Origin of the sequence: Pseudomonas fluorescens (assembly GCF_001623525.1) — a bacterium.
Lineage (GTDB): Bacteria > Pseudomonadota > Gammaproteobacteria > Pseudomonadales > Pseudomonadaceae > Aquipseudomonas > Aquipseudomonas fluorescens_Q.
On sequence record NZ_CP015225.1, the window covers coordinates 2,982,380 to 3,038,808 of the forward strand.

Annotated in this window: 55 protein-coding genes (1 of these 55 cut by a window edge); 14 read left to right on the plus strand and 41 right to left on the minus strand. The window is 61.6% G+C overall.

Annotation, left to right across the window (positions count from 1 at the left end):
• The first annotated feature begins 38 nt into the window (after positions 1-38).
• The 4 genes from ubiG (at position 39) to TK06_RS12730 (ending at position 3,601) form a co-directional block, all read left to right on the plus strand.
• Positions 39-737, plus strand: a complete 699-nt coding sequence (gene ubiG, locus TK06_RS12715; protein WP_063322361.1) for a bifunctional 2-polyprenyl-6-hydroxyphenol methylase/3-demethylubiquinol 3-O-methyltransferase UbiG — start codon at positions 39-41, stop codon at positions 735-737.
• A 4-nt stretch (positions 738-741) separates the two neighbouring features.
• Complete coding sequence (gene mupP / locus TK06_RS12720) at positions 742-1,413, plus strand: N-acetylmuramic acid 6-phosphate phosphatase MupP (protein ID WP_063322362.1); 672 nt, start codon at positions 742-744, stop codon at positions 1,411-1,413.
• A gap of 167 nt (positions 1,414-1,580) precedes the next feature.
• Entirely contained in the window at positions 1,581-2,321 is a 741-nt protein-coding gene (locus tag TK06_RS12725; RefSeq protein ID WP_018602937.1) for a YciK family oxidoreductase, read from the plus strand.
• 353 nt (positions 2,322-2,674) lie between these two features.
• Positions 2,675-3,601, plus strand: a complete 927-nt coding sequence (locus TK06_RS12730; RefSeq protein ID WP_063322363.1) for a GGDEF domain-containing protein — start codon at positions 2,675-2,677, stop codon at positions 3,599-3,601.
• Between the two features lie 139 nt (positions 3,602-3,740).
• Here the strand turns inward: TK06_RS12730 and TK06_RS12735 are convergent, their stop codons facing one another.
• From TK06_RS12735 to TK06_RS12765, 7 genes are all read right to left on the minus strand, one after another.
• Positions 3,741-4,511: a TenA family transcriptional regulator gene (locus tag TK06_RS12735; RefSeq protein ID WP_219737843.1), complete on the minus strand. Its 771-nt coding sequence runs from the start codon at positions 4,509-4,511 to the stop codon at positions 3,741-3,743.
• A gap of 77 nt (positions 4,512-4,588) precedes the next feature.
• Positions 4,589-7,048, minus strand: a complete 2,460-nt coding sequence (locus TK06_RS12740) for an EAL domain-containing protein (protein ID WP_063322365.1) — start codon at positions 7,046-7,048, stop codon at positions 4,589-4,591.
• A 190-nt stretch (positions 7,049-7,238) separates the two neighbouring features.
• Positions 7,239-9,065: an ABC transporter ATP-binding protein gene (locus TK06_RS12745; RefSeq protein ID WP_063322366.1), complete on the minus strand. Its 1,827-nt coding sequence runs from the start codon at positions 9,063-9,065 to the stop codon at positions 7,239-7,241.
• On the minus strand, positions 9,058-9,660 hold the full coding sequence (locus TK06_RS12750) for a DsbA family protein (RefSeq protein ID WP_170845901.1): 603 nt from the start codon (positions 9,658-9,660) through the stop codon (positions 9,058-9,060). Before TK06_RS12750 ends, TK06_RS12745 begins: the two co-directional genes overlap by 8 nt.
• Before the next feature lie 36 nt (positions 9,661-9,696).
• Positions 9,697-10,638, minus strand: coding sequence for a rhodanese-related sulfurtransferase (locus tag TK06_RS12755; RefSeq protein ID WP_063322368.1), 942 nt, complete (start codon positions 10,636-10,638; stop codon positions 9,697-9,699).
• 268 nt (positions 10,639-10,906) lie between these two features.
• Positions 10,907-11,206, minus strand: a complete 300-nt coding sequence (locus tag TK06_RS12760) for a BolA family protein (protein ID WP_014337210.1) — start codon at positions 11,204-11,206, stop codon at positions 10,907-10,909.
• A 12-nt stretch (positions 11,207-11,218) separates the two neighbouring features.
• Positions 11,219-11,737, minus strand: a complete 519-nt coding sequence (locus TK06_RS12765) for a DUF2059 domain-containing protein (protein ID WP_018602923.1) — start codon at positions 11,735-11,737, stop codon at positions 11,219-11,221.
• A gap of 202 nt (positions 11,738-11,939) precedes the next feature.
• On the opposite strand from TK06_RS12765, the gene TK06_RS12770 reads away from it, so the two are divergent.
• Positions 11,940-13,334: a class II fumarate hydratase gene (locus TK06_RS12770; protein WP_063322369.1), complete on the plus strand. Its 1,395-nt coding sequence runs from the start codon at positions 11,940-11,942 to the stop codon at positions 13,332-13,334.
• Positions 13,335-13,467: 133 nt separating this feature from the next.
• Here TK06_RS12770 and TK06_RS12775 read toward each other — a convergent pair whose 3' ends face one another.
• A complete protein-coding gene (locus TK06_RS12775; protein ID WP_063322370.1) occupies positions 13,468-14,430 on the minus strand; it encodes a DMT family transporter in 963 nt (320 codons plus the stop codon).
• Between the two features lie 190 nt (positions 14,431-14,620).
• Between TK06_RS12775 and TK06_RS12780 the strand changes: the two genes are divergently transcribed.
• Positions 14,621-14,818 carry a DUF6316 family protein gene (locus tag TK06_RS12780; RefSeq protein ID WP_063322371.1) on the plus strand — a complete coding sequence of 66 codons (198 nt, stop codon included), beginning with the start codon at positions 14,621-14,623 and terminating at the stop codon, positions 14,816-14,818.
• A gap of 151 nt (positions 14,819-14,969) precedes the next feature.
• Here TK06_RS12780 and TK06_RS12785 read toward each other — a convergent pair whose 3' ends face one another.
• Together TK06_RS12785 and pap are read right to left on the minus strand one after the other, a co-directional pair.
• A complete protein-coding gene (locus TK06_RS12785) occupies positions 14,970-16,154 on the minus strand; it encodes a thiolase family protein (protein ID WP_063322372.1) in 1,185 nt (394 codons plus the stop codon).
• A 103-nt stretch (positions 16,155-16,257) separates the two neighbouring features.
• Complete coding sequence (pap, locus tag TK06_RS12790) at positions 16,258-17,775, minus strand: polyphosphate:AMP phosphotransferase (RefSeq protein ID WP_063322373.1); 1,518 nt, start codon at positions 17,773-17,775, stop codon at positions 16,258-16,260.
• A 151-nt stretch (positions 17,776-17,926) separates the two neighbouring features.
• Here pap and mnmC point away from each other — a divergent pair, with 151 nt between their 5' ends.
• The 5 genes from mnmC (at position 17,927) to TK06_RS12815 (ending at position 25,387) form a co-directional block, all read left to right on the plus strand.
• Positions 17,927-19,909 (plus strand): bifunctional tRNA (5-methylaminomethyl-2-thiouridine)(34)-methyltransferase MnmD/FAD-dependent 5-carboxymethylaminomethyl-2-thiouridine(34) oxidoreductase MnmC, encoded by a 1,983-nt coding sequence (mnmC, locus tag TK06_RS12795; protein WP_063322374.1) that lies wholly within the window; start codon positions 17,927-17,929, stop codon positions 19,907-19,909.
• A 277-nt stretch (positions 19,910-20,186) separates the two neighbouring features.
• Positions 20,187-21,959 carry an N-acetylglutaminylglutamine amidotransferase gene (locus TK06_RS12800; RefSeq protein WP_063322375.1) on the plus strand — a complete coding sequence of 591 codons (1,773 nt, stop codon included), beginning with the start codon at positions 20,187-20,189 and terminating at the stop codon, positions 21,957-21,959.
• Positions 21,960-21,962: 3 nt separating this feature from the next.
• Positions 21,963-23,708 (plus strand): N-acetylglutaminylglutamine synthetase, encoded by a 1,746-nt coding sequence (gene ngg / locus TK06_RS12805; RefSeq protein ID WP_063322376.1) that lies wholly within the window; start codon positions 21,963-21,965, stop codon positions 23,706-23,708.
• 79 nt (positions 23,709-23,787) lie between these two features.
• Positions 23,788-24,978 carry an osmoprotectant NAGGN system M42 family peptidase gene (locus tag TK06_RS12810; protein ID WP_063322377.1) on the plus strand — a complete coding sequence of 397 codons (1,191 nt, stop codon included), beginning with the start codon at positions 23,788-23,790 and terminating at the stop codon, positions 24,976-24,978.
• A 181-nt stretch (positions 24,979-25,159) separates the two neighbouring features.
• Complete coding sequence (locus TK06_RS12815; RefSeq protein WP_003199186.1) at positions 25,160-25,387, plus strand: YheU family protein; 228 nt, start codon at positions 25,160-25,162, stop codon at positions 25,385-25,387.
• Here the strand turns inward: TK06_RS12815 and csrA are convergent.
• The 3 genes from csrA to TK06_RS12830 all read right to left on the minus strand — a co-directional run bounded on the left by csrA (position 25,376) and on the right by TK06_RS12830 (position 26,933).
• A complete protein-coding gene (csrA, locus tag TK06_RS12820) occupies positions 25,376-25,576 on the minus strand; it encodes a carbon storage regulator CsrA (RefSeq protein ID WP_063322378.1) in 201 nt (66 codons plus the stop codon). The genes TK06_RS12815 and csrA overlap by 12 nt on opposite strands.
• A 151-nt stretch (positions 25,577-25,727) precedes the next feature.
• Positions 25,728-26,060 carry a YnfA family protein gene (locus TK06_RS12825; RefSeq protein ID WP_063325143.1) on the minus strand — a complete coding sequence of 111 codons (333 nt, stop codon included), beginning with the start codon at positions 26,058-26,060 and terminating at the stop codon, positions 25,728-25,730.
• A gap of 57 nt (positions 26,061-26,117) precedes the next feature.
• Positions 26,118-26,933: an SDR family oxidoreductase gene (locus TK06_RS12830; RefSeq protein ID WP_063322379.1), complete on the minus strand. Its 816-nt coding sequence runs from the start codon at positions 26,931-26,933 to the stop codon at positions 26,118-26,120.
• 232 nt (positions 26,934-27,165) lie between these two features.
• On the opposite strand from TK06_RS12830, the gene TK06_RS30860 reads away from it, so the two are divergent.
• The gene (locus TK06_RS30860) at positions 27,166-27,318 is read left to right on the plus strand and encodes a DUF3309 family protein (RefSeq protein ID WP_018606531.1); all 153 of its coding nucleotides are present in this window, start codon (positions 27,166-27,168) and stop codon (positions 27,316-27,318) included.
• Between the two features lie 63 nt (positions 27,319-27,381).
• On the opposite strand, the gene TK06_RS12835 is transcribed toward TK06_RS30860, so the two are convergent.
• The 11 genes from TK06_RS12835 to ccmA all read right to left on the minus strand — a co-directional run bounded on the left by TK06_RS12835 (position 27,382) and on the right by ccmA (position 37,252).
• On the minus strand, positions 27,382-29,475 hold the full coding sequence (locus TK06_RS12835) for an LTA synthase family protein (RefSeq protein ID WP_063322380.1): 2,094 nt from the start codon (positions 29,473-29,475) through the stop codon (positions 27,382-27,384).
• A 389-nt stretch (positions 29,476-29,864) separates the two neighbouring features.
• A complete protein-coding gene (locus TK06_RS12840) occupies positions 29,865-30,272 on the minus strand; it encodes a hypothetical protein (protein WP_063322381.1) in 408 nt (135 codons plus the stop codon).
• A 14-nt stretch (positions 30,273-30,286) separates the two neighbouring features.
• Positions 30,287-31,489: a c-type cytochrome biogenesis protein CcmI gene (gene ccmI / locus TK06_RS12845; RefSeq protein WP_063322382.1), complete on the minus strand. Its 1,203-nt coding sequence runs from the start codon at positions 31,487-31,489 to the stop codon at positions 30,287-30,289.
• On the minus strand, positions 31,482-31,955 hold the full coding sequence (locus TK06_RS12850) for a cytochrome c-type biogenesis protein (protein WP_063322383.1): 474 nt from the start codon (positions 31,953-31,955) through the stop codon (positions 31,482-31,484). Before TK06_RS12850 ends, ccmI begins: the two co-directional genes overlap by 8 nt.
• Positions 31,952-32,488 (minus strand): DsbE family thiol:disulfide interchange protein, encoded by a 537-nt coding sequence (locus tag TK06_RS12855; RefSeq protein ID WP_063322384.1) that lies wholly within the window; start codon positions 32,486-32,488, stop codon positions 31,952-31,954. Before TK06_RS12855 ends, TK06_RS12850 begins: the two co-directional genes overlap by 4 nt.
• Positions 32,485-34,473, minus strand: a complete 1,989-nt coding sequence (locus tag TK06_RS12860) for a heme lyase CcmF/NrfE family subunit (RefSeq protein ID WP_063322385.1) — start codon at positions 34,471-34,473, stop codon at positions 32,485-32,487. The genes TK06_RS12855 and TK06_RS12860 overlap by 4 nt, the downstream gene beginning before the upstream one ends.
• Before the next feature lie 3 nt (positions 34,474-34,476).
• Positions 34,477-34,932 carry a cytochrome c maturation protein CcmE gene (gene ccmE, locus TK06_RS12865; protein ID WP_063322386.1) on the minus strand — a complete coding sequence of 152 codons (456 nt, stop codon included), beginning with the start codon at positions 34,930-34,932 and terminating at the stop codon, positions 34,477-34,479.
• Positions 34,929-35,105: a heme exporter protein CcmD gene (gene ccmD, locus TK06_RS12870; RefSeq protein WP_003199159.1), complete on the minus strand. Its 177-nt coding sequence runs from the start codon at positions 35,103-35,105 to the stop codon at positions 34,929-34,931. The genes ccmE and ccmD overlap by 4 nt, the downstream gene beginning before the upstream one ends.
• The gene (locus tag TK06_RS12875; RefSeq protein WP_063322387.1) at positions 35,102-35,857 is read right to left on the minus strand and encodes a heme ABC transporter permease; all 756 of its coding nucleotides are present in this window, start codon (positions 35,855-35,857) and stop codon (positions 35,102-35,104) included. The genes ccmD and TK06_RS12875 overlap by 4 nt, the downstream gene beginning before the upstream one ends.
• A gap of 94 nt (positions 35,858-35,951) precedes the next feature.
• A complete protein-coding gene (gene ccmB / locus TK06_RS12880) occupies positions 35,952-36,620 on the minus strand; it encodes a heme exporter protein CcmB (protein WP_003199151.1) in 669 nt (222 codons plus the stop codon).
• A complete protein-coding gene (gene ccmA / locus TK06_RS12885) occupies positions 36,617-37,252 on the minus strand; it encodes a cytochrome c biogenesis heme-transporting ATPase CcmA (RefSeq protein ID WP_063322388.1) in 636 nt (211 codons plus the stop codon). The genes ccmB and ccmA overlap by 4 nt, the downstream gene beginning before the upstream one ends.
• A gap of 199 nt (positions 37,253-37,451) precedes the next feature.
• Here ccmA and TK06_RS12890 point away from each other — a divergent pair, with 199 nt between their 5' ends.
• Positions 37,452-39,023, plus strand: coding sequence for a flagellar hook-length control protein FliK (locus TK06_RS12890; protein WP_063322389.1), 1,572 nt, complete (start codon positions 37,452-37,454; stop codon positions 39,021-39,023).
• Positions 39,020-39,349 (plus strand): EscU/YscU/HrcU family type III secretion system export apparatus switch protein, encoded by a 330-nt coding sequence (locus TK06_RS12895; RefSeq protein ID WP_063322390.1) that lies wholly within the window; start codon positions 39,020-39,022, stop codon positions 39,347-39,349. The genes TK06_RS12890 and TK06_RS12895 overlap by 4 nt, the downstream gene beginning before the upstream one ends.
• A gap of 252 nt (positions 39,350-39,601) precedes the next feature.
• On the opposite strand, the gene TK06_RS12900 is transcribed toward TK06_RS12895, so the two are convergent.
• The 17 genes from TK06_RS12900 to fliQ all read right to left on the minus strand — a co-directional run.
• Complete coding sequence (locus tag TK06_RS12900) at positions 39,602-39,997, minus strand: DUF2802 domain-containing protein (RefSeq protein ID WP_003183966.1); 396 nt, start codon at positions 39,995-39,997, stop codon at positions 39,602-39,604.
• 1 nt (position 39,998) lies between these two features.
• A complete protein-coding gene (locus TK06_RS12905) occupies positions 39,999-40,484 on the minus strand; it encodes a chemotaxis protein CheW (protein ID WP_003199144.1) in 486 nt (161 codons plus the stop codon).
• Between the two features lie 72 nt (positions 40,485-40,556).
• A complete protein-coding gene (locus TK06_RS12910; RefSeq protein WP_063322391.1) occupies positions 40,557-41,432 on the minus strand; it encodes a CheW domain-containing protein in 876 nt (291 codons plus the stop codon).
• Positions 41,433-41,528: 96 nt separating this feature from the next.
• Positions 41,529-42,320, minus strand: coding sequence for a ParA family protein (locus TK06_RS12915; protein ID WP_053120309.1), 792 nt, complete (start codon positions 42,318-42,320; stop codon positions 41,529-41,531).
• Positions 42,321-42,369: 49 nt separating this feature from the next.
• Positions 42,370-43,254, minus strand: coding sequence for a flagellar motor protein MotD (motD, locus tag TK06_RS12920; RefSeq protein WP_063322392.1), 885 nt, complete (start codon positions 43,252-43,254; stop codon positions 42,370-42,372).
• A gap of 15 nt (positions 43,255-43,269) precedes the next feature.
• Positions 43,270-44,010: a flagellar motor protein gene (locus TK06_RS12925; protein WP_063322393.1), complete on the minus strand. Its 741-nt coding sequence runs from the start codon at positions 44,008-44,010 to the stop codon at positions 43,270-43,272.
• Positions 44,010-45,143, minus strand: a complete 1,134-nt coding sequence (locus tag TK06_RS12930) for a protein-glutamate methylesterase/protein-glutamine glutaminase (RefSeq protein WP_060738633.1) — start codon at positions 45,141-45,143, stop codon at positions 44,010-44,012. Before TK06_RS12930 ends, TK06_RS12925 begins: the two co-directional genes overlap by 1 nt.
• Positions 45,144-45,191: 48 nt before the next feature.
• Positions 45,192-47,450: a chemotaxis protein CheA gene (locus tag TK06_RS12935; protein ID WP_063322394.1), complete on the minus strand. Its 2,259-nt coding sequence runs from the start codon at positions 47,448-47,450 to the stop codon at positions 45,192-45,194.
• Between the two features lie 30 nt (positions 47,451-47,480).
• Entirely contained in the window at positions 47,481-48,266 is a 786-nt protein-coding gene (locus tag TK06_RS12940) for a protein phosphatase CheZ (protein WP_063322395.1), read from the minus strand.
• Positions 48,267-48,284: 18 nt separating this feature from the next.
• Complete coding sequence (locus TK06_RS12945; RefSeq protein ID WP_003199125.1) at positions 48,285-48,656, minus strand: chemotaxis response regulator CheY; 372 nt, start codon at positions 48,654-48,656, stop codon at positions 48,285-48,287.
• Between the two features lie 167 nt (positions 48,657-48,823).
• On the minus strand, positions 48,824-49,567 hold the full coding sequence (gene fliA / locus TK06_RS12950; protein WP_014337177.1) for an RNA polymerase sigma factor FliA: 744 nt from the start codon (positions 49,565-49,567) through the stop codon (positions 48,824-48,826).
• The gene (gene fleN / locus TK06_RS12955; RefSeq protein ID WP_003184001.1) at positions 49,564-50,394 is read right to left on the minus strand and encodes a flagellar synthesis regulator FleN; all 831 of its coding nucleotides are present in this window, start codon (positions 50,392-50,394) and stop codon (positions 49,564-49,566) included. Before fleN ends, fliA begins: the two co-directional genes overlap by 4 nt.
• A 116-nt stretch (positions 50,395-50,510) precedes the next feature.
• A complete protein-coding gene (gene flhF, locus TK06_RS12960) occupies positions 50,511-51,860 on the minus strand; it encodes a flagellar biosynthesis protein FlhF (RefSeq protein ID WP_063322396.1) in 1,350 nt (449 codons plus the stop codon).
• Positions 51,861-51,871: 11 nt separating this feature from the next.
• Positions 51,872-54,001 (minus strand): flagellar biosynthesis protein FlhA, encoded by a 2,130-nt coding sequence (gene flhA, locus TK06_RS12965; protein WP_063325144.1) that lies wholly within the window; start codon positions 53,999-54,001, stop codon positions 51,872-51,874.
• Between the two features lie 340 nt (positions 54,002-54,341).
• Complete coding sequence (gene flhB, locus TK06_RS12970) at positions 54,342-55,478, minus strand: flagellar biosynthesis protein FlhB (protein ID WP_063322397.1); 1,137 nt, start codon at positions 55,476-55,478, stop codon at positions 54,342-54,344.
• Between the two features lie 3 nt (positions 55,479-55,481).
• The gene (gene fliR / locus TK06_RS12975; protein WP_063322398.1) at positions 55,482-56,264 is read right to left on the minus strand and encodes a flagellar biosynthetic protein FliR; all 783 of its coding nucleotides are present in this window, start codon (positions 56,262-56,264) and stop codon (positions 55,482-55,484) included.
• Positions 56,265-56,268: 4 nt separating this feature from the next.
• Positions 56,269-56,429 carry the 3' portion of a flagellar biosynthesis protein FliQ gene (gene fliQ / locus TK06_RS12980; protein WP_014337170.1) on the minus strand. It continues 109 nt past the right edge of the window, so 161 of the gene's 270 nt are visible here — the last part of the coding sequence; the start codon falls outside the window, past its right edge; the stop codon is at positions 56,269-56,271.

The window sequence follows — 56,429 nt, forward strand, 5'->3', positions numbered from 1 at the left end:
GGGGCACCTGATTTTTCAAGCTTTTCGAGGATCTGCACATGAGCAACGTCGACCACGCCGAAATCGCCAAATTCGAAGCCCTGGCCCATCGCTGGTGGGACCGTGAAAGTGAATTCAAACCGCTGCACGACATCAATCCGCTGCGGGTCAACTGGATTGACGAACGGGTCAACCTGGCTGGCAAGAAGGTGCTCGACGTCGGTTGTGGCGGCGGCATCCTCAGCGAAGCCATGGCCCAGCGCGGGGCGACGGTGATGGGCATCGACATGGGCGAAGCGCCACTGGCCGTGGCGCAACTGCATCAGCTGGAGTCGGGTGTCAGCGTGGAATACCGGCAGATCACCGCCGAAGCCCTGGCCGAAGAAATGCCCGGCCAATTCGACGTGGTCACCTGCCTGGAAATGCTCGAGCACGTGCCGGATCCGTCGTCGGTCATCCGCGCCTGCTTCCGTATGGTCAAGCCCGGCGGCCAGGTGTTCTTCTCCACCATCAACCGCAACCCGAAGGCCTACCTGTTCGCCATCATCGGCGCCGAATACATCATGAAGCTGCTGCCGCGCGGCACTCACGACTTCAAGAAATTCATCCGCCCTTCCGAACTGGGCGCCTGGAGCCGCGCGGCCGGGCTGACCGTCAAGGACATCATCGGCCTGACCTACAATCCGCTGACCAAGCACTACAAGCTGGCCGCCGACGTTGACGTCAACTACATGATCCAGACCCTGCGCGAGGAGTAAGTCGATGCGTCTCAAAGCGGTTCTCTTCGACATGGACGGCACGCTGCTCGACACCGCGCCGGACTTCATCGCCATCTGCCAGGCCATGCGCGCTGACCGTGGCTTGCCACCGATGAACACGCAGCACATTCGCGACGAGATTTCCGGCGGTGCCCGGGCGATGGTCGCGGTGACCTTTTCCATGGACCCTGAATCACCGGGGTTCGAGGAACTGCGCCAGGAGTTCCTCGACCGCTACCTCAAGGGATGCGCGGTCCACAGTCATTTGTTCGACGGCATGGCCGAGGTGCTGGCCGATATCGAAGCGGCCAACCTGATCTGGGGCGTGGTCACCAACAAGCCGGTGCGTTTCGCCGAGCCGATCATGCAGCAACTGGGCCTGGCCGAGCGCTCGAAAGTGCTGATCTGCCCTGATCACGTGAAGAACAGCAAGCCAGACCCGGAACCGCTGACCCTGGCCTGCAAGATGCTCGACCTGGATCCGGCCAGCGTGCTGTTCGTGGGCGATGACCTGCGGGACATCGAGTCCGGACGCAGCGCCGGTACCAAGACCTGCGCGGTGACCTACGGCTACATCCACCCGGACGACAACCCGAAGCACTGGGGCGCGGACGTCGTGATCGACCACCCCTCGGCGCTGCGTGAAGTGCTGGATAACGCGTTGTGCAGTTGCTGAACTGAGCCGTTGTGGCGAGGGAGCTTGCTCCCGCTGGAGCGCGAAGCGGTCCCCTGGACGACGGCTGCGCCGCCGAGCGGGAGCAAGCTCCCTCGCCACAAAAGCCTCTTTGCCACAAAAGCTTCCTCGTCACCGGTACTGTGCTGCTCTAATTGTTGAGGTTTTTTATGTTTGATTATTCCGCCCGCCCCGACCTGCTCAACGGCCGGGTGATTCTGGTCACCGGCGCCGGTCGCGGTATCGGTGCCGCAGCGGCGAAAGCCTATGCCGCTCATGGCGCCACCGTGCTGCTGCTGGGCAAGACCGAAGCCAACCTGACCCAGGTCTACGATGAAATCGAGGCGGCCGGTCATCCGCAGCCAGCGGTGATCCCGTTCAACCTCGAAACCGCGCTGCCTCATCAGTACGATGAACTGGCGGCCATGATCGAAACCGAGTTCGGTCATCTGGACGGCCTGCTGCACAACGCTTCGATCATCGGCCCGCGTACACCGCTGGAACAGTTGTCCGGTGAGAATTTCATGCGGGTGATGCACGTCAACGTCAACGCGATGTTCATGCTTACCAGCACCTTGCTGCCCCTGCTCAAGCTGTCCCAGGATGCGTCCGTGGTGTTCACCTCCAGCAGCGTCGGGCGCAAGGGCCGGGCGTACTGGGGCGCCTATGGCGTGTCCAAGTTCGCCACCGAGGGGCTGATGCAGACCCTGGCCGACGAAGTCGACACCGTCGCCGCCGTGCGCGCCAACAGCATCAACCCCGGTGCCACCCGCACCAGCATGCGAGCCCAGGCCTACCCGGGGGAGAACCCGCTCAACAATCCGACGCCCGAGGAGATCATGCCGGTCTACCTGTACCTCATGGGCCCGGACAGCACCGGCGTCAATGGCCAGGCGTTCAACGCCCAATAATGGCCACGGCCTGCATCGCGACGACTTACCGTCGCGATGCAGGCTCCATTCGATGCCCAACCAAGCGAACCGCCAAACCCACGTCGCTGGAAATATCGCTATTTGCCGCTAATAAATTGATTCCTAAGCGGTTTTTATTGAAGTGAACCGAATGGCACGACTTTCGCTCTAAACTTCCTCAAACATGCCATGTTCGGCAAGTAGTGGACGTTGGGACGAGACTTATGCCTGCCAGGGAAAGCAGACTAAACTCAAATCAGTGTCCTACGGGACTGAAGGACCAGTACGACGCGCAGCCCAAAGCCGCCACACCCAACCTGCCAGGACAGATTTAGCTTAGGGGCTAACGCCATATGAAAACGCCCACCCAGATCAACGCGATTGACTTCGACAGCGCCAAATTGCAGCGTCTGGGTCTTGGCCAGCCATCGCCGCTCGCGGCACGCTCCGTCAGTCTTGCGCAATTGCGCCAGCAACTGAGCCAACAGCTGCAGACCAGCCTGGAGCCACAGCGAATCCTCGGCCTGTTTTTCCGGGAAATCCAGCGGCTGGTGCCCCTGGATGCGCTGGCTTACCAGCACAAAGCCAGTGATTTGCGCCTGGAGTTCGGGCAACGCGGGCATCACACCCTCAGCTATAACCTCAGCCATGAAGGCGAACACCTGGGCGAACTGGTGTTCCGTCGCAACCAGCGCTTCACCGAAGCCGAACAAAGCGACCTTGAATCCAGCATGTCGACGCTGCTGTATCCACTGCGCAACGCATTGCTCTATCGGGCCGCCACCCAGAGCGCCCTGCGCGATCCGCTGACCGGCACCGGCAACCGCATTGCCATGGACCAGACGCTGATGCGTGAAATCGACATGGCCAAGCGTCATTCGCAACCCTTGTCGGTGCTGATGCTCGACATCGACCATTTCAAGCGCATCAACGATAGCCATGGTCACGGCGTTGGCGACGAAGTGCTCAAGGCCGTGGCCGAGTCGATCAAGGGCCAACTGCGCAACGTGGACATGGTGTTCAGGTTCGGCGGTGAAGAGTTTCTGATCCTGCTGGCCAATACCAGCCGGGATGCTGCGGCCATGGTCGGGGAGCGACTGCGCTACGCCGCCCAGGCCCAGGATTATTTCGCCGCGAGCACAAGGATCGAGCTGACGGTCAGCCTGGGTTGCGCCACCCTGCTACCGGGGGAATCATCGGAAAGCCTGCTGCGCAGGGCTGACAGCGCACTGTACGTGGCCAAGCGCGAAGGCCGTAATCGACTGGCAATGGCAGGCTGAAAACCTCTGTGCAAGCGAGATTGTGTGGGAGCGAGCTTGCTCGCGATAGCGGCCTGGCAGTCAACCTCCCCGTCGACTGTCAGACCTCTTCGCAAGCAGGCTCGCTCCCACAGGTTGTGGCTATCTGTAGCGGTAGTAATCAGCTCCCGGCCAGTGCCAGGCGCTCACGGGTGGATGAGGACTTGCTCACCGTCTCCGACTGCTCCAGTTGCATGCAGCGCTCCAGGAACAGGTACATGTAGTCATAGCTCTTGCAGACGGCCTGGCGCAGCTCCGTTTGCAGGGCTTTGCTTGGGTTCATCCCCGCCAGCGTACAGATGATTTCCAGGGCTTCCCAAGGATGGGCATCGTCGTACTGGGCATGCATCTTCAGCCATTTCATCGCCCGCTTGCGGTCTTCCTCGGCGAAAGCGGCCGCGTAGACACCGCTGGAACACACGAGCGCCGACCACTCACCCGTCGCCCCCTCAATGGCATAGTTGGTCGCGGCGATGGCCACGATCAGCGAATCCGAGGAACTGGTGTGCCAGCACCAGTGGCTCAAGGCATGCAACTCAGGCGGCACATGCTGGGCTTGCAGGTCTTCCAGGGTCACGCCATGGGCGGCGCTCCAGTTGACCCAGTAGTCGGCATGGTTGAGTTCGACACGAATGTTGCGCATCAGCCAGCGACGCGCCATGTCCTCACCGGGGTGGCGGGCAAAGCGGGTCTTGGTGAGGTTCTGTGCCATGTATAAAGCGAACTGTTCGACGACCGGCCAACCACCAATGAGGTAGTGGCGCATGGTCCTGGCGCTGAGCTTGTTGTCGCGCATGCGCTGGTACAGTTCGTGTTCGACAACCCGGCGCTTGCTCTCGCTGCAATCGGTAATGAGCTGCTGTGCCCATTTCGGATAGCTCGTGGCGTCCATGAGCGGGCCTGTTCGGTTGAATGTGTCGATCACTGTCGGGCTCCTTTTGATTGTGATTTTCCAGATCAGCAAGAGTTTCAGCGGAACGTGCCGGGGGCCTTGAATAACAACGGCTGCGGCCGGGCCGGCCGACATTGCAACGTGTCACAGGTAAACAATTGCGGGCGTTCGATCACATACCCCTGAGCGTAATCCACCCCTATCTCCAGCAATGCCTGCTCGATCTGGGCGGTCTCAACAAACTCGGCAATCGTGCGCTTACCCATGACGTGGCCGATGTGATTGATCACTTCGACCATTGCTCGGTTAATCGGGTCGTCCAGCATATCCTTTACGAAACTCCCGTCGATCTTCAGGAAGTCTACAGGTAAATGTTTCAGGTAGGCGAATGAAGACATTCCGGCGCAAAAGTCATCCAGCGAGAAGTAACATCCCAAGCTCTTGAGTTCATTGATAAAGCGGATCGCACTGCCCAAATTCGAAATAGCGCTGGTTTCTGTAATTTCAAAACAAATCATTTCCGGCGGAATCGAGTAGGCCACGAACTGTTTACGCAGAAAATCGAGGAACGCCTGGTCTCCAATCGTTGTGCCTGACAGATTGATCGCACACATCGCCATAGGCCCCTGTCGCGAATCATTCAGGCACTGGCGGATGATCTTGAAGACATTCTCCACCACCCAACGGTCCAGGGAGGTCATCAGGCCGTAGCGTTCCGCCGCGGGAATGAAGCTATCCGGCAGGATCATCCGCCCGGCTTCGTCATGCAGGCGCAACAGGATCTCAATATGCCCGCCGCCATGGTCGCCCGGGCCCAACGCGGCGATTTCCTGGGCGTAGAGGCAGAAGCGATTTTCCTCCAAAGCCATGTGCAAGCGCTGGACCCAGGCCATTTCGCCAAAACGCAGGGACAGCTCCGAGTCGTCGGCATGATAGACCTGGACCCGGTTGCGGCCCTTTTCCTTGGCCATGTAGCAGGCCATGTCGGCAGCCCGCAGGGACGCCTCGAGGGTCGTCGGCGTCTGGGCGATATGCACCAGGCCGATGCTCACGGTGGTCACGAACGGCCGGCCCTTCCAGACAAAGTGCAGGTTCTGCACGGTCTGGCGCAGCCCTTCGGCAATCTTTTCCGCCGCTTCCGGCGAACAGTTCTCCAGCAAGATCCCGAACTCATCCCCGCCCAGCCGGGCCAGGGTGTCGTTTTCCCGCAGCCCCGATTGCAGCAAGGCGCAGATATGGCGCAACAATTCGTCACCCGCTGCATGGCCGCAGGTGTCGTTGACCAGCTTGAACTGATCCAGGTCGAGAAACATCAAGGCATGACGCCCGACCTGGCGAGTGAGGTTGTGCAAGGCCTGCTCGAGGCGATACTCGAATTCCCGGCGGTTCGCCAGGCCAGTCAGGGCATCATGAGTAGCCTGCCACGACAGGTTGGCGATGTATTGGCGCTCCTGGGTCATGTCATGCAACACCAGCACGGCGCCGCTGACCTTGCCCGCATGACGGATTGGCGCGCCCACCAGAGTGACCGACACGGTACTGCCATCCAGGCGCTGGATCAGCTTGGAATGTTCGCTGGCACCGCTGAGCCGGCCGCTGAGGATGTGCTCGATCAGGGTCAGCCCCTCGGTCTGGGCATTGTCATCGAGCAAATTGAACAACGCGGCCAAGGGCAAGCCCGTCGCATGTTCAGCCTTCCAATGGGTCATCGCTTCGGCAGCGGGGTTCATGTAGGCGATGGCACCTTCGACGTCGGTGGTGATGACCCCGTCGCCAATGGATTGCAGGGTGATCTGCGCCCGCTCTTTCTCCATCTGCAGCGCGTTGGCGAACACCTGCCGCTGGGCGAGCAATTTATGGGTCCGCAACAACGCCAGGACGATCAGTCCCAGGGCGGTGGCGAAATTGGTCACCAACAAAAGCTGCAAAATGAAACGCGAGCCCTCGCCCAATGCGTCGCTGAAGGCCTTGGCAGCCGGGGTAACGGAATCGTTGATCGCAAAGATCTGGGCCTTCCAGCCGCGAATATCCACCTCCGACGCCTGGCCTGCGGTAATGCTGTTGTGCATCTGCCGGGCGACGTTATCCAGCTCGATCAGGTAGCCGTCGCCCACCGTCCAGAGATCGATGGCTTCTTCCAGGTAACTGAAGTGGCGAAAATTGAGGTACAACCAGATCAAGCTGGAAACGTCATCCGGATGGTTGCCACCTTGGAGAATCCCGGCCCGTGCAGCTTCGAGATCCGGCGGTTCGCGATCCAGCGCCACGCGCAGTTCATGGCCGCCCTCGGGGACGGCGATGGCTTGCTGGTATTTGCGGAAAATCGCCTCGTCGCGGCTGTCGGCGTAGAGGTTGAGATAATAGATGGCGTCTTTCTGGCCCTTGGACCAGAGACTCTCCCCCGCCACATAGCCGCGAACGGCAGACAGCACGTAAAGGCTGACGCCGCCAAGCAATGCCTGAAATAGCACGACGGCAATAAAGGGCCAGACGATGCCTAGCAGCCGTGGTGTTCCGAGAGTCTGCTTTTGCTTCATGAGGTCCCTTGCACAGGTATTGCCAGACGAACACCCGCCAGAATTCCGCTCCTGACTCAATAGCCTAGGCTAGTTTTCAACCTTTCGAATGAATGGATGAACAGATCGACAGACTTTGCGTGGAATTCAGAAAAATCGGCGTGTTTGCCTGCTTTTTTTCCGATACTAAGCGCAGAAAAGCGCTAGAAACTCAAGGCTGCTGAATCTGTTGCAAATGACCATAGAGTCGCGCGTACAGGCCACCTTCGGCAATCAGCTGCAAATGGTCGCCGTCTTCGGCGATTTGCCCACCGTCGAACACCAATACCCGATCGGCCTGCTTCACCGCCGAGAGCCGGTGGGCGATGATCAGCGTGGTGCGTGCGCTCAAAAAACGCGCCAGTGCCTGGTGAAGGTTGTACTCGGTGGCCGCGTCCAATGCCGAGGTGGCTTCGTCGAGAATCACCACCCGTGGGTCGGCCAATACCATGCGAGCGATGGCCAGCCGTTGACGCTGTCCGCCCGACAGCCGCACCCCGGAACGCCCAACGACGCTCTCCAGACCCTGGGGCAGCGCCCGTACGGTGGCATCGAGCTGGGCGATTTCCAGAGCACGCCAGCAGTCGTCGTCACTGCACTCACGGCCCATGGCGAGGTTTGCCCGCACCGTATCGTTGAACAGCGCCGGATGTTGCAACACCACTGCAACATTCTCCCGGATGGTCTCCAGGCCGATCTCCTGTTGCGTGGCGCCACCGAAACGAATGCTGCCTGACTGTGGCGTGTACAGCCCCAGTAACAACTGCACCAGGGTGCTCTTGCCACCGCCACTGGCCCCGACGATGGCGACTTTCTCGCCCGGCGAGATGGACAGGTTCAACTGGTTGAGCACCAGTTCCTCGCCGTAGCCGAAACTCAACCCCTGGATCTCGATGCCCACCGTGTCACGGCCCTTGAACGGATCGACGACGCCCGTGTACTGGGGCTCGTCGGCCCGGGCCAGCAGTTCATTGATCCGGTTCAAGGCACCGCCGGCGGCGTAAAAGGCGTACTGCAGATTCAACAGCTGCTCGACCGGACCGATCATGAACCAGAGATAGCTGAACACCGCCAGCATCTGGCCGATGGACAGGTCGGAAAACACCACGGTGAGCATGGCCGCTGCGCGAAAAATATCGATGCCGAACTGGAACAGCAAACCACTGGCGCGGTTCGAGGCATCGGTTTTCCACTGCGAACTCACGGCGTAATCGCGGACCTCCTTGGCGCGCATCCCCAAGCGGCCAAGAAAATACCCCTGGCGGTTACCGGCGCGCACTTCCTGGATGGCATCCAGGGTTTCGGTCAAGGCCTGGGTGAAGCGCGAGGTGCTGTCGTTCTCCAGCTTCTTGAGGTGCTTGACCCGCTTGCCCAACTGCACCGTGGCGTAGATCACCAACGGATTGAACAGCAGGATCAGCAGCGCCAGCTCCCAGTGCATCCACACCAGGATCCCGGCGGTGCCCACCAGGGTCAGCATCGCCACCAGGAAACGACTGAGGGTTTCGCCGATGAATTTGTCCAGGGTGTCCAGGTCGGTGACCAGATGGGCCGCCACGGTACCGCTGCCCAGGCTTTCGTATTCGCCCAGGGAAATTCGCTTGAGACGTTCGATCAAGCGGATGCGAATGCGATAGACGATGTCCTTGGCCAAGCGGGCGAACAAGCGCGCCTGCACCACGTTGAACAGCAATGCGCCACAGCGCAGGGCCAGGGTTACCAGCAACATCAGTCCAATGTAGCCGGCCGCGCGCTGCCAGCCCATGGGCAACGCCTGGTTCATGACTTTCAGGGCCGTATCGCCATGCCCCAGCAGGACTTCATCCACCAGCAACGGCAATAGCAACGGGATCGGTACGCTGCACAGCGTCGCCAGCACGGCCACGCCATTGGCGATCCACAGGGCTTTTTTATGCTTGAGGGCCAGGCGACGGATTTCCGCCCAACTCAACCGGTCGATGCGCTGCGAGGCCGATGTATCTGGTGGCCGGTCAGGCACAGGTCGCGCGCTCCAGCCAGCGGCCAAGCAAAGGCGACAGTTGGCTCAGGGGCTGGTAACCGTTGGTCAGCAAGGCCAACTGGCCATCGCGCTCGGCCAACAGTGTGGGGAACCCGGCAATGCCCAGGTCCTGTACCCAGGTGAAATCCGCAGCAGTGGCCGCATGTTGATCGGCGCGATCGAAGGCCGCGGCGAATTCGATGCGTGGCAGCCCGGCCTGTTCGGCCAGCTCCACCAGCACGCTGGCGTGGGTCACGTCGCGGCCTTGCACATAAAAAGCCTGCTGGATCAGCTTCACCAACTTCCAGGCCAGGTCCGGAGCCAGGCTGCGGGCCGTGACCAGTGCCCGGCAGGCAGGCTCGGTGTCGTAGACGAAACCGTCCGGCAACGCGCCTTCAAGCTTGAAGGGCTGGCCGGTGGCCTGGGTAACGGCCTGCCAGTGTTCAAGAATGTAGCGCCGGGTGGTCGGCTCCAGCGCCGAACCGCTGCCGGTGCGCAAACCACCCACCACCAGGTGCAACTCCACCCCCGCGGCCTGCGCCTGCTCTACCAGCGCCTCGGCCACCGGCGCAAAACCCCAGCACCAGGAACACATCGGGTCCATCACATAGAGCAGGCGTGACGCCATGGTTCAAGCCTCGGAAGATGATTGCTTGTAGTTGTAGCCGATCGGGTGCGGCATGTTGCGAGCCTTGGCCAACTCGATCTGCTTTTGCCGGTCGATGGCACTGCGACGGGTCTTCTCGCTCAGTTTGTCCCAGCAGTGCGGGCAACTGATGCCAGGCACATAGTGCTCCGAAGCGCGGTCTTCTACGCTTACCGGAGTACGACAAGCGTGACATTGATCGTAGTCCCCTTCGCTGAGGTCGTGACGGACGGTTACGCGGTTGTCGAACACGAAGCAGTCGCCGCGCCACTTGGTTTCTTCCTGAGGGACCTCTTCGAGGTATTTCAGGATGCCACCCTTGAGGTGATAGACCTCGTCGAAACCCTGGCCAAGCATGTAGCTGGAGGCTTTTTCACAACGAATGCCGCCGGTGCAGAACATCGCGACTTTCTTGTGCCTGGCCGGGTCGAAGTTGGCCTTGATGTATTCAGGGAATTCGCGAAAGCTGGTGGTCTTGGGGTCGATGGCGCCCTCGAAGGTGCCAATGGACACTTCGTAATCGTTACGGGTGTCGATCAACAACACTTCCGGATCGCTGATCAGCGCGTTCCAGTCCTGTGGTTCGACATAGGTGCCGACCTGCTTGTTAGGATCCACGCCTTCGACGCCGAGGGTGACGATTTCTTTTTTGAGCTTGACCTTGGTGCGGTAGAACGGCTGTTCATCGCAATACGACTCTTTATGGTCGATGTCGATCATGCGCGGATCATTCTTGAGCCAGGCCAGCAGGCCATCGATGCCTTCGCGAGTGCCGGAAACCGTGCCGTTGATGCCTTCTTCGGCGATCAGCAACGTGCCTTTGATGCCGTTGTCGAGCATGGCCTTGAGCAAGGGCTCACGCAGCTCGACGTAATCTTCAAGGGTGACGAACTTATACAGTGCCGCCACGACAATGGGTTGTGCCATGGGTGTTTCTCCAGGTGGCTACCCTCGTAAAGGGTGAACCGGATACGAAAAAAAACGCGCCGGGTAAGCGGCGCGTTGCGGATTCTAGCAAAAACACGGTGGCTTTAGGAGCTGCACGCGCCTGTGAGCCGGACCATTGTGGCGAGGGAGCTTGCTCCCGCTCGGCGGCGAAGCCGTCGTCTGGATCAGTTTCCAGGGGACCGCTTCGCGGTCCAGCGGGAGCAAGCTCCCTCGCCACAACAAGCATCCGCGCGACAAACAACCACTTTCAGTGCTTGCTGCCGCCGGCACAGGTTGGCGAAGCCGGGGCCGCGTCGATCTGGGCCCATTCTTCGGGGGTGTAGGTGTGCAGCGCCAACGCATGGAATTCGCCCATCAGCTCGCCCAGCGTGCCGTAGACCTTCTGGTGACGCTTGACACGATTGAGCCCTTCGAACTGCTGGCTGACCACCACGGCCTTGAAGTGGGTCTGCAGGCCACGGCTGTGCATGTGGCTTTCATCCAGCACTTGCAAGTGCTCGGGCTGCAAGAGCCCGAGTGTCGATTCGATGCGTTGTTGCATGCTCATACCAGGCTCCGCTTACGGCTTTTTCTTGGCAGGGGCGGCTTTTGGCTCGAGCTCGGCCGTCATGTCCGCCAGCAGCTTGTTGACCACCGGCACCGCGCTTTCAAGCTTGGCCTGGGTCAGTTGGGCTGATTGCTGGGTCAGTTGCGGCATTTTTTCCAGGACTTTCTTGCCCAGTGGCGATTGATAGAAAGCGACCAGGTCCTTGAGCTCCGATTCGCTGAAGTTGCTGGTGTAGAGCTTGACCATGTCCGGCTTGAGCTTGTTCCAGCCGATAGCTTGGTCCAACGCGGCATTGGCCTTGGCCTGGTAGGTTTCCAGGGTGGCTTTTTTCGACTCAGGGGCCTTGGTCTGTTCAAAGCGCTGGGCAAACATCTGCTGCACTTGCATGTATACCGGAGTGCCCAGTTTGTCAGCGTGCGCCAGGGTCAGGAACGCTTCGGCGCTGGCGTTGTGGCTGGCGGTATCGGCGAAAACAGGGCCGCTGGCACACACCAGAGCAACTGCGGTACAGATGGCACGAAGACGGGTCATCGAGTTTCCTTTGATTACAGGCGAGGTAAAACCCCAAGGGCGACCATTCTGCGCCTAAAAAACGCTGGGCCTCAACCCCGATGCTTGCCGGGTCCGATTGACGGGCCGAACCCACCGCTCCTGGATTGAAGGATGATTGAGGGAACCGGTGCCGCCCATCTGGGCCTAAACTGCGCATTCAGCCCTTAAGGAGTTTGACCCGATGAGCCGTATCGAAACCGACAGCCTTGGCCAGGTTGAAGTCCCGGACGACGCCTACTGGGGCGCCCAGACGCAGCGTTCCATGATCAACTTCGCCATTGGCAACGAACGCATGCCACTGTCGGTGTTGCACGCCTTGGCACTGATCAAGAAAGCCGCCGCACGGGTCAATGATCGCAATGGCGACCTCCCCGCCGACATCGCCCGCCTGATCGAACAGGCCGCCGACGAAGTGCTGGCCGGCCAGCATGACGACCAGTTCCCGCTGGTGGTCTGGCAGACCGGCAGCGGCACCCAGAGCAACATGAACGTCAACGAGGTGATCGCCGGGCGCGCCAACGAACTGGCCGGCAACCCCCGCGGTGGCAAGAGCCCCGTGCACCCCAACGACCACGTCAACCGCTCGCAGAGCTCCAACGACTGCTTCCCCACCGCGATGCACATTGCCGCTGCCCAGGCCGTCCACCAGCAATTGTTCCCGGCCATCAGTGAGCTGTCCGGCGGCCTGGCGGAACTGGCGGCGCGCCACATGAAACTGGTCAAGACTGGCCGTACCCACATGATGGATGCCACGCCAATCACCTTTGGCCAGGAACTGTCGGCGTTCATTGCTCAACTCGATTACGCCGAACGAGCGATCCGCGCCGCGCTACCGGCGGTCTGCGAACTGGCCCAAGGCGGCACGGCGGTCGGCACCGGGCTCAATTCGCCCCATGGTTTCGGCGAAGCGATTGCCGCTGAACTGGCGGCGCTGTCGGGCCTGCCGTTCGTCACCGCGCCGAACAAGTTTGCCGCGCTGGCCGGCCATGAACCCTTGACCGCCTTGTCCGGCGCCCTGAAAACCCTCGCCGTGACCCTGATGAAAATCGCCAACGACCTGCGCCTGCTGGGTTCCGGGCCGCGGGCGGGGTTTGCCGAAGTGAAATTGCCGGCCAACGAACCGGGCAGTTCCATCATGCCCGGCAAGGTCAACCCGACCCAGTGCGAAGCCTTGTCGATGCTGGCCTGCCAGGTCATGGGCAACGACGTGACCATCGGCTTTGCCGCCAGTCAGGGGCATTTGCAGTTGAACGTGTTCAAACCGGTGATCATCCACAACCTGCTGCAATCGATCCGGCTGCTGGCCGATGGCTGCAGCAACTTCCAGCAGCACTGCATCGCCGGGCTCGAGCCGGATGCCGAGCAGATGGCCGCGCACCTGGAACGCGGGTTGATGCTGGTGACCGCACTGAACCCGCACATCGGCTACGACAAGTCAGCGGAAATCGCCAAGAAAGCCTACGGCGAAGGGCTGACCTTGCGTGAAGCGGCGCTGCAACTGGGGTACCTGACCGATGAAGAGTTCGATGCCTGGGTGCGACCGGAGAATATGCTGGAGGCGGGTAGCCAGGGCTGAAGATTTGCGGTGACCGATAACCTGTCTTCGCGAGCAAGCCCGCTCCCACAATGGATTGGGGTCGGATACACAACCTGTGTCCGATGAGATCGAATGTGGGAGCGGGCTTGCTCGCGAAGAACGATAACGCGGTCTATCGCTCTACAACCATCCGCTGCCGCCGGGCCTTGAGCCCGGCGATCAGCGAGGGCCCCAGGGCGACCAACGCCGAACCCAGCACCACCAGCACCGCCCCGCCATACCCCAGCAGATTGATCTGCTCGGCATGGACATAATCAGGCCACCACCAAGCCGCCATCGCCACCGCGGCGAAGGTCACCAGCGGCGTGATCGCCAGGGTCGCACTGACCCGCGACGCCTCCCAATGGGCCAAGGCTTCGGCAAACGCGCCATAGGCAATCAGCGTGTTGAGGCAGCAAGCGAGCAACAACCAGCCTTGCAACGGACTCAATTGCAGCGCCTCCAACGGGTGCACCCAGGGGGTGAGCAGCAACGCGCAGAACAGGTAGATCACCATCATCACCTGCAACGAATTCCACACCGTCAACAGTTGCTTCTGGCCCAAGGCATAGAAGGTCCAGACCGTCGACGCCAGCAACACCATCAGCACCCCGGCGGTGTAGTCGCTCAGGGACGTCAGCAACTCACCCAGGCGCTGGTTGAAAAACAGCGTAAAACCGATCAGCAACACCAGCAGGCCGATGCCCTGCCCCACGCTGAAGCGCTCCTTGAACACGAACAGGCTGGCGACCAGCAACATGATCGGCCCCATCTGCACCACCAGTTGCGCGGTGCCGGGGCTCAAGCGATTCAGGCCCATCAGGTACAACACGTAGTTGCCCACCAGCCCGAGCACCGCCATCGCCACCAGCCAGCCTCCGCGCGGGCCAAGGACCTTGTGACTGGGCAGGCGCCGGGTAGCCGCCAGATAGATGAACAGCAAACCGCCGGACACCAGCAAGCGAAACCAGGTCACGGTGACCGGGTCCATCACTTGCAGCACTTGCTTGAGCTTGATCGGCAGGATTCCCCAGAGCAGGGCAGTCAGCAGGGCGAGGAACAGGCCGTAGACCCAGCGACCGGACGATATGTGCATGCAACCCTCGAAGCCCAAGACAAAGGACGTCCATTCTAGGCGTCTATTGCGTCACGACACAGGGACAGTTGGGCAGAGGCCGCCCACGGGATTGTATGGGTCGTAGCCGTCGATCGGCTGGGCAGGCGGGAATCAGGGACAACACATATGCTCATTTGAAACAGACCTTGCTGCACTCTGGAGACCCGACATGCTTGGAAAACGCGCCTTGGATCCCGCCCCTACGACTATTTTTCGCAGTGACCGGATCTGCCGGGTCAACGGCGAGTTTTATTTCAATACACGTGAGGGCACCCAGGAGGGTCCGTTCGCCACCCGCGAGGCGGCGGAGCGGGAGATAGAGGCGTATATCGGCCGGATGCTACAGCTGACGCAGGTTGCCAGCTAGGCAGGATGTGGCGAGGGAGCTTGCTCCCGCTGGGCCGCGAAGCGGCCCCTGTTCAATCAGCACGGTACTGATAAGCCGGCGACTGCTTCGCAGCCGAGCGGGAGCAAGCTCCCTCGCCACAGATTGCCCCCCCAACCTCTTCGGCAAACGGTTAACGAACCATCTCAAACAACCCCGTAGCCCCCATCCCACCGCCCACGCACATGGTTACGACACCGTAGCGCAGGTTGCGTCGCTGCAGCTCGCGCACCAGGTGCCCCACTTGCCGCGAGCCGGTCATGCCGAATGGATGGCCGATGGAGATTGAGCCGCCGTTGACGTTGTATTTGCCGGGATCGATTTCCAGTCGGTTGCGGCTGTACAGGCACTGGGAAGCAAAGGCTTCGTTGAGTTCCCACAGGTCGATATCGGCGATCTGCAAGCCCTTGGCCTTGAGCAGCTTGGGCACTGAAAACACCGGGCCGATGCCCATCTCGTCCGGCTCGCAACCGGCCACGGTGAAGCCGCGGAAAAATGCCTTGGGCTTGAGCCCTAGCGCCAGGGCTTTTTCCAGGCTAATCACCAAGGTCATCGAAGCCCCGTCGGACAACTGCGACGAGTTGCCCGCCGTCACCGAACCGTCTTCGGCGAACACCGGTTTCAGGCCTGCCAGGCTTTCGTAGGTGGTGTCCGGGCGATTGCAATCGTCGCGATCGACCACACCGTCGAGGATCTGCACAGCGCCAGTGTTCTTGTCCTCGACCCGGTACTTGATCGCCATCGGGATGATTTCGTCATCGAACAACCCGGCCGCCTGGGCCTTGGCGGTGCGCTGCTGGCTCTGCAAGGCGTAGCGGTCCTGTTCCTCGCGGCTGACCTGGTAACGACGGGCAACGATCTCGGCCGTCTGGCCCATGGGGAAATAGATCCCGGGCACCTGCTCCTTGAGTAGCGGGTTGATCAGGTGGTCGGTGTTGACGCTTTTCATCGTCAGGCTGATGGACTCCACGCCGCCCGCCACGATGATGTCGCTGCAACCGGAAGCGATCTGGTTGGCGGCGATGGCAATGGCTTGCAGGCCCGAGGAACAGAAGCGGTTGAGGGTCATGCCGGCGGTGCCGGTGCCCAATCGCGAGAGCACCGCCACGTTACGCCCGATGTTGTAGCCCTGGGCGCCTTCATTGGACCCGGCCCCGACGATGCAGTCCTCGACACTGGCCGGGTTGATGTCGTTGCGCGCCAGCAAGGCATCGACACAATGGGCCGCCATGTCGTCTGGACGGGTCATGTTGAACTTGCCGCGAAAGGACTTGGCCAGGCCGGTCCGTACGCTGTCGACGATCACCACTTCACGCATGGCTGTACCTCATTGTTGTAGTCGGTTGAGAGTGAATCGAGCATAAATCCACTGCATAACCGACTGCGACAATCATTCACCTCGCGTATGCGCCCCCATCGCCCTAGCCCTTCTTTTTCTTGCGAGCCTGCTTTGCACTCCGCTCGAAAGCCGCCTCCAGCGCCTGGTTGAGGGTGCGCAACACCTTGACCCGCGCCCAGCGCTTGTCGTTGGCTTCCACCAAGGTCCAGGGGGAAATCTCGGTGCTGGTGCGGTCGACCATGTCGCACACCGCGGCCCGGTAAGCGTCCCACTTGTCGCGGTTGCGCCAGTCATCCTCGGTGATCTTGAAGCGCTTGAACGGAATATCCTCGCGCTCCTGGAAACGCTCCAGCTGGGTTTGCTTGTCGATGGCCAGCCAGAACTTGACCACCACCACGCCGGCGTCGGCGAGCTGTTCCTCGAAGTCGTTGATTTCCCCGTAGGCCCGCAGCCAGTCGGCCTGGCTGCAAAACCCTTCGACCCGCTCCACCAGCACCCGACCGTACCAGGAGCGGTCGAACATGGTGAACTTGCCCCGCGCGGGAATATGCCGCCAGAAGCGCCACATGTAGGGGTGGGCGCGCTCTTCTTCCGTGGGCGCGGCAATGGGCACGATGCTGTATTGGCGCGGGTCCAGGGCCGCCGTGACCCGCCGGATCGCCCCGCCCTTGCCCGCCGCGTCATTGCCTTCGAACACCGCCACCAGGGCATGCTGGCGCATGCGCTTGTCCCGCAGCAGGCCAGAGAAGCGCGCCTGCTCGGTGATCAATTGTTCTTCGTAGTCGGCCTTATCCAGGCGCCGGGTCATGTCCAGGCTGTCGAGCAACGTGATCTGGCCATCCAACTCGGGCAGCGGCGCCACGCTGACCTTTTGCGGCCTGATCTTCGGCCGGTCCAGGGCCTGGCGCAAACCGTCGAGCAAGATCCGCCCGACGGTGAGGCTGCGATAACAGCTGTCCATGCCTTCGATCACATGCCACGGCGCGTAATCGCGACTGGTGCGGCGCAGCACACGCTCGCCGTATTTGACGAACTTGTCATAGGTCTGGGATTGCTGCCAGTCCAGCGGGCTGATGCGCCAGCTGTGCAGCGGGTCATCCTTGAGCCCCTTGAGCCGGGCCTTCATCTGCTTCTTGGACAGGTGGAACCAGAACTTGAAGATCAGCGCGCCTTCGTCGCAGAGCATTTTTTCCAGGCGCTCGGCACCGGCAATCGCCTGGTCGAGCCGTGGGTCCTTGAACTCGCCATGGACCCGGCCCTGCAGCATCTGGCTGTACCAGTTGCCGAAGAAAATTCCCATGCGCCCCTTGGCCGGCAGCATTCGCCAATAGCGCCACGCCGGAGGCCGCGCCAATTCCTCGTCGGTCTGTTGGTCAAAGGTGCGCACTTCGATCAGCCGCGGATCCATCCACTCGTTGAGCAACTTCACCGTCTCGCCCTTGCCCGCGCCTTCGATGCCATTGATCAGCACGATGACCGGGAACCGGCCCTGCTGCTGCAACTCGAACTGCGCCTCCAACAACGCTTCACGCAGGGCCGGCACTTCGGCCTCGAAAGTTTCTTTATCGATGACGTGACCGATTTCAGCGGATTCGAACATGGACAGCTCCTTCCAGGGATTGGGGCAAGACTAGCGGATTGGATGCGGCCCTGTGCAGCAGATTCCATCAAGAACAACGCTGTGTTGCGATGGGTCAAGCAAGCCGATACCGATCGGCTAGAATGGCCGCTCAGTTTCGACCGAGCCTGCCATGACGCCTGTACAGCACCACGCCCAACTCGACTGGGACGACCAGGGTCGCCCGCGCTCGCGGGTATTCGACGACGTGTATTTCTCCGATCAGTCCGGGCTGGAAGAAACCCGTTATGTGTTCCTTGAGCAGAACAACCTGGCCGAGCGTTTCGCGGCCCTGGCCGATGACGGGCGGCTGGTGATCGGTGAAACCGGATTTGGCACCGGTTTGAATTTCCTTTGCGCCTGGCAACTGTTCGAGCAGTGCGCACCGGCAGGCGCCCGACTGCATTTTGTCAGTGTCGAGAAGTACCCATTGACCCCGCAGGACCTGTGTCGGGCCCTGGCCCTCTGGCCGCAGCTCGCCCTCCAGGCCGAGCAACTGCTTGGGCAATACGTGGCGATACATCAGGGTTTCCAGCGCCTGGTCCTGGCGGGCGGACGGGTGACGCTGACCCTGTTGATCGGCGATGCCCTGGAGCAGTTGCCGCAGCTGGACGGACAGATCGACGCCTGGTTCCTCGACGGCTTCGCGCCGGCCAGGAATCCCGAGATGTGGACCGCCGAGCTGTTCGCCGAACTGGCCCGGCTGGCCGCACCCGGCGCCACCCTCAGCACCTTCACCAGCACCGGTTGGGTCAGGCGATTGCTGAACGCGGCGGGCTTCAAGATGAAGCGCACGCCGGGCATCGGCCACAAGTGGGAAATCCTGCGCGGTGTATTTCTTGGCTGGCCGGAGCAGACACCGGCGCCGGCCTCGGCAAAACCCTGGTATGCCCGCCCCTTGCCGCCCATCGGCGAGCGCCGGGCCCTGGTGATCGGCGGCGGCCTGGCCGGTTGTGCCAGCGCTGCCAGCCTCGCCGCGCGTGGCTGGCAGGTGACGCTGCTGGAGCGTCATGCCGGTTTGGCCGAGGAAGCTTCCGGCAACCCCCAGGGCGTGCTGTATCTCAAGCTATCGGCCCACGGCACGGCGTTGTCACAGATGATCCTCAGCGGTTTCGGCTACACCCGGCGCGTGCTGGAGCAACTGCAACGCGGCATTGACTGGGACGCCTGCGGGGTCTTGCAACTGGCCTTCAACAGCAAGGAAGCCGAGCGTCAGGCACAACTGGCCGAAGCGTTCCCAAGGGATTTGCTGCACCCCCTCGATCAATCCGAGGCGCAAGTGCGGTCCGGCATCGGCCTGGCCTGTGGTGGTCTGTTTTATCCCGAGGGCGGCTGGGTGCATCCACCGGCCTTGTGTCGCTGGCAAGCCTCAGGCACGGCGATCGACGTGCAGCCCCATCATGACGTGCTGCAATTGCGCCGCGTGGACGGCCAGTGGCAGGCATGGGACGGCGAACGATGCCTGGCCAGCGCACCGGTGGCGGTCCTCGCCAGCGCCGCCGAAATCAAACGTTTCGAACCGGCCGCCGACTTGCCGCTCAAGCGTATTCGCGGGCAAATCACCCGGTTGCCGCAAACCACCCGCAGCCTGAGCCTGGCGACCGTGGTTTGCGCCGAAGGCTATGTGGCCCCGCCGCGGCTGGGCGAGCACACCCTGGGCGCCAGTTTCGATTTCAACAGCGACGACCTGACGCCCACCGCCGCCGAGCACGCCGGCAACCTGCAGATGCTCGAAGAAATCTCCCAAGACCTGGTGGATCGCCTGAACGCCGGCAGCCTGGACCCGGAACGCCTCGAAGGCCGTGCGGCATTCCGTTGCACCAGCCCGGATTACTTGCCGATTGTCGGACCGTTGGCGGATAGGCAGGCGTTCAGCGAGGCCTATTCGGCCCTGGGCAAAGACGCCCGCCAAGTGCCAGACACCTCCTGCCCGTGGTTCGAGGGTTTGTACATCAACAGTGGCCATGGCTCCCGTGGCCTGATCACTGCACCGCTGTCGGGCGAACTGATCGCCGCCTGGCTGGACAACGAGCCTTTGCCGCTGCCCCGCAGCGTGGCCGAGGCCTGCCATCCGAACCGATTTGCGTTGCGGGCATTGATTCGGGGCAAGGCCTGACACCCTTTAATGGTGTGCCCCAATCCCTTGTGGGAGCGAGCTTGCTCGCGATGGCGGTGGATCAGTTGGCATCTGAGTTGACTGCCCCACTGCTATCGCGAGCAAGCTCGCTTCCACAGGTTCCTCTTATCCCGTGAGGCATGGGGCACCCGCTACCCGCCGGCTTATAACGCATCGATCTAAAACTCACAGCAATCCCTCCGGTCAGTTTCAGGGTACCCGCCCTTTTGGCGGGTGCGGCTTGACCCCTCCCCAACGGAAAAACCGGTAAGGACTTATGTGCGGATTAGCTGGAGAGTTACGTTTCGATCAACAACCTGCGGACCTTGCGGCCGTAGAGCGAATCACCCATCACCTGGCCCCTCGCGGCCCCGACGCCTGGGGTTTTCATAGCCAGGGACCGATTGCCCTTGGCCATCGGCGCCTGAAAATCATGGACCTGTCGGACGGCTCGGCCCAGCCGATGATCGACAATCAGCTGGGCCTGTCCCTGGCCTTCAACGGCGCGATCTACAACTACCCGGAGCTGCGCAGCGAACTCGAAGGCCTGGGCTACAGCTTCTATTCCGGTGGCGACACCGAAGTGCTGCTCAAGGGCTATCACGCCTGGGGCGAAGCGCTGCTGCCCAAGCTCAACGGCATGTTCGCCTTCGCCATCTGGGAACGCGATGCCAAGCGCCTGTTCATCGCCCGCGACCGCCTCGGCGTGAAGCCGCTGTACCTGTCGCGCACCGGCCAACGGCTACGTTTCGCCTCGGCATTGCCGGCGCTGCTCAAGGGCGGCGATATCAACCCGATGCTCGACCCGGTGGCCCTCAACCATTACCTGAATTTCCACGCGGTGGTCCCGGCGCCCCGCACCTTGCTGGCGGGTGTTGAAAAAATGCCGCCCGCCACCTGGATGCGCATCGAAGCCGACGGCAGCACCGAGCAGAAAACCTGGTGGACCCTGCCCTACGGACCACGGGCCGACGAACTGCACCTGAACCTGGAAGACTGGATCGAGCGTGTGCTCGACAGCACCCGTGAAGCGGTCGCCATTCGCCAACGCGCCGCCGTGGATGTCGGCGTACTGCTTTCCGGTGGCGTGGATTCGAGCATGCTCGTGGGCCTGCTGCGGGAAGTTGGCGTAGAGGACCTGTCGACCTTCTCTATCGGTTTCCAGGATGCCGGTGGCGAGCGCGGTGACGAGTTCCAGTATTCGGACCTGATCGCTAAGCACTACGGCACCCGCCACCACCAACTGCGTATCGACGAAAAAGAGATCATCGAGCAACTGCCGGCAGCGTTCCGTGCCATGAGCGAACCGATGGTCAGCCACGACTGCATCGCCTTCTATCTACTGTCGCGGGAAGTGGCCAAGCACTGCAAAGTGGTGCAAAGCGGCCAGGGCGCCGACGAGTTGTTTGCCGGTTACCACTGGTACCCGCAGGTCGATGGCGCCAGCGATCCGTACGCGGCCTATCGCGCGGCCTTCTTCGACCGCAGCCATGAAGAATATGCCGCCACCGTGCAGCCCAAATGGCTGACGGCCAACGACGCCGCCGGCGACTTCGTCAAGGAACATTTCGCCCAGCCCGGGGCCGATGCCGCGGTAGACAAGGCCCTGCGCCTGGACAGCACCGTGATGCTGGTGGACGACCCGGTCAAGCGCGTCGACAACATGACCATGGCCTGGGGCCTGGAAGCGCGCACGCCCTTCCTGGACTACCGCCTGGTGGAGCTCTCGGCCAGGGTCCCCGCGAAGTTCAAGCTGCCCGATGGTGGCAAACAAGTACTCAAGGAAGCCGCCCGGCGGGTGATCCCCGGCGAGGTCATCGACCGCAAAAAAGGCTACTTCCCGGTACCAGGCCTCAAGCACCTGGAAGGCAACACCCTGGCCTGGGTTCGCGAACTGCTGCTGGATCCGAGCCAGGACCGCGGCCTGTTCAACCCGGCCATGCTCGACCGCCTGCTGACCGACCCCAACGGCCAGCTCACGCCATTGCGCGGCTCACGACTGTGGCAACTGGCGGCGCTGAACCTGTGGCTCAGCGAGCAAGGAATCTGATCGATGAAACCTCATGCAACGGTTCACAACCAACGCCTCTTGCGCGGCCAGGCGCCCTCCTATGAACGCCTGCAGGCACGCCTGGCCGAAGACGGCAGCGAATTGGGCGCCGACCCGATCGCGGTGCATTGCGGCTGGGGCCGACTTTTGATCGGCCACACCTTCCCGGACCCGGCAAGCCTGGCCCGGGAACTGCTCAACGAACAACCCGGCGAAAGGGACATTGCCTTATACGTGGCCGCGCCCCAGCAAGTGCTGGGGCTGGAACCGGCCCAACTGTTCCTCGATCCGTCCGACACCTTGCGCCTGTGGTTCAGCGACTATCGCCAGGCCACGCGGGTATTTCGCGGCTTTCGGATTCGCCGGGCCCAAGGCGAGACCGACTGGCAGGCCATCAACCAGCTCTACCAAGCCCGGGGCATGTTGCCCATCGACCCACTGCGCCTGACCCCGCGCCATGAGGGTGGCCCGGTCTACTGGCTGGCCGAAGATGACGACACCGGTGCGGTGATCGGCAGCGTTATGGGCCTGAATCACCAGAAGGCCTTCAACGACCCGGAAAACGGCAGCAGCCTCTGGTGCCTGGCCGTGGACCCGCAATGTCCGCGGCCCGGTGTTGGCGAAGTGCTGGTGCGTCACCTCATCGAGCATTTCATGAGCCGTGGCTTGAGTTACCTCGACCTGTCGGTGTTGCACGACAATCGCCTGGCGAAAAACCTCTACGCCAAACTCGGTTTTCGCAATCTCTCGACCTTCGCCATTAAACGCAAGAACGGCATCAACCAGCCGTTGTTCCTGGGGCCAGGCCCCGAAGCGCAGTTCAATCCTTATGCGCGCATCATTGTCGAAGAAGCTCACCGCCGAGGCATCGACGTACAGGTAGACGATGCCGAGGCCGGCTTGTTCACCCTGGTCCATGGCAGCCGCCGGGTCCGATGCCGCGAATCCTTGAGCGACCTGACCAGCGCCATCAGCATGACGCTGTGCCAGAACAAAAGCCTGACCCACAAAGTGCTGAAAAGCGCCGGCCTGAACCTGCCGGCCCAACAGTTGGCGGGCAATGCCGATGACAACCTGGCGTTTCTCGACGAGCACGAACGGGTGGTGGTCAAGCCGCTGGACGGCGAACAGGGCCAAGGCGTGGCGGTGGATTTGCGCACCATCGAGGAGGTGCAGAGCGCCATCGAAGCGGCCCGGCAATTCGATAGCCAGGTCTTGCTGGAAAGTTTCCACGAGGGTCTGGACCTGCGCATCCTGGTGATCGGTTTTGAAGTGGTGGCGGCGGCGATCCGGCGCCCGGCGGAGGTGATCGGCGATGGCCGGCACACCATCGGCGCGTTGATCGAAGCCCAGAGCCGCCGACGCCAAGCGGCCACGGGCGGCGAAAGTAAAATCCCGATGGATGGCGAGACCTTGCGCACGCTCAACGCGGCTGGGTTCGACTACGACAGCGTGCTGCCCGCTGGGGAGCACCTGTTCGTACGGCGAACGGCGAACCTGCATACCGGCGGCGTGTTGGAGGATGTCACCGGGATCCTGCATCCGACCCTGGTCGATGCGGCGGTGCGCGCCGCACGGGCGCTGGACATCCCCATGGTCGGCCTCGACCTGCTGGTGCCGGCGGCCGATCAACCCGAGTATGTGTTCATCGAAGCCAACGAACGCGCAGGCTTGGCCAACCACGAACCACAACCCACCGCCGAGCGCTTTGTGGATTTGTTGTTTCCCCATAGCCAGGCGGTGGCCTAGCCCTTCTTCTGTGGCGAGGGAGCTTGCTCCCTCGCCACAAGGTTCCCCTATTCAACTTAATGTTCCGTGAGGAGTTTCCATGATCAGCAAAATTCCAGAACCGGATCTCGAATACCTGCAGAAAGTCCTGCTGGAAATGCTCGCCATTCCCAGCCCTACCGGCTTTACCGACACCATCGTGCGTTATGTCGCCGAGCGGCTCGAAGAGCTGGGGATCGCTTTTGAAATGACCCGCCGTGGCACAATCCGCGCCACGCTCAAGGGACGCAAGAGCAGCCCCGACCGGGCCGTGTCGGCGCACTTGGATACCATCGGTGCCTCAGTGCGGGCCATCAAGGACAACGGCCGCCTGACCCTGGCCCCGGTGGGTTGCTGGTCCAGCCGATTTGCCGAAGGCAGCCGGGTCAGCCTGTTTACCGACACCGGCGTGATCCGTGGCAGCGTGCTGCCGTTGATGGCGTCCGGGCACGCGTTCAATACCGCCGTGGATGAACTGCCCATCAGTTGGGACCACATCGAGCTGCGCCTGGACGCCTACTGCGCCACGCGCGCCGACTGCGAAACCCTGGGGGTGGGCATCGGTGACTACGTCGCCTTCGATCCCCTGCCGGAATTCACCGAAAGCGGCCACATCAGCGCCCGGCACCTGGACGACAAAGCCGGGGTCGCAGCCCTGTTGGCGGCGCTCAAGGCGATTGTCGACAGCGGCGAAGAACTGCTGATCGATTGTCACCCACTGTTTACCATCACCGAGGAAACCGGCAGCGGTGCAGCGGCAGCACTGCCCTGGGATGTCAGCGAATTTGTCGGCATCGACATCGCGCCCGTCGCCCCTGGCCAGCACTCGAGCGAACATTCGGTCAGCGTGGCGATGCAGGACTCCGGAGGCCCCTACGACTATCATCTGTCGCGGCACTTGCTGAAACTGGCCAAGGAGAACGAGGTACCGGCACGCCGCGACCTGTTCCGCTACTACTTCAGCGACGCTCATTCGGCCATCACCGCCGGCCACGATATCCGTACTGCCCTGCTCGCCTTCGGCTGCGACGCCACCCATGGCTACGAACGCACCCACATCGACAGCCTGGCCGCCCTCAGTCGCCTGCTCGGCGCCTACATCCTCAGCCCGCCGGTGTTCGCCAGCGACGCGCAACCAGCCCAAGGCTCACTGGACCGCTTCAGTCATCAGATCGAACACGATACCCAGATGGAAAGCGATACCCGGGTGCCATCGGTGGATAGCCTGGTGGGGCAGCGCTCCGATAGCTGATCCAACATTCACTGTCTGGGCTATTGCCATCGCGAGCAAGCTCGCTCCCACACTTGAAATGCATTCCCCTGTGGGAGCGAGCTTGCTCGCGATGGGGCCAGAACCGGCCCCACAAAACCCAAGGCTAGCCGCAAAAGCCCATTGGCCGTAGCATCGTCCTATTGTCTAGCCGAGGTACCCCATGCTCATCCCCCACGACCAACTCGAAGTCGACACGCTCACCCGCCTGATCGAGGATTTCGTGACCCGCGACGGCACCGACAATGGTGACGACACCCCCCTGGAGACGCGGGTCCTGCGGGTCAGGCAAGCCCTGACCAAAGGCCAGGCGTTGATCGTCTTCGACCCCGAAAGTGAACAGTGTCAACTGATGCTCAAGCACGACGTGCCAAAACACCTATTCGACTGAACAGGCCCTGCGAGTGGCCTGGGCCTTTTTCTTCTGGATCTTGTCGTAGATTTCGGAGCGATGGACATCGACGTGCCGTGGCGCTTCCACGCCGAAACGCACCGTGCCGCCGCTGACCGACAGCACACGGACGGAAATATCGTCACCAATGGAAATCAACTCACCTACAGCGCGGCTTAATACAAGCATGGTTCTTGTCCTTAAGAATGTCTGGACCCTGACCATGCCCGGCCTGTTCCCCGTTCTCAAGACACCCGCGAGAATTCAGTAAGGCCCTACAAGCAAAGTTCTTGCGACTGACGGAAACTTCCTGCAAAACCCTGTCGGACCGCCGGTTATTTCAGGGGGCCGAGAACCGCGGGCCGAATAGAATCACGCTCGCCCCCAAGACGCAGAGTGCCACGCCAATCCAGTCGGACCCCAGTGGCCGCACTCGCTCAACCACCGCCAGCCAGCCGATCGACGCAATGATATAGAGGCCGCCATAAGCGGCGTAGGCGCGCCCGGCGTACGTCGCTTCGACGCGGGTCAACAACAGGGCGAACAATGTGAGACTGAGCAACGCCGGGGCGATCCACCAGGCACTCTTGCCCTGGCGCAACCACATCCAGAAGGCGTAGCAGCCCGCGATCTCAAACAGGGCGGCGAGAAAAAACCACAGGTAATTGAGCATGCAGATGTCCATCAGGAAGGGCGAATGGCGCCATCCTGAGGACATCGGGCACCCAGGTCAATTGAGGTTTTGCCGGGCCTTGGCGCGCATCTTGTCAGCCATGACGGTCATTTCGTCGTACAGCAACTGTGGGTTCTTCTGCTTGAGGGCCCAAGCCATGCGTCCCTGTTCGTGGGGCAGGATCATGAACTGCCCCTGGGCGACCTGCTGATAGATGTAGTCGGCAATATCCGTGGCGCTGATCGGTGAGCTTTCCAGCAACTTGCCGACCTGGGCTTTCATGGCCGGGGTCGGGCCACGGAAGGAGTCCAACAGATTGGTCTGGAAGAACGACGGACACACTACGTGTACACCCACTTCCTGCTGCGCCAGCTCCACCAGCAGGCTTTCCGACAGCGCCACGACACCCGCCTTGGCCACGTTGTAGTTGCTCATGGCCGGGCCCTGCATCAGGGCTGCCATGGAGGCGATGTTGATGATCTTGCCACGGCTTTTTTCCAGCAGCGGCAAGAACGCCTTGCAGCCCTTGACCACACCCATGAGGTTGATCGCGATCTGCCAGTCCCAATCCTCCAGGGAAAGCTCGCTGAAGAAGCCGCCCGAGGCCACGCCAGCATTGTTGACGATGATATCGATACCGCCGATTTTCTCTTCGCAGGCCTGGGCGAACGCAGTCAATTGGCTGTAGTCGCGCACATCGCAGCGCTGGATGAAGCCGTCGCCACCGGCACCACGCACTAGCTTGAGGGTTTCCACGAGGCCCGGTTCGCTGACATCCGATAAGGCCAGGCGCCATCCTTCGCGGGCCCAGCGCAGCGCGATTTCGCGACCCAGGCCAGAGCCGGCACCAGTGATCATCATGCGATTTTGCATAGCAGACAGCCTTGTTGTTCCGGGAGAGATAGGCCGAGTGTAGCGAAGGCGTTCAACGGACCCACGCTCCATCAGAGTGCTGAATGGCGAGGGCAAACCGTAGGCGCTACAAAAACTTTGAATTTTCTACAAGGCGCAACGGTCGGACTTATTAAGCCGCCCGGATTTAACGCATGCGCGCTGGTAGTTGGAAGTTGTATCACTCCAGAACTGACCAATAAGGAAATCTACAATGGGCACAATACTTATCATTATCCTGATCCTCCTGCTGATCGGTGGTCTCCCCGTCTTCCCGCACTCAAGAAGTTGGGGTTACGGCCCGTCCGGTATCATCGGTGTGGTGTTGGTGGTGCTGTTGATCCTGCTACTACTGGGCAAGATATAAACCACTCAGTAAGCGCAAAAAAAAAGAGGCCTTGGCAGGCCTCTTTTTTATGTGCGCCGTTTATCAGTCCGGCTTGCCGTCAACAACGCCGGCGGTGTTATCCAGCAGGCTCTTGGTCGCGGTTTGCAGGAAAGATTCGAGCTTGAGTTTCATCGGCGCGGTGTCCGGTGCATTCGGGATGATTTCCGCACCTGGGTTGGCGCCCAGTTCATAGCGATACATCTTCGGTTCCATTTCCTTTTCCTTCGGCAGGACCAGGATATGGTCATCGCGGATGATCGCCGTGGTCTGCTCGCTGCCCGACGGCTTGATCACACCAAAACCGGGATCGCCTTGCGGCAGGTTCAACAGGTCACGGCCCCAGCACTGGTTCCGTACTTGCCCACCGATCCGGCCCATGATGGTCGGCACGATGTCGACCTGAGTACCTACGGTGTGGTTACGCTGGCCAAATTTCTCCTGGACGCCCGGGCCGATCAACAGCATCGGCACGTTGAAACGGCCCAGGTCCATCTCGGTGATCTGGCGTTCGTTGCCAAAGCCATGGTCGCCGACCACGACGAACAGGGTTTCCTTGAAGTAAGGCTCCTTGCGGGCCTTCTCGAAGAACTGGCCCAGGGCCCAGTCGGAGTAGCGCATGGCGGTCAGGTGTTCGTTCAGCCGACCACGGTCGGTGACCGGCTCGACCGGCAACGGCGTCGGCAATGCATAAGGGGTGTGGTTGGACAGGGTTTGCAGCAAGGCATAGAACGGCTTGCCGTTTTCCCGCGCCTTGAGCTCGATCAGGCCACGGTCGAACATGTCTTGGTCGGACACACCCCAGGTGGGATCGGAAAACACCGGGTTCACATAGTCGTTACGCCCGATGAAGTTGGTCATGCCCTGGCTGCTGAAGAACCCCGACTGGTTGTCCCAGGCGAAATCGCCGTTGTAGACATACACGTCGTCGTAGTCACGGGCGCTGAGCAGTTGCGGCAGGCCTGACAGCTTGTGGCTGCCCTCCGGCGTCTGCATCAGGTATTCGAAACCCGGCAGGTTCGGGAAGCACGCCATGGTGGCGAACATGCCCTGGTGGGTGTGGGTGCCGTTGGAGAAGAAACGGTCGAACAGCAGGCCTTCCTTGGCCAGTTTGTCCATGTAGGGCGTGATGTTGCCCGGCGCGCCCAGGGCGCCCACCGAGTGACCGGCCATGCTTTCCATGAGGATCACGACCACATTCTTGATCGGCAGGGTCTTGTCCGCCGGTGGCGTGTAGTCGCGGCGCACGGCGGCTGTCGCGGTATCCACCAGTTTATCGTCAGGCATCACCAACATGTCGCGCACGGTCTGCTGCGCCAGCGGTTGCTCAAGGGTGGCTTTCCAGATGTTGTCGCGGTCTTCGGACATCCGGCTCTTGGCCGCGGCCACCAGCGACAAGGTGCCGTTGAGGCCCAACTGGTTGGCGAAGTTCGAATCGGTGGTGTAGACGTCGCCCCAGCGCAGGGGCGGCCCTTGGCGCAAGGTGCCGCGCGCGGCGGTCACGGCGACCAGCAGGCAAACGACAAACACCGCGACACGCCCATACCACGGGGCGATCTGCCGAGTGCCAATGGTGCCGCCACTGAACGGCCCGCGGGGACGCGTGGCGCGGTCGGCACCCTTGAACGCCAGGCTGAGGATAATGGTGCCGCCGGCCCACGCCAGCAGGTAGCGCACCACCGGGAAACCGTACCAGAGCATGCTCATCACGGTTTTCGGGTCTTCCTTTACATACTGGAAGACCAGGCCGTTGAGGCGCTGGTGGAATTCACGGTAGAAATCCATCTCCATCAAGCCCAGGAACAGCGCGATGCTGGAAGTGACAGTCAGCCAGAAACGAAAGAACCCACGGGCCGCCATGGCCCTTGCGCTGAACAACGCCAGCAACAACGGGATGCAGAGGTAGACCACCAGGCGCAAGTCGAAACGCAGGCCGTTGACGAAGGCTTCAACGAAGGTCGAAGCCGGCGTGTCGAGGATCATCTCGCGGTTATAGACCAGCAGCGCCACGCGCAGCAGGCTGAACATGACCATCATCACCAAGGCACAAAGCAACGTGTAGGCCAGGTGCGATTTGACAGTCGGTTGCAGCAGGCGATGCGTAGTACGCTGCTGACTCAGGGCGTCCGGGATTGCCATGTCGTTTAAGGACCCTATCGGAATTGGAGTGACAAAAAGAAACAACGGCGCGCCCTCTGTTGGCCAAAGCCTGGCCCCGGGGCTTGCGCGAGTGCGCAAATGTTGCACGAACGGCTATGGCATTGCCATTAAATAACCGACGGCGATATGAGCGCGGGGGATTGTCCGCAAGATTTAGTGAAAATTTCGTTCAAAGAATATCCAGAAACACAAAATCCCCGGTCTGCTGATGAAGTTGAGCCGAACGCTGTTGTGGAGAGGGGATTTATCCCCGTTGGGTCGCGAAGCGACCCCATCACTGTGGATTCAATCTGCCTGACATACCGAGTCATCAGGTTTCAGGGCTGCTTCGCAGCCCAGCGGGGATAAATCCCCTCGCCACAGGGACCTTAATGAAACTGGCGTCCAAGACCCGCCGGCACGCCTTCGATGGTGGTGTCTTCCCATGGGCCATTCGGGCTGACGGAACGGCTCCAACCATTGTTCCAGCGGTAATAGGTTCGCTGGCGATAAAACGTGTTCGTCTGGTTGTCCAGCACATAGACCCCAAGCTTGGCGTCCCAATGGCTGTTGCCACCCGGCGGCGGGGCGAAGCTGGCGGAAGTACGCGGCAGCGGTTTGGCCGGCTTGTTCGGGATGACAGGTTTGCCCGGCGGTGTGGACGGGGCCGGTTTGCTGTTCGGGGTCGACGACGGGATCGGTGGCAGCGGCGCCGAGGGCTCCGACGGACGCTGGACCGCACAAGCGCTCAGGCCCATGACGAGCGTGAGCAGGGTGATACGAGCGATGGCGGTCATGGTGCGAATTCCTGTTATTTGTCCGGACTGTCGATGGTCAATTGTTGCTGCGCCGTGGTGCTGCTCGCCAGGGGCTGGCTGCGGCCGATCCACTCACCCGCGGTCGGCTGGCCGGCCCGGGAGATGCGCGCCACCAGTTGGACTTCGGGGAAGTTCGACAGTTTCAACTGCGGCATCATGGCGTCCGCGTCGCCCAGTTCCACCGTGACCGGCAGATCGGCGACCGTCAGGCGCTTGGCGGCCAGCGGCGCAGGTGGGCCGGAAACGGCGCGAGCGAAGATGAACACACTGTCGCCCGGCTGCACCTTGGCCTTGAGTGCCGGCGCCAGGTCCACGCGCACCTTGAGCAATGCCGCAGCCTTGGCGATAGGCGCCTGGGCGACCTTGCCGCCACTGGCCTGCAGCTTCTCGGTGGCACGGGTAATGCCGCCCTGCAGCGCCTCCCGGGACTTGTCGCCCTCCGGCAGTTGCGCGAGCAGACGCCCCCAGTAGTCGATCGCATCCTGATAACGCTCGCCTTCAAACGCGGCGATGCCCAACAGGCCGAGGCTGGTGACTTCCTTCGGATCGAGCTTGAGCGCTTCGTCGGTCAAGGCCTGGACTTTATCCGACCATTTCTTGCCATCGGCGAAATACTGCGCCTGGGCCCACTGGCCCAACAGTTCCGGTTGACGACCGGCGACGGCCACGGTGCGCTCGAAGAGCTTCGCCGCGTCCGCCGGCCGATCCTGCGCCATGTAGGTACGCCCGAGGAAGTACAGCCCCTCGGCATTATCCGGCTGCGCCGCCACGGCGCGTTCCAGGCGCAGGGTCATCTCTTCCATCGACTGCGGAGCCTGGGCGAATTCACGGGTCAGCTCGACCTTGTCACTGGCACCGAAATGCAGGTAAAGCGCCAGGCCCAAGACTGGCACCAGCACAGCGGCGAGCAATGGCAATGGCTTGCCCAACCGGGATTCGCGCGGTGTGTCGGCGCCCTCGGTGTCGGCGAGCAGTTCACGGGCGGCTTCGGCGCGACCGGTGTCCAGTTGCGCGGCGTTGAGCACACCCTCCTCCCGCTCGGTCTGCAATTCGGCGACACGTTCCTGATACAACGCCACGTTGAGTGCGGTACGGTCCTCCTCCAGTTGGGCGCGGCGACCGCGCAGCACAGGGATCAACAGAAAACTCAGAGCAACCAGAAGAAGCAGACCTGCGGCGAGCCAGAAATCAATCATGCTTGGTTTTATCCAACAGTTGGTCGAGGCGCTGGCGCTCTTCGACAGAAAGCGTGTCCGGGACGGCGGTGCGCTGGACCCGGCGGCGGCGCACGATCACTGCAATGACAACGAAACCACCAAACAACAGCCCGGCGGGGCCGAACCAGAGCAGCGCCGTCTTGGAGGACAGGGCGGGGTTGTAGCGCACGAACTCACCGTAGCGATCGACCATGAAATCGATGATCTGCTGGTTGTCCTTGCCCTCACCGAGCATGCGGAAGATTTCCTTGCGCAGGTCGGCGGCAATTGGCGCGTTGGAGTCGGCGATGTCCTGGTTCTGGCACTTGGGGCAGCGCAGTTCCTTGGTCAGTTCGCGAAATCGCTCGCGCTCGCCGTCGTTGGCGAATTCGTAGGTATCAATGGCGGCATGGGCCACACCGGCAAGGCTCAGGCCGAGGATGGCGGCAGCTAACCAGCGCTTCATGGCTTGGCCTCGTCCACCAGTGCCTGATACTTGGCGGCCAGTTTCTCGCGCCAGACCTGCTCGTCGATCACGCCGACGAACTTGTCGCGGATGATGCCCTTGGCATCGATGAAGAACGTTTCCGGCGCGCCGTAGACACCCAGGTTCAGGCCCAGGGAGCCGTCTTCATCGCGAATGTCCAGTTGATACGGATTGTGGAACTCGGCCAGCCATTTCAAGGCGTCGGCATTGACGTCCTTGTAATTGACGCCGTAGATCACCACCCCGTTCTGGGCCAGCTTGTTCAACACCGGGTGCTCGACCCGGCAGGAGATGCACCAGGTGCCCCACACGTTGACCAGCGCCGGCTTGCCCAGCAGGTCGGCGCGGGTCAAGGTCTTGTCGCCCTGCACCGATGGCAGGGAGAAATCCGGGAACGGCTTGCCGATCATCGCCGAGGGCAACTCGCTCGGGTTCAGGTACAGCCCGCGGTACAAAAACACCGCCATCAACAGGAACAGCGCCAGCGGCACCAACATCAACCAACGTTTCATGCAGTGGCTCCCGTCATGCCCAGGGTCTCACGCACCCGGGTTTTCACCTTGACTCGATAACGACGATCCAGCGCCGCCAACACCCCACCCAGGCCGGTGAGCAAGCCACCGAACCAGATCCAGCGTACGAACGGCTTGACGTGGACCCGTACCGCCCACGCGCCGTCGCCCAGGGACTCGCCCAGCGCCACGTAGAGATCACGGGTGAAACCGGCATCGATGCCAGCTTCGGTCATGACCGAGTTCTGCACGGTGTAGAGACGTTTTTCCGGGTGCAGCACGGTGATTTCCTGGCCGTTGCGAATGACCCGTACAGTGCCTTTGTCGGACGTGAAGTTCGGACCCTCGAAATGTTTGGCCCCCTCGAAAACGAACTGATAGCCGGCCAGGTCCATGGACTCACCCGGCGCCAGGCGCAGGTCGCGCTCGGCGCTGTTCTGGCTGGACAGCACCACGCCCAGGGCGCAGACGGCGATGCCCAGGTGGGCGACCTGCATGCCCCAGTAACTGCGGGTCAGGGTCGGCAGGCCCTTGATCAGGCCTTTGTGCCGGGTCTTGTCGAAGATGTCCCGCACACCCGCCAGCAATACCCAGGCCGCCAGCACGAACGTCGCCAACACCGCCCAGTTGAAATCGCCATACGCCACGCCGGCCACCACGGCCAGAGCGGCCGTGCCCAGCAGCACCGGGGTCAACATGCCCAGCAGCCACTTGACCGGGGTGTCTTTCCAGCGCACCAGCACACCGATGGCCATCACCACCATCAGGATCGCCATCAGCGGGATGAACAATGCATTGAAGTACGGCGGCCCCACCGACAGCTTGGCGCCGGACAACGCATCGAGCACCAGCGGGTACAACGTCCCCAGCAGGATCATCGACGCGGCCACCACCAACACCAGGTTATTGCCCAGCAACAGGGTTTCCCGTGACCAGAGGTTGAAGCCGACCTGGCTCTTGACCACCGGCGCACGCAGGGCGAACAGCGTCAGCGAACCGCCGACCACGAACAGCAGGAACATCAGGATGAACACGCCGCGCTCGGGGTCAGAGGCAAAGGCGTGCACCGACGTGAGTACGCCGGAACGCACCAGGAAGGTTCCCAACAGGCTCAGCGAGAACGCCGCGATGGCCAGCAACACGGTCCAGCTCTTGAACACCCCGCGTTTTTCCGTGACAGCCAGGGAGTGAATCAGCGCCGTGCCCACCAGCCAGGGCATGAAGGACGCGTTTTCCACCGGGTCCCAGAACCACCAGCCGCCCCAGCCGAGCTCGTAGTAGGCCCACCACGAGCCAAGGGTGATACCGATGCCGAGGAAGGCCCAGGCGACGATGGTCCACGGACGCGACCAGCGTGCCCACGCGGCATCGAGGCGCCCACCGAGCAACGCGGCGATAGCGAAGGCGAAGGCCACGGAGAAGCCGACGTAGCCCATGTAGAGCATTGGCGGGTGAACGATCAGGCCGATGTCTTGCAGCAATGGGTTGAGGTCGCGGCCATCCGTCGGCATCTGCGGCAGGATGCGCTCGAACGGGTTGGAGGTGACGATCAAGAACAGCAGGAAACCGGTGCTGATCATGCCCATCACCGCCAACACCCGGGCCAGCATCACCTGGGGCAACTGCCGCGAGAACACCGAGACCGCGAAGGTCCAGCCAGCAAGGATCAACGCCCAGAGCAGCAGCGAGCCTTCATGGGCGCCCCACACCGCGCTGAACTTGTAGTACCAGGGCAAGGCGCTGTTGGAGTTGCTGGCGACGTACGCCACGGAAAAATCGTCAGCCATGAAGGCATAGGTCAGGCAACCGAAGGCAAACAGCATGAAGGCGAACTGGCCCCATGCCGCTGGCTGGGCCAGGCTCATCCACAAACGGTCGCCGCGCCAGGCACCGAGCAACGGCACCACGGCCTGCACCAGGGAAAAACACAAGGCCAGGATCATCGCCAGGTGGCCCAACTCGGGAATAAAGATGCCAGCAGTCATCGATCAGCCCTCCTTCACGGGAGCGGGCGCCGACTGGCCGCTGTCTTTCAGCGCCTTGGTCACTTCCGGCGGCATGTATTTTTCGTCGTGCTTGGCCAGCACTTCATCGGCCACCACCACGCCGTCGGCGTTGAGCTTGCCCAGGGCGACGATGCCCTGCCCTTCGCGGAAAAGGTCCGGGAGGATACCGCGATAGGTGATGGTCACGGTCTTGTTGAAGTCGGTGACATTGAATTTCACATCCAGTGAATCCCCGGAGCGCTCCAGCGAGCCTTTTTCCACCATACCGCCAGCGCGGATGCGGGTGTCCTTGGGTGCTTCACCGTTGGCGATCTGGGTCGGGGTGTAGAACAGGTTGATGTTCTGCTTCAGGGCGCTCAGGGCCAGGGCGACCGCGACACCGACACCCACCAGGATCGCAAGAATGATGACAAGACGTTTTTTGCGCAGCGGATTCACTGACCGTTCTCCCGGCGCAGACGACGCGCCTCTTGTTGCAGATACCGCTTGCGGGCCAGGATCGGCACCGCCACGTTGAGGGCCAGCACCACCAGGCAAATGCCATAGGCTGACCAGACATACAGGCCATGATGGCCCATGGCGAGGAAATCGCCGAATGAAGCGAAACTCATCGAACGGCCTCCAGACTGTTCTGCACTTCGGCCTTCACCCAACTGGCCCGGGACTCGCGCTTGAGCACTTCCAGACGCATGCGCAGCAACAGCACCGCGCCGAAGAAACAGTAGAAACCCAACACCGTCAGCAACAGCGGCAGCCACATTTCGACGGGCATCGCCGGTTTTTCGGTAAGGGTGAAGGTTGCGCCCTGGTGCAGGGTGTTCCACCACTCCACCGAGTACTTGATGATCGGGATGTTGATCACGCCGACAATCGCCAGCACTGCGCAGGCCTTGGCGGCACTGTCACGATTGCTGATGGCGTTGCCCAGCGCAATAAGACCGAAGTACAGGAACAGCAGGATCAGCATCGATGTCAGTCGCGCATCCCAGACCCACCATGAGCCCCAGGTCGGCTTGCCCCAGATGGCCCCGGTGACCAGCGCCACGGCCGTCATCCAGGCACCGATGGGCGCGGCGCATTGCAGGGCTACGTCGGCCAGCTTCATCTTCCACACCAGCCCGACCACACCGCACACCGCCAGCATCACGTAGACGGACTGGGCCAGCAGCGCCGTGGGCACGTGGATGTAGATGATGCGAAAGCTGTTGCCTTGCTGGTAGTCCGGCGGTGCGAAAGCCAGGCCCCAGACCACGCCAGAACCAATCAACAACAATGCAGCGATGCTCAACCATGGGAGCAGTTTGCCGCTGATGCCGTAGAACCACTTGGGTGAGCCGAGCTTGTGAAACCAGGTCCAGTTCATTGTTGTTTCCATCACGGTTGCGGCTCGCCGTCACGAACCGCCGGGGCAGCCTTTACTTCCAAAGAAGTGGTCAATTTTTGACCAGGCCTCGTTATTATTCGCCGACGCTGATCTTCAGGCCAGCGGCTATTGCAAAGGGTGTCAGGGTTATCGCCAGGGCGGTCAGGCTGCCAAGCCACAGCAGATAACCGGTCGCGGGCATGCCTTGCAGCGCCGCTTGCAAGGCACCACTGCCCAGGATCAGGACCGGGATATACAACGGCAGGATCAGCAACGCCAGCAACAAGCCGCCGCGCTTCAACCCCACCGTCAACGCCGCGCCCACCGCACCGAGCAGGCTCAACACCGGCGTGCCCAGCAGCAGCGATACCAGCAGCACCGGCATGCACGCGCCGGGCAGCCCCAGCATCATTGCCAGCAATGGCGAGAGCAATACCAGTGCCAGCCCGGAAAAAACCCAGTGTGCCAGTACCTTGGCCAAAACCAGAAGGGCCAGGGGGTGCGACGAAAGGACCCACTGTTCCAGCGAGCCGTCTTCGAAATCACTGCGGAAAAGCCCGTCCAGCGAGAGCAGGACCGATAAAAGCGCGGCGACCCAGACCAGTCCCGGAGACAAGGTTTGCAACAATTGAGTCTCCGGCCCGACCGCCAACGGGAACAATGCAATGACAATCGCGAAGAACACCAGCGGATTGGCCAATTCGGCCGGACGACGGAACAGCAGGCGCGCCTCGCGGGCAAGCAACAGGCCAAACACACTCATACGGCCCAGTTCCCCAGATCAATGTTGCGATAACCGGCCGGCATCCGCGCCAGCGTGTGGTGGGTGGTCAAGAGCACCATGCCACCGTTTTCACAGTGCCGGGCCAAGTGTTCCTCGAGTTGCGCGACGCCCTGCTTGTCCAGGGCGGTGAATGGCTCGTCGAGAATCCACAGCGGCGGGCTGTCCAGGTACAGCCGGGCCAGCGCCACGCGGCGTTGCTGGCCGGCAGACAGGGTGTGGCTCGGCACGTCTTCGAAGCCGCGCAGCCCTACCGCCGCCAACGCCTGCCAGATCGCTTCGCGGCCGACCGGCGTATGCAATGCGCAGAGCCAACTGAGATTTTCTTCGGGGGTCAGCAAATCCTTGATACCGGCGGCATGGCCGATCCAGAGCAGATTGCGGGCCAGCTCGCTACGCTGGCCGTGCAAGGGCTGGCCATTGAGCAACACCTGGCCGGCGGTGGGCTGCATCAATCCGGCGAGCAGGCGCAGCAGGCTGGTCTTGCCGCTGCCGTTGGGACCACTGATCTGCACCATATCGCCGGGCGAGAGTCTCAATTCGAGATTTTCGAAAAGCAGCCGCAAGTCTCGCTCACAGGCGAGGCCAACGGTTTGCAGGAGAGGACTGGTCAAGGGATCGCGGGCCTTATACGGTTCAAGTCGGCGGTGCAGCGGCCGTTAAAGAGGTGCAGCATAGATGCTTTGACGGCCTGTTCCACAGAGCTGCGTCAAACAATTGCAAGGTTTTCGCCACTCCCTGAAAGACGGGCGGCATTATACATGTGATGCCCTACTCTCAAGAGGGCTTATTTTCCCCAGGGTAAGACCGCAGATGACAGGCGACATCAACATCCTGCCGCTGCCCCAGGCCACGGCAACGACGCGTATGCCAGCGGTGACGGGCGAGCTGCTCAAATTGCTGGCACCGGCCGAAGGGCTGATCGGCCCCGGCCAGACCGCCCAGGCCGAAGTGCTGTCGCTCAAGCAGGCGGACCAGACCTTCCAGTTGCTGCTCAAGGTCACATTGGAAAGCGGCCGCCAGACCACCGTGCAGGCCAGCAGCACCCAGCCGTTGCCACAGGGCACCAGCCTGGCCGTGACCCAACCGTCCGCCAGCAACCTGGCCATCACCGTGCAACAGGCCGTCGCTTCCAGCGTCGCCACCCTGACCCGGATCGACACCGCACAGTTGCCGGTCGGCACCCTGCTGCAAGGCAAGGTGCTGACCAGCCAGGTCCTGCCGCAATTGCCGGGGCAACCGGCGGTGTATCGCTCGTTGGTGAGCCTGCTCAACACCGCCCAGGCCGGCAGCACCCTGGACATCGACAGCCCGCAACCGCTGCGAATCGGCACGCTGTTGAGTGCCCAGGTGCAAGATGCCCAGACGCTGAAGTTCGTTCCGCTGAGCAACCGCCACGAGCAATTGGCGGTGAGCCAGCAATTGGTCACGCAAATGAGCCAGCAGGGCTCGCTGGACAATCTGATCACCGTCCTGCAAAACCTTCCGGCCAACGATGACACCGGTGCCGAGCTGCGCGCCGCGGTGACACGCCTGTTGGCCAGCCTGCCGGATGTCCAGCAACTGAGCACGCCCAAGGGGCTGGCCCAGGCCATGGTCGCCAGCGGTGTGTTCCTGGAAAGCAAGTTACTCGCCGGGCAGCCGCCGGGGCCGGCACCCGACCTCAAAGGCGACCTGCTCAAGCTGATCGCCCAACTGACGCCAGCCCTGCCCGCATCCACCAACCTCACGGCCATCATTGCCGCCAACACCCTGGCCCAAGTACTGCCCAGTTTTGTCCGCAACGCCCTGGGAACCCTCGGCCAGGTCAGCGCCAAGCCGCAACCCACCAGCTTCCCCCTGCCCTCGCGCCAGATGAAAGGCCAGGACGAAGAAGGCGACCTCGAACACCTGCTGCGCCTGGCCGCTGCCGCCGTGTCGCGCCTGCAAAGCCATCAATTGTCGAGCCTGGAGCAAACTGGCCTGACTGACGACGGTCGGCTGATGAGCACCTGGCAATTGGAAATCCCGATGCGCAATCTGCAGGACATCGTGCCCTTGCAGGTCAAGTTCCAGCGCGAGGAAACCCCGCCCCGGGAGCAACCAGACGAACGCCGTGAAGAACGCGAGCCAAAACAGCAGCTCTGGCGGGTGGAATTGGCGTTCGACATGGAACCGCTCGGCCCACTGCAGGTTCAGGCCCAGTTGCTCAGCGGCAGCCTGTCTAGCCAGCTGTGGGCCGAACGGCCGTACACCGCGAGCCTGATCGAAAGCAACCTGACAGCGCTGCGTGAGCGCCTGGTGACCTGTGGCCTGAACGTCGGCGACCTGGACTGCCACCTTGGCACTCCGCCCCAAGGCCCCAAGACTCGTCTGGAACAACGCTGGGTGGACGAAACCGCATGACAACCCACACCGAACCCCGCCAGGCCATCGCCCTCAAATACGACGGCCACCATGCCCCGACCCTCACCGCCAAGGGCGACGAAGCCCTGGCCGAGGAAATCCTGCGGATCGCCCGGGAAAGCGAAGTACCGATTTATGAAAACGCTGAGTTGGTGAAGCTGTTGGCCCGGATGGAATTGGGCGACAGTATCCCGGAAGAGCTGTACCGCACGATTGCCGAGATCATTGCGTTTGCCTGGAACCTCAAGGGCAAGTTTCCCCAGGGCTACGACCCGAATGCGCCGAGTGCCGAGAAGGACGTGACGGACCGCGGTGAGGATTACTGATTGCAGCAACGCTGTTCCCGTGGCGAGGGAGCTTGCTCCCGCTCGGTTGCGCAGCAACCGCAAAAAGATGGGGCCGCTGCGCGACCCAGCGGGAGCAAGCTCCCTCGCCACAGGGGCTGGGCTGGAAAAATTGGTTCGCCAGAAACACCTGTGGGAGCGAGCTTGCTCGCGATGGCGGGCGCACAGTTGTGTTGACTGTTACACCGCTATCGCGAGCAAGCTCGCTCCCACATTGGATTGGGGTGAAGGCGATCAGCCGCCCTTGTGCAGCTTACTCATCAACTCCGCCTCGGCCTGGGTCAGGCCGCAGGCTTGGGTCAGTTCGTCGACGCTGGCGCCCATGCCCACCAGACGGGCAGCCTGGGCGAAGGACAGGCTGGAGGGGTCGCGCTGTTCCAACTGGGCGAGTTTATCCGGCAACGGCGCGACCACGGCACGCAGCTCATGGAGCGCTTCGCCCATGCGCACGGTGCCGTTCTGGTAATCATCGACGCGCTTGGCCAGGTCCTTGATGCGCTGGTCGCGCAGCGCATCGCCCTGGGCCTGCTGAGCGGCGATCTGCCGCTGGCCACGTATATACGCCAAGAACATCGCCAGCGTGCCTGCCCAGAAAAGGAACAGGACAATGACTGCTACCTCAAGAATCAAATCAGATACTCTCCAGTTCCGACCACTCTTCTTCGCTCATCATCTTGTCCAGTTCAACCAGAATCAGCAACTCGTTGTTCTTGTTGCACACGCCCTGGATGAACTTGGCGGATTCTTCGTTACCCACGTTCGGCGCCGTCTCGATTTCCGACTGGCGCAGGTAAACCACTTCAGCGACGCTGTCGACCATGATGCCAACCACTTGCTTGTCGGCTTCGATGATGACGATCCGGGTGTTGTCGCTGATCTCGGCATTCATCAGGCCGAAGCGCTGGCGGGTATCGATCACCGTAACCACGTTGCCACGCAGGTTGATGATGCCCAGCACGTAGCTCGGTGCACCCGGTACCGGGGCGATCTCGGTATAGCGCAGCACTTCCTGAACGCGCATCACGTTGATGCCGTAGGTTTCGTTATCGAGCTTGAAGGTTACCCATTGCAGAATCGGATCTTCAGAACCCTTTTGAGACGACGCCTTATCATTCATACCCTGACCCCTCGAAAAACCGCCTGTGGCGGCGTGTATTCTGTCCGGCGACGCTGTGCGCCGCCGGTTGTCTTATTTCGGTTTCTGGACCGGCTTCTTGCTGCCGCCCAGGTGTTTTGCCCCGCCGCTGGCGATCAGCTCCGCCAGCTCGGAAACGTCCAGCAAGGCGCACATATGCTCGATCACCGTACCGGCCAGCCATGGCCGTTGCCCTCGATGGCTGCGCCACTTGATCTCGTTCGGGTCCAGGCGCAGCGAACGGCTGACCTGATGCACCGCCAAACCCCATTCGTAACCTTGCACCGAAATCACGTATTGCAGGCCCTGGCGAAAGTCATCGCGATAACGGTCCGGCATGACCCAGCGCGCGGTATCCAGCACCTTCAGGTTGCCGGCCTGGCTCGGCAGGATTCCGAGGAACCATTCCGGCTGGCCAAACAACGGCGTCAATTCTTGCCCGGCCAGGGAATAAATCGATCCCAGGCATACCAGCGGCACCGCCAGGGTCAACCCGGCCACATCGAACAACAAACACTCGAACGGCTCGGCAGCCCAGGCCGGACGGTCGTCGCCCGGCACCGGTGGTGGCGGGCTGCTCGGCGGCAGGTGGATTTCCACCACCGGCGTCACCAGGCCTTGCAGCAACGGGGCAACGGTCGAGACCGGCGCCAGGATCGGCGCAGGCGCGTCCATGACCGCCACCTGAGGCTTGATGAACGGTGCCTCGACCGCCGCAGCCACTACTGCTTTCTGTGCATCACGGGCCTGCTCTTCGAGCACGGCCGCCTGAAACTCATCCAGCACACCCTTGGCTTCGACATTCTCGGGCAACGCCTCGATCAGGCTGGGCTGTGGTGGCAATTCTTCGGTCGCTTCCTGCAACAGCCCATCCAGATAGGACTGCAGGGCCATTTGCGGACGCGAGGTTGTCTTTATTGGGCGGCTCATAGGAACAGTGCGCCACTTGAAGAGGTTATCGGCATGAATGCGGTAGGACTTGAGCGTTCGCAAGCGAACGCAGTGCCAGTGGAAAGCCTCGTCACCTTAAGCCACCTGCTGCGGAACAAGCTGCTGGGCCAACAGGTGCTTGAGCAGCGCCCGGTAGGCCAGCACGCCACGGCTCTTGCCATCGAATTGCGAGGGCGTCACACCCGCGCGGCTGGCGTCTCGCAAGCGGGTATCGACGGGGATATAGCCTTGCCAGATGTCCTCCGGGTACATGTCCCGCAACACCCGCAGGGTGCCCAGGGACGCCTGGGTGCGACGATCGAACAAGGTCGGCACGATGTTGAAGGCCAGCGTCTGCTTGCGCGAGCGGTTGACCATCGCCAGTGTATTGACCATGCGCTCCAGGCCCTTGACGGCCAAGTGCTCGGTCTGCACCGGGATCACCAACTGCTGGCTGGCAGCCAAGGCATTGACCATCAGCAAACCCAGCAACGGCGGGCTGTCGATGATCGCGTAATCGAAATCCTGCCACAGCTGCGCCAGACTCTTGGCGATCACCAAGCCCAGCCCGCTCTGCCCGGGCGACTGTCGCTCCAGGGTGGCGAGAGCGGTGCTCGATGGCAGCAGGGAAATCCGCTCGTCGCTGGTGGACAACAGCAACTGCCCCGGCAGGCCCTCGGGCACAACGCCCTTGTGCAGGAACAGGTCGTAGTTGCTGTGCTCCAGGCTATCGGGATCGTAGCCGAAATAGCTGGTCATCGAGCCATGGGGGTCCAGATCGACGATGACCACGCGCTTGCCCGCCTCGGCCAGCAACCCGGCTAAAGCGATGGAAGATGTGGTCTTGCCCACACCACCTTTTTGATTGGCGACTGCCCAGACTCTCATTCGGATCGTTCCTCCCGGCCGAAACAGGCTCGACCGAGAAATAGCTCGGTTATAAAGCGGGTGACGGAGAATTGACGGCACTCTGTCTTCCCGGCGACTTGACCGGAGCCGGTGCAGTTTGTGTGCCAGCCCGCTTCAAGGCGGCGTCCGGTTTTGCATTGGTCGTGCCGGTACCGGTCAGGCTGCGGCGCACATCGAGGTTTCGCGACACCACCAACACTACGCGCCGGTTACGCGCACGCCCCTCGGCCGTGGCGTTATTGGCCACCGGCTGGAACTCGCCATAGCCCACCGATGCCAGGCGACCGGGGCTCACGCCCTGCATGGCCAACATGCGCACGATGCTCGCCGAACGGGCCGAGGACAGCTCCCAGTTGGTCGGGTACTGCGCGGTACGAATCGGTTGGTCATCGGTGAAGCCCTCGACATGGATCGGGTTGTCGAACGGTTTCAGGATCGCCGCCACCTTATCGATGATATTGAATGCCATATCACTGGGCATGGCGTCGCCGCTGCCGAACAACAGGCTGGAGTTGAGCTCGATCTCGACCCACAGCTCATTGCCACGCACGGTCATCTGGTTCGAGCTGATGAGATCACCGAACGCCGCGCTGATGTCGTCGGCGATGCTTTTCAACGGATCGCTACTGCCGGCGATACCGGCCTCGACCTGCTCGCTGTCCTTGACCAAGGGTTTGGCCGGAGTTGTGGTCTTGGGCCGCTCCTCGCCGATAGGGATGGGCTTGAGGGCTCGGTCGGAATCGGTGAAGACCCCAATCAACGCCTCGGAAATCACTTTGTACTTGCCTTCGTTGACCGACGAAATCGAGTACATGACCACGAAAAAGGCGAACAGCAGCGTAATGAAGTCGGCATAGGAAACCAGCCAGCGTTCATGGTTGACGTGTTCTTCATGATGCCTGCGACGAGCCATTTTCCATGTCTCCCATCAGTCCATGAAGCCCTGGAGCTTCAACTCAATGGAGCGCGGGTTTTCGCCTTCGGCGATCGACAGGATCCCTTCCAGCAGCATTTCGCGATAGCGCGACTGGCGCAACGCGATGGACTTGAGCTTGGCGGCGATCGGCAACAGCACCAGGTTCGCGCTGGCCACGCCATAGATCGTGGCGACGAACGCCACGGCAATGCCGCTGCCCAGTTGCGATGGATCGGCCAGGTTGCCCATTACGTGGATCAGGCCCATCACCGCACCGATGATGCCGATGGTCGGCGCGTAGCCGCCCATGCTTTCGAATACCTTGGCCGCCTCGATATCGCGGCTTTCCTGGGTGTAGAAATCCACTTCCAGAATGCTGCGGATGGCTTCCGGCTCGGCGCCGTCCACCAACAATTGCAGGCCTTTGCGTGAGTAGCTGTCGGGCTCGGCATCGGCCACCCCTTCCAGGCCTAGCAAGCCTTCCTTGCGCGCGGTCAGGCTCCAGTTCACCACCCGGTCGATACCACCGGCCAAGTCGACACGGGGCGGGAACAGAATCCAGATCAGCACCTGCATGGCGCGTTTGAAAGCACTCATGGGCGACTGCAACAGCGCCGCGCCAATGGTGCCACCGAGCACGATCAACGCCGCCGGGCCGTTGGCCAGCGCGCCCAGATGCCCACCTTCCAGATAATTGCCGCCAATGATGGCGACGAACGCCATGACGATGCCGATCAGGCTGAGCACATCCATTACAGGCACGCCTCGACCAGGTGTCTACCAATGTCGTCCAGCCCGTACACCGCGTCGGCGAGGTCCGCCTTCACGATGGCCATCGGCATGCCGTAGATCACACAGCTGGCTTCGTCCTGGGCCCAGATCGCACTGCCGCCCTGCTTGAGCAGGCGCGCGCCTTCACGACCGTCGGCGCCCATGCCGGTGAGCACCACCGCCAGAACTTTGTCACCGTAGGACTTGGCCGCAGAACCGAAGGTAATGTCCACGCAAGGCTTGTAGTTCAGACGCTCGTCACCGGGCAGGATTTTCACCGCGCCGCGACCATCGATCATCATCTGCTTGCCACCGGGCGCCAACAACGCCAGGCCGGGACGCAGGATGTCGCCATCCTCGGCTTCCTTGACGTTGATGTTGCACAGCTTGTCCAGACGCTCCGCGAAAGCCTTGGTGAACGCCGCCGGCATGTGCTGGATCAGCACGATGGGGGCCGGGAAGTTGGCCGGCAACTGGGTCAGGACCCGTTGCAGTGCCACCGGGCCACCCGTGGACGTACCGATAGCGACCAGCTTGTAGGCTTTGCGCTTGGGTGCCGGCGACGTTGCACTGGCGGGTGCCGAACGCGTCGGCGCAGGTGCCGGCGCGCTGCGTACCGGGGCCGGGTTGAAACTGCTCGATGCCGTCGGCGCTGGCGCAGGGCTTGGCGCCGCAACCGGGGCTGGCGCCGGTGCGCTGTAGGCACCGACACGGCGATTGCTGCGGGAAATGCTGTGGACCTTTTCGCACAGCAACTGCCGAACCTTGTCGGGGTTGCGCGAAATGTCTTCGAAGTTCTTCGGCAGGAAATCCACCGCCCCGGCGTCCAGCGCATCGAGGGTCACCCGAGCGCCTTCATGAGTCAGGGACGAGAACATCAATACCGGGGTCGGGCAGCGCTGCATGATATGCCGTACGGCCGTGATGCCGTCCATCATCGGCATCTCGTAGTCCATGGTGATCACGTCCGGCTTGAGTGCCAGGGCCTGATCAATCGCCTCTTTGCCATTGGTCGCGGTACCGACGACCTGAATACTCGTGTCCGCCGAAAGAATTTCCGAGACGCGGCGGCGGAAAAACCCCGAATCGTCCACCACCAGGACTTTAACTACCATAAACACTCCGTTAGACGAGGCGCGGCCCTGGGCCACGCCCCTCCAGAATCAAATACGCCGAGCGGCGTAACGCTTGAGCATGCTTGGCACATCGAGAATCAACGCGATGCGGCCGTCGCCGGTGATGGTGGCGCCGGACATGCCCGGGGTGCCCTGGAGCATCTTGCCCAACGGCTTGATGACCACTTCTTCCTGGCCTACCAACTGGTCGACGACGAAGCCGATCCGCTGGGTGCCCACCGAAAGGATCACCACATGGCCTTCGCCCTGCTCCACATGAGCGGCGGAGCTGACCAGCCAGCGCTTGAGGTAGAACAGCGGCAGTGCCTTGTCCCGTACGATCACCACTTCCTGGCCGTCCACCACGTTGGTGCGCGACAGGTCGAGGTGGAAAATCTCGTTGACGTTGACCAGCGGGAAGGCGAACGCCTGGTTGCCCAGCATCACCATCAGGGTCGGCATGATCGCCAGGGTCAGCGGAACCTTGATGACGATCTTCGAGCCCTGGCCCTTGGTCGAGTAGATATTGATCGAACCGTTGAGCTGGGAAATCTTGGTTTTCACCACGTCCATGCCCACGCCACGGCCCGACACGTCGGAAATCTCGGTCTTGGTCGAGAAACCCGGGGCGAAGATCAGGTTGTAGCACTCGGTGTCGCTCAGGCGGTCAGCGGCATCCTTGTCCATCACACCGCGTTTCACCGCGATGGAACGCAGCACGTTAGGGTCCATGCCTTTGCCGTCGTCGGAGATCGACAGCAGGATGTGGTCGCCTTCCTGCTCGGCGGCCAGGATCACCTTGCCGCTGCGGACCTTGCCCGAGGCTTCGCGTTCTTCCGGCGACTCGATGCCGTGGTCGACCGCGTTGCGCACCAAGTGGACCAGCGGGTCGGCCAGGGCCTCGACAAGGTTCTTGTCGAGGTCGGTTTCTTCACCCACCAGTTCCAGGTTGATTTCTTTCTTGAGCTGGCGAGCCAGGTCGCGGACCAGGCGCGGGAAGCGCCCGAAGACTTTCTTGATCGGCTGCATCCGGGTCTTCATGACCGCGGTCTGCAGGTCCGCCGTGACCACGTCGAGGTTCGACACGGCCTTGGACATGGCTTCATCCTGGCTGTTGAGGCCCAGGCGCACCAGACGGTTACGCACCAGCACCAGTTCGCCGACCATGTTCATGATCTCGTCCAGGCGCGCGGTATCGACCCGAACGGTGGTCTCGGCTTCGCTGGCCGGCTTTTCCGCTGGCGCAGCCGCCGCAGCACGGGCGGGCGCCGGAGCAGCAGCGGCGGGCTTGGCGGGTTCGGCCTTCGGTTCCGGTGCCTTGGCAGCGGGTTTGGGCGCAGCCTTGGCCGCCGGTGCAGCCGCTGCGGCAGCGGCAGCAGGCGCAGCAGAAGCGGTACCGACTTCGCTGAACTTGCCCTTGCCATGCAACTCGTCGAGCAGTGATTCGAATTCGTGATCGCTGATCAGGTCGCTGCCCGCGGTAGCAGCGGCAGGCTTGGCAGGTGTCGGCACCGAAGCGATGGCTGAATCCAGCGCGTCAACGGCAAAGGTGCCCTTGCCATGCAACTGATCGAGCAAGGCTTCGAATTCGTCGTCGGTGATGTCCGAGCTGTCGCCCGCGGCTTTCGGGGCGGCCGGAGCCGTCGGCGGCACGACCGCATCCGGCGCGAACTGGCCCTTGCCGTGGAGCTGGTCGAGCAGTGACTCGAACTCGGCATCGGTGATTTCATCGCTGGCCACCCCATCGGCGACCGGTGCAGCAGGTGCAGCCGGAGCGACCGGCGCCTCGGCCTGGGCCTTGACGGTATTCAGGGAGTCCAGCAGTTGTTCGAATTCGTTATCGGTGATGTCGCCCGATGCCTCGGCGACCGGTTCTTCAACCGCAGGCTCGGCAACCGGAGCCGCTTCGTCAGCCGATTGTGGCTCGGCCAGGCGCGCCAGCGCAGCGAGCAGTTCGGGGGTGGCAGCGGTGATCGGCGAGCGCTCACGCACTTCGCTGAACATGCTGTTGACCGCATCCAGCGCTTCAAGCACCACGTCCATCAGTTCCGAATCAACGCGACGCTCACCCTTGCGCAGGATGTCGAACACGTTTTCGGCAATGTGACAGCACTCCACCAACTCGTTGAGCTGGAGGAAGCCGGCGCCTCCTTTTACAGTGTGGAAACCGCGAAAAATTGCATTGAGCAGATCCGCATCATCTGGTCGGCTTTCCAGCTCGACCAGCTGTTCGGACAGTTGCTCTAGAATCTCGCCGGCCTCAACCAGGAAATCCTGAAGGATCTCTTCATCGGCGCCGAAGCTCATTAATGGCTGCTCCTAAAACAGGGCTAAAACTCAGAATCCAAGGCTGGACAGCAAATCGTCCACATCGTCCTGACCGGACATAACGTCTTCTCTTTTATCGGCATGAATCTGCGGACCTTCACCCTGAGAGAGATGTTTTTGTGGATCTTTTTCAGCGAGCATCGCTTCACGGTCGTGTTCGATGCCTGCAAAGCGGTCGACCTGGCTGGCCATCAACACCAGTTTGAGCAGGTTGCTTTCGACTTCGGTGACCAACTGGGTCACACGCTTGATCACCTGGCCGGTCAGGTCCTGATAGTCCTGAGCCAGCAGGATGTCGTTGAGGTTGCTGGCCACGGCGCGGTTCTCGTTGCTGCTGCGCGTCAGGAAACCGTCGACCCGACGGGCCAGCTCCCGAAACTCTTCAGCGCCGACTTCGCGCCGCATGAACCGACCCCAGTCGGTGCTCAAGGCCTGGGCTTCGTCGCTCAGGCCGTTGACCAGGGGCGTTGCGCTTTCCACCAGGTCCATGGTGCGGTTGGCCGCAGCCTCGGTCAGCTTGACCACATAACCCAGACGCTCGGTGGCGTCGGTGATCTGCGAGACTTCCTCGGCCTGCGGCATATTCGGGTCGATCTGGAAATTGACAATCGCACTGTGCAATTCACGCGTGAGCTTGCCCACCTCCTGATACAGACCGCGGTCACGGGTCTGGTTGAGCTCATGGATCATTTGAACCGCATCGCCAAAGCGACCTTTTTCAAGGCTGTCGACCAGTTCGCGGGCATGTTTTTTCAGGGTCGATTCGAAATCGCCCATTGAAGATTCGTTATCCATAGCTCCCCCGTGGCGCCGTTAACCGATGCGTTCGAAGATTTTTTCGATCTTCTCTTTCAACGCCTGGGCCGTGAAGGGTTTGACCACATAGCCGTTTACACCGGCCTGGGCCGCTTCGATGATCTGCTCGCGCTTGGCTTCGGCAGTGACCATCAGCACCGGCAGATGCTTGAGTTTTTCGTCGGCACGCACCTGGCGCAACAGGTCGATACCGGTCATGCCCGGCATGTTCCAGTCGGTGACCAGGAAATCGAAGTTGCCACTGTGCAACATCGGGAGCGCAGTGGTCCCGTCATCTGCTTCGGCCGTGTTGGTGAACCCAAGGTCACGCAACAGGTTTTTTATGATCCGCCGCATCGTTGAGAAGTCATCAACGATGAGGATTTTCATGTTCTTGTCCAATTCGACCTCCAAGCAGTCTTAAACGCGCCCAGCACCTGGACGCGCCATTTCAATCAATCCGGCACAACACTCGACAACGGTCTGGAGCACAACGGATGGAGACTGGTACAGCACCTGCCAGGCCAGCCTCGTTCGCAGTGTCCCCACACTGCCTGTCAACGCGCTCGCCACTCCCCCAAACGCCCCCGCAAACGGGCCGCGCACTGGCTGTGTAACTGGCTGACCCGCGATTCGCTGACCCCCAGGACCTCACCGATTTCCTTGAGGTTCAGCTCTTCGTCGTAGTACAGCGCCAAGACCAGCCGCTCACGCTCCGGCAAATTGGCAATCGCATCCGCCAGCGCGCTCTGGAAACGTTCATCTTCCAGGTCACGCGACGGCTCCATGTGAGCACTTGCATTATCCTCGTGCAGCCCTTCATGTTCGCCGTCCTGCAACAGGTCGTCGAAACTGAACAGGCGACTGCCCAAGGTATCGTTCAAAATCCCGTAATAATCGTCGAGACTCAACTGGAGTTCGGCCGCAACCTCGTGATCTTTAGCGTCACGCCCGGTTTTAGCTTCAATTGCCCGAATTGCATCACTGACCATGCGCGTATTGCGGTGTACCGAACGCGGCGCCCAATCGCCCTTGCGGACTTCATCGAGCATCGCACCGCGAATGCGAATACCGGCATACGTCTCGAAACTCGCGCCCTTGCTCGCGTCGTATTTGTTCGACACTTCGAGCAGGCCGATCATGCCCGCCTGGATCAAGTCCTCGACCTGGACACTGGCCGGCAACCGCGCCAGCAAGTGATAGGCGATACGCTTGACCAGTGGCGCGTAACGCTCGATCAATTCGTATTGGGCGTCCCGTGCCGATTTTTTGTAGAGATGGTTGTAACCGCTGGCTGTCATAGCACGGGCCCTGCTGTTTGTTGCACAAGACGCTCGACGAAAAATTCCAGATGCCCGCGAGGGTTGGCCGGCAGTGGCCAGGTATCGACCTTCTGGGCGATTGCCTTGAACGCCAGCGCGCATTTGGAACGTGGAAAGGCTTCATAAACGGCACGTTGCTTCTGGACGGCCTTGCGTACGCTTTCGTCGTAAGGCACTGCGCCGACGTATTGTAGGGCGACGTCCAGGAAACGATCCGTGACCTTTGTCAACTTGGCGAACAGGTTGCGTCCTTCCTGCGGGCTCTGGGCCATGTTGGCCAGGACGCGGAAGCGGTTCATGCCATAGTCGCGGTTAAGCAACTTGATCAGGGCATAGGCGTCGGTGATGGACGTCGGTTCGTCGCAGACCACCAGCAGCACTTCCTGGGCCGCGCGGACAAAACTGACGACCGAGTCACCGATACCGGCTGCGGTGTCGATCACCAGCACATCGAGGTTGTCGCCGATGTCGCTGAAAGCCTGGATCAGGCCCGCGTGCTGGGCCGGGGTCAGGTGAACCATGCTCTGGGTGCCTGAGGCAGCCGGTACGATGCGAATCCCGCCCGGCCCCTGCAACAACACGTCACGCAGCTCACAGCGCCCTTCAATCACGTCCGCCAGCGTGCGTTTGGGTGTAAGCCCCAACAACACGTCGACGTTCGCCAGGCCCAGGTCGGCGTCCAGCAGCATGACCCGTCGGCCAAGCTCTGCCAGAGCCAGGGACAAGTTCACTGACACGTTAGTCTTCCCGACGCCACCTTTGCCGCCGGTCACCGCGATCACCTGTACGGGATGCATGCTGCCCATGTTCGTTCTTTACCTTGTCTTACTTAGACGGAGGCCACATTACTGGCTGCGCGTTCACATACGGAACAATGCATGGCAGACCATCGATGTAGGTACAAAAAATATTCATGATTACCTCAGCCGACCTGCTTGGTCGGGCTGTGGTAGATATCAGCGAACATATCAGCCATGGCTTCTTCGCTGGGTTCTTCCTGCATTTGCACACTCACGGCACGACTGACCAGTTGATGACGGCGCGGCAGATGCAAATCATCCGGGATCCGCGGCCCGTCGGTCAGGTAGGCCACCGGTAATTCATGACCGATCGCCAGGCTCAACACCTCGCCCAGGCTTGCCGTTTCGTCCAGCTTAGTCAGGATGCAGCCGGCCAGCCCGCAGCGTTTGTAGCTGTGGTATGCGGCGGTTAGAACCTGTTTCTGGCTGGTGGTTGCCAATACGAGATAATTTTTTGACTTGATACCGCGTCCGGCCAGGCTTTCGAGCTGCATGCGCAGGGCTGGATCGCTGGCTTGCAGGCCTGCGGTATCGATCAGTACGACGCGTTTGCGCAGCAGCGGCTCCAGCGCCTGGGCCAGGGACTGACCCGGATCCACATGGGTCACCGACACATTGAGGATCCGGCCGAGGGTCTTGAGCTGCTCCTGGGCACCGATGCGGAAACTGTCCATGCTCACCAGGGCAATGCTCTGGGCGCCGTACTTGAGTACATACCGGGCGGCGAGCTTGGCCAGGGTGGTGGTCTTGCCCATGCCGGCAGGACCGACCATGGCAATTACCCCGCCCTCTTCCAACGGCTCGACTTCCGGGGTCGCGATCATCCGCGCCAAGTGCGCCAGCAGCATGCGCCAGGCCTGACGAGGCTCCTCGATATCATTGATCAGCGCCAGCAGGTCCCGGGACAACGGGCCGGACAGGCCGATGCGTTGCAGGCGACGCCACAGGTTGGCCTGGGCTGGACGGCTGCCTTGCAGTTGGTTCCAGGCCAGGGAGCCGAGCTGGACTTCCATCAGCTCACGCAGGCTGTTGAGTTCAAAGCGCATCGAATCCAGGGCCCGCGGATCGACACCCCGGGCAGGCGCTGCGGGCGCCGGCTCAGGACGACGCGGTTCGGCGTGGGCCTGCTCGATCAGCGGTTCGGCAGCGGTCAACGGCAGGCCGGCCGTCAGCGGCTGACCGGCAAACAATTGACGATTGGTGCCTGCCGCGCCCTCGCCTTCGCTGCTGCGCAGGCTCAGCTCGGCCTGGGCGCTGGCGATGCGCGATTGGGTCTTGCGCAGCTCGTCTTCAAGTTCCATGTTCGGAACCCGGGGAGCCAGCGCCGACAATTTATAATCCAGAGCAGCCGTCAGTTCGACACCGCCAGCGATCCGGCGATTACCGATGATGGCCGCTTCAGCGCCCAGCTCGTCACGAACCAGCTTCATGGCCTGACGCATATCGGCGGCGAAAAAACGCTTCACTTGCATAAACCACTACCTCAGCCGTTGGGCCCTACTGTCGCAACGATGGTCACTTGCTTGTTGTCCGGTATTTCCTGGTACGCCAGCACATGCAGCCCCGGGACCGCGAGGCGCCCGAATCGCGAGAGCATCGCGCGAATCGGACCGGCCACCAGCAGGATCACCGGTTGGCCTTGCATCTCTTGCCGCTGGGCTGCTTCGATCAGCGAACGCTGCAGCTTCTCGGCCATGCTTGGCTCCAGCAGAACACCCTCTTCCGAGCCTTGTCCTGCCTTCTGCAGACTATTGAGCAATATCTGTTCCAACCTTGGCTCCAAGGTGATCACAGGCAGCTCAGACTCAGTGCCTACAATGCTTTGGACGATTGCGCGGGACACGCCGACCCGAACCGCAGCCACCAGGGCGGCGGTATCTTGACTCTTGGAAGCGTTGTTGGCGATAGCCTCGGCAATACTGCGTATGTCGCGCACGGGCACTTGTTCGGCCAACAGCGCCTGCAGCACCTTGAGCAACTGCGACAACGAAACCACACCCGGCACCAGCTCTTCGGCCAGCTTCGGCGAGCCTTTGGCCAGTACTTGCAGGAGTTGCTGGACTTCTTCGTGGCCGATCAGCTCGCTGGAGTGCTTGTACAGGATCTGGTTCAAATGGGTGGCCACCACCGTACTGGCGTCCACCACGGTATAGCCGAGGGACTGCGCCTGGGCCCGTTGGCTGATTTCGATCCACACCGCTTCCAGGCCGAAAGCCGGATCCTTGGCGGTGATGCCGTTGAGGCTGCCGTAGACCTGCCCTGGGTTGATCGCCAACTCGCGGTCGGGGTAGATCTCGGCTTCGGCCAGGATCACCCCCATCAGCGTCAGGCGATAGGCACTCGGCGCCAGATCGAGGTTGTCGCGGATATGCACGGTGGGCATCAGGAAGCCCAGGTCTTGGGAGAGCTTCTTGCGCACCCCCTTGATCCGCGCCAGCAACTGACCACCCTGATTGCGGTCGACCAATGGAATCAGGCGATAACCGACTTCCAGGCCGATCATGTCGATTGGCGTCACGTCATCCCAGCCCAGTTCCTTGGTTTCCATGGCGCGGGCCGGCGACGGCAGCAGTTCCTGCTGACGCTTGACCTCTTGCAGGGCCTGGACTTTCTGCGCGTTCTGCTTTTTCCAGAACAGGTAGGCACCACCCGCTGCGGCGGCGGCCATGGTCAAGAAGGAAATGTGCGGCATGCCTGGCACCAGGCCCATCACCGCCATCAGACCGGCGGCAACGGCCAGGGCCTTGGGCGAGGCGAACATCTGCCGGCCGATCTGCTTGCCCATGTCTTCGGAGCCCGAAGCACGGGTCACCATGATCGCGGCCGCTGTGGATAACAACAGTGATGGCAATTGCGCCACCAAACCGTCACCGATAGTCAACAAGGCGTAGACCTTGCCGGCGTCGCCAAACGTCATGTTGTGCTGGAAGATACCGACGGCCATGCCGCCGATCAGGTTGATGAACAGAATAAGCAAACCGGCGATGGCGTCACCGCGTACGAATTTGCTGGCACCGTCCATGGAACCGTAGAACTCGGCCTCCTGGGCCACTTCCAGACGACGCAGCTTGGCCTGGCCCTGGTCGATCAGGCCGGCGTTGAGGTCGGCGTCGATCGCCATTTGCTTGCCGGGCATCGCATCGAGGGTAAAACGCGCACTCACCTCGGAAATCCGCCCGGCGCCCTTGGTCACCACGACGAAGTTGATGATCATCAAGATGGCGAAGACCACGATACCGACCACGTAGTTGCCGCCGATCACCACCTCACCGAAGGCCTGGATCACCTTGCCGGCGGCAGCGTGCCCGTCCTGACCATGGAGCATGACCACCCGGGTGGATGCCACGTTCAGCGCCAGGCGCAACAGCGTGGCCACCAGCAGAATGGTCGGGAATACGGCGAAATCCAGCGGCCGCAGGGCGTATACACACACCAGCAGCACAACGATCGACAGAGCGATGTTGAACGTGAAGAACACGTCCAGCAGGAACGGCGGCACCGGCAGCATCATCATGGCGAGCATGACCAGCAGCAACAGCGGCACGCCCAGATTACCCCGGCTGAGGTCTACGACATTGCTGCGCGCGGTGCTGAACAACTGAGAGCGATCCACCAATATTCCCCGTTCCTGTGAAGCAAACTTTTGACGCCCCGGACGGGCGCAGACGGGGTATTGCAAGAAGCCTTCCAACTTTGGCCGCAGGTAGGAACAGAGGGCGCTACAGGAAAAATCATGCCCCGCCGAACGCAGAACCTGTGGTGAGGGGATTTATCCCCGACGGGCTGCGAAGCGGCCCCTGAATCTGGGATATTCAGGTATGCCTGGGGAATTGAGTGGGTCTGGTTTGGGGCCGCTTCGCAGCCCAGCGGGGATAAATCCCCTCGCCACAGGGGCCACCGTACCCCCGCTCCAAACAGTTCTGCACCTGGTTCAACGCCTGCAATAGCCAGACTCAGGAATCCCGTCGCAAATCCGGCGGAATCGGCAAATCCTTGAGTGGCTCGGGGCGTTTGCCCTTGCCGGCGCGGTGTTGGCGGATCTGGTAGACGTAGGCCAGCACTTGGGCCACAGCCAGGTACAGGCCGCCAGGGATTTCCTGATCGAGTTCGGTGGAGTAGTAAATCGATCGCGCCAGGGCCGGGGATTCGAGCAACATCACTTCATTGGCCACGGCGATTTCACGGATTTTCAGTGCCAGGAAGTCACTGCCCTTGGCCAGCAACACCGGAGCGTTGCCTTTCTCGGGGTCGTACTTGAGGGCAACGGCGTAGTGAGTCGGGTTGGTGATGACCACATCGGCGTCGGGGATCGCCGCCATCATCCGCCGCTGGGACACCTCGCGCTGCAACTGACGGATCCGCTGCTTGACCTCCGGCTTGCCCTCCTGGTCCTTGTGCTCGTCGCGTATCTCCTGCTTGGTCATCATCAACTTCTGCTTGCTCTGATACAGCTGGATCGGCACGTCGATGGCGGCGATCAGGATCAGGCCGCAGGCCATCCACAATGTGCTCCAGCCCACCAGCTGCACACTATGGATAATGGCCTGCTCCAGAGGCTCATGGGCGATGCGCAACAGGTCGTCAATGTCGGACTGCAAGACGGTGAGCGCCACAAACAGAATCAGCAGGAATTTCCCAAAAGCCTTGAGCAGCTCCATCAGCGCCGTAGTAGAAAACATACGTTTGATGCCGGCGGCCGGATTCATCCGACTGAATTTAGGGGCCAAGCTCTTGCCGGCGAACAGCCAGCCACCGAGGGAAATAGGGCCGATGATGGCAGCCAACAACAAGAAGAGCAGGACTGGCTGTACCGACAGAATCGCAATTTTCCCCGAGTGCAGCAGATACTGCCCCATCGCTCCCGGACTCAGCAGCACTTCACGGGGCAGGGAGAAATTCAGCCGCATGATTTCCAGCAAGTCCAAAGCCAACCCACCACCATAAATCAGCAACCCACCCGCCCCGGCCAGCATCACCGCCAGCGTGTTGAGCTCCTTGGATCGGGCAATCTCACCCTTTTCCCGGGACTCGCGCAGGCGTTTTTCCGTGGGGTCTTCTGTCTTGTCCTGACCACTCTCGCTCTCGGCCATGGTTCAGCGCGCCTGTGCCATGTCGCGTAAAAGCTGCAAGGCCTGGGTGGCCAGCGGCTGATACTGGTTGAGGATATCCCCCAGGCTGACCCAGAAAATCACCATGCCCAGCACAAGGGTGAGCGGGAAACCAATGGAGAAAATATTCAACTGCGGCGCCGCGCGGGTCATCACGCCAAACGCGATGTTGACGATCAGCAACGCGGTGATTGCCGGCAATACCAGCACCATCGCCGCACCCAGGACCCAGCCGAGCTTGCCGGCGATTTCCCAGAAATGATTGACCAGCAACGCACTGCCCACCGGCATCGTGGTGAAACTCTCGGTCAACACCTCGAACACCACCAGATGCCCGTTCATGGCGAGGAACAACAGAGTCACCAGCATCGTCAGGAACTGACCGATCACCGCCGTGTTGACGCCGTTGGTAGGGTCGATCATGGACGCGAAGGCCATGCCCATCTGGATCGAGATGATTTGCCCGGCCACCACGAAGGCCTGGAAGAACAGCTGCAGCGAAAACCCCATCAAGGCGCCGATGAGGATCTGCTCGGCGATCAACATCAGGCCGCTGAGATCCAAGGCATTGACCGGCGGCATCGGTGGTAACCCAGGCGCAATGACCACCGTGATGGCCAAGGCGAAATACAGCCGCACGCGGGTCGGCACCAGGGTCGTACCGAAGACCGGCATGCTCATCAGCACCGCGGTGACGCGAAACAGCGGCAGGATGAACGACGCCACCCAGGTACTGATCTGGGTGTCCGTCAGCGCGAGCATCGACATGGGGTCAGCCGATCAACTGCGGAATACTGCCATACAGCTGCAGGATGTATTCCATGAAGGTTTGTACCAGCCAGGGGCCAGCAACGATCAGCGTCACCAGCATCACCAGCAGGCGCGGCAGGAAGCTCAAGGTCTGTTCGTTGATCTGGGTCGCGGCCTGGAACA

Excerpts from the sequence above, each read along its gene's own strand:
- flhB (WP_063322397.1), bottom strand. The coding sequence starts at position 55,478 with ATGGCCGAGAGCGAGAGTGGTCAGGACAAGACAGAAGACCCCACGGAA.
- TK06_RS30860 (WP_018606531.1), top strand. The coding sequence starts at position 27,166 with ATGGGCACAATACTTATCATTATCCTGATCCTCCTGCTGATCGGTGGT.
- motD (WP_063322392.1), bottom strand. The coding sequence starts at position 43,254 with ATGGCTCGTCGCAGGCATCATGAAGAACACGTCAACCATGAACGCTGG.
- TK06_RS12875 (WP_063322387.1), bottom strand. The coding sequence starts at position 35,857 with ATGAACTGGACCTGGTTTCACAAGCTCGGCTCACCCAAGTGGTTCTAC.
- TK06_RS12905 (WP_003199144.1), bottom strand. The coding sequence starts at position 40,484 with ATGAATGATAAGGCGTCGTCTCAAAAGGGTTCTGAAGATCCGATTCTG.
- TK06_RS12850 (WP_063322383.1), bottom strand. The coding sequence starts at position 31,955 with ATGAAGCGCTGGTTAGCTGCCGCCATCCTCGGCCTGAGCCTTGCCGGT.
- TK06_RS12815 (WP_003199186.1), top strand. The coding sequence starts at position 25,160 with ATGCTCATCCCCCACGACCAACTCGAAGTCGACACGCTCACCCGCCTG.
- TK06_RS12735 (WP_219737843.1), bottom strand. The coding sequence starts at position 4,511 with ATGGACGCCACGAGCTATCCGAAATGGGCACAGCAGCTCATTACCGAT.
- TK06_RS12775 (WP_063322370.1), bottom strand. The coding sequence starts at position 14,430 with ATGCACATATCGTCCGGTCGCTGGGTCTACGGCCTGTTCCTCGCCCTG.
- TK06_RS12945 (WP_003199125.1), bottom strand. The coding sequence starts at position 48,656 with ATGAAAATCCTCATCGTTGATGACTTCTCAACGATGCGGCGGATCATA.
- mupP (WP_063322362.1), top strand. The coding sequence starts at position 742 with ATGCGTCTCAAAGCGGTTCTCTTCGACATGGACGGCACGCTGCTCGAC.
- TK06_RS12835 (WP_063322380.1), bottom strand. The coding sequence starts at position 29,475 with ATGGCAATCCCGGACGCCCTGAGTCAGCAGCGTACTACGCATCGCCTG.
- TK06_RS12925 (WP_063322393.1), bottom strand. The coding sequence starts at position 44,010 with ATGGATGTGCTCAGCCTGATCGGCATCGTCATGGCGTTCGTCGCCATC.
- TK06_RS12825 (WP_063325143.1), bottom strand. The coding sequence starts at position 26,060 with ATGCTCAATTACCTGTGGTTTTTTCTCGCCGCCCTGTTTGAGATCGCG.
- TK06_RS12930 (WP_060738633.1), bottom strand. The coding sequence starts at position 45,143 with ATGGTAGTTAAAGTCCTGGTGGTGGACGATTCGGGGTTTTTCCGCCGC.
- TK06_RS12740 (WP_063322365.1), bottom strand. The coding sequence starts at position 7,048 with ATGAAGCAAAAGCAGACTCTCGGAACACCACGGCTGCTAGGCATCGTC.
- mnmC (WP_063322374.1), top strand. The coding sequence starts at position 17,927 with ATGACGCCTGTACAGCACCACGCCCAACTCGACTGGGACGACCAGGGT.
- TK06_RS12830 (WP_063322379.1), bottom strand. The coding sequence starts at position 26,933 with ATGCAAAATCGCATGATGATCACTGGTGCCGGCTCTGGCCTGGGTCGC.
- TK06_RS12915 (WP_053120309.1), bottom strand. The coding sequence starts at position 42,320 with ATGAGAGTCTGGGCAGTCGCCAATCAAAAAGGTGGTGTGGGCAAGACC.
- TK06_RS12840 (WP_063322381.1), bottom strand. The coding sequence starts at position 30,272 with ATGACCGCCATCGCTCGTATCACCCTGCTCACGCTCGTCATGGGCCTG.
- pap (WP_063322373.1), bottom strand. The coding sequence starts at position 17,775 with ATGTTCGAATCCGCTGAAATCGGTCACGTCATCGATAAAGAAACTTTC.
- TK06_RS12725 (WP_018602937.1), top strand. The coding sequence starts at position 1,581 with ATGTTTGATTATTCCGCCCGCCCCGACCTGCTCAACGGCCGGGTGATT.
- fliR (WP_063322398.1), bottom strand. The coding sequence starts at position 56,264 with ATGTCGATGCTCGCGCTGACGGACACCCAGATCAGTACCTGGGTGGCG.
- TK06_RS12765 (WP_018602923.1), bottom strand. The coding sequence starts at position 11,737 with ATGACCCGTCTTCGTGCCATCTGTACCGCAGTTGCTCTGGTGTGTGCC.
- TK06_RS12935 (WP_063322394.1), bottom strand. The coding sequence starts at position 47,450 with ATGAGCTTCGGCGCCGATGAAGAGATCCTTCAGGATTTCCTGGTTGAG.
- flhF (WP_063322396.1), bottom strand. The coding sequence starts at position 51,860 with ATGCAAGTGAAGCGTTTTTTCGCCGCCGATATGCGTCAGGCCATGAAG.
- TK06_RS12895 (WP_063322390.1), top strand. The coding sequence starts at position 39,020 with ATGACAACCCACACCGAACCCCGCCAGGCCATCGCCCTCAAATACGAC.
- ccmB (WP_003199151.1), bottom strand. The coding sequence starts at position 36,620 with ATGAGTGTGTTTGGCCTGTTGCTTGCCCGCGAGGCGCGCCTGCTGTTC.
- csrA (WP_063322378.1), bottom strand. The coding sequence starts at position 25,576 with ATGCTTGTATTAAGCCGCGCTGTAGGTGAGTTGATTTCCATTGGTGAC.
- ccmD (WP_003199159.1), bottom strand. The coding sequence starts at position 35,105 with ATGAGTTTCGCTTCATTCGGCGATTTCCTCGCCATGGGCCATCATGGC.
- TK06_RS12750 (WP_170845901.1), bottom strand. The coding sequence starts at position 9,660 with ATGTGTTCCTGGTGCTGGGGTTTTGCGCCGGTGGCCGAGGCGCTGGTA.
- ngg (WP_063322376.1), top strand. The coding sequence starts at position 21,963 with ATGAAACCTCATGCAACGGTTCACAACCAACGCCTCTTGCGCGGCCAG.
- TK06_RS12890 (WP_063322389.1), top strand. The coding sequence starts at position 37,452 with ATGACAGGCGACATCAACATCCTGCCGCTGCCCCAGGCCACGGCAACG.
- TK06_RS12800 (WP_063322375.1), top strand. The coding sequence starts at position 20,187 with ATGTGCGGATTAGCTGGAGAGTTACGTTTCGATCAACAACCTGCGGAC.
- fliA (WP_014337177.1), bottom strand. The coding sequence starts at position 49,567 with ATGACAGCCAGCGGTTACAACCATCTCTACAAAAAATCGGCACGGGAC.
- TK06_RS12810 (WP_063322377.1), top strand. The coding sequence starts at position 23,788 with ATGATCAGCAAAATTCCAGAACCGGATCTCGAATACCTGCAGAAAGTC.
- TK06_RS12860 (WP_063322385.1), bottom strand. The coding sequence starts at position 34,473 with ATGACTGCTGGCATCTTTATTCCCGAGTTGGGCCACCTGGCGATGATC.
- TK06_RS12755 (WP_063322368.1), bottom strand. The coding sequence starts at position 10,638 with ATGGCACAACCCATTGTCGTGGCGGCACTGTATAAGTTCGTCACCCTT.
- TK06_RS12940 (WP_063322395.1), bottom strand. The coding sequence starts at position 48,266 with ATGGATAACGAATCTTCAATGGGCGATTTCGAATCGACCCTGAAAAAA.
- TK06_RS12760 (WP_014337210.1), bottom strand. The coding sequence starts at position 11,206 with ATGAGCATGCAACAACGCATCGAATCGACACTCGGGCTCTTGCAGCCC.
- fleN (WP_003184001.1), bottom strand. The coding sequence starts at position 50,394 with ATGGGCAGCATGCATCCCGTACAGGTGATCGCGGTGACCGGCGGCAAA.
- ccmI (WP_063322382.1), bottom strand. The coding sequence starts at position 31,489 with ATGATTGATTTCTGGCTCGCCGCAGGTCTGCTTCTTCTGGTTGCTCTG.
- TK06_RS12730 (WP_063322363.1), top strand. The coding sequence starts at position 2,675 with ATGAAAACGCCCACCCAGATCAACGCGATTGACTTCGACAGCGCCAAA.
- TK06_RS12780 (WP_063322371.1), top strand. The coding sequence starts at position 14,621 with ATGCTTGGAAAACGCGCCTTGGATCCCGCCCCTACGACTATTTTTCGC.
- TK06_RS12910 (WP_063322391.1), bottom strand. The coding sequence starts at position 41,432 with ATGAGCCGCCCAATAAAGACAACCTCGCGTCCGCAAATGGCCCTGCAG.
- TK06_RS12785 (WP_063322372.1), bottom strand. The coding sequence starts at position 16,154 with ATGCGTGAAGTGGTGATCGTCGACAGCGTACGGACCGGCCTGGCCAAG.
- ubiG (WP_063322361.1), top strand. The coding sequence starts at position 39 with ATGAGCAACGTCGACCACGCCGAAATCGCCAAATTCGAAGCCCTGGCC.
- TK06_RS12770 (WP_063322369.1), top strand. The coding sequence starts at position 11,940 with ATGAGCCGTATCGAAACCGACAGCCTTGGCCAGGTTGAAGTCCCGGAC.
- TK06_RS12855 (WP_063322384.1), bottom strand. The coding sequence starts at position 32,488 with ATGAAACGTTGGTTGATGTTGGTGCCGCTGGCGCTGTTCCTGTTGATG.